This is a genomic window from Alteromonas sp. KUL49, assembly GCF_006538345.1.
In the GTDB taxonomy this organism is placed as follows: Bacteria; Pseudomonadota; Gammaproteobacteria; order Enterobacterales; family Alteromonadaceae; genus Alteromonas.
This window is the reverse complement of record NZ_BJKL01000016.1, coordinates 1-47,362: the sequence shown is the minus strand read 5'-3', so window position 1 is coordinate 47,362 and position 47,362 is coordinate 1. Positions and strand designations below refer to the sequence as shown.

Here is a 47,362-nt window from a genome sequence, read left to right as displayed (position 1 = left end):
TTCCAAACACTAGGCATCGACAACATAGTCCAACAAGGTGCTCGTTGATAATGCATGATCCAAATAACCTATCTCACCGCCAAATGAATAGGAGTAGGCACCATCGCCCACAAACGTATTCACCAAATTGGTGTAACCATTGTCAGTAAAAGAAAGGATTGGCTCTTCCATCGCATAAGCATTTAAATCGCCCATGACTAGCACCCGATCACCCAGAGTCGCAAGATTATCAGTGATTAATGCTTGTAAGCCTGTGGCTGCTTGTGTGCGAAGTTCGTTCCAACATCCCTGGCCGTCTCCAGAGTCTGCGTTATTGCCTGTTGCACTAGAGCAGCTGCCTTTTGATTTAAAGTGGTTGACTGCTAAGGCAAAGCTTTCTTCATTGCTATTGACAATGAAAGACTGAATCAGTGGCTGACGGTTACCGTCATCAAAGGGGGACTCTGATAAGGTAATTGCAGAACCGTCCAGTGACACTACTGCAGGTTTGTAAAGAATACCCACAGCAATTTCATCGCCGCCTAAAACAGTTGATGGAGGTGTAACAAAAGCGTACTCGTTTGACCCCAATTCACTGTTAAGTGCGTCAGTCAATGTAGCTATGGCAGAATCAGATTCATAACCATCATTTTCTAGTTCAACTAGGCCTATAACGTCCGCATTAATTTCAACAAGTGCAGCAACAATCTTGTCTTGTTGGCGGCTTAGTTCCGACGCCGAAGATGCTCCTCGGCTGGTGGGGAAGCTCGGACCATTGAAGTAATTCAACACATTAAAACTTGCTACTGTTACATCACCATTGGTCAGCAGTAGTGGCTGAGATATTCTGGGGTTTGTGCGTACGCTGTTTATCGATTGTGTGGGAATGACACTATATGCCCCGAAGCTGTAGTGTAGTACACCTTCTAAATTAACAACGCTGTCACCCAATCGCAGAGTATTTGTATGTGACAAACCGCCTACAGGAAATGGCAGATTATCAAGGTTTTGTGCACTTGAACCATCATCGATAATCAGTGTATTTTGACTGTTAGCAGTGGCAAGTGCCAAAGCATCTGCCGACGATGCGACGTATTGATTAGTGGGAATCATAAGTCGTTCTGAAGAGACAGTAAACTGACCATAGCGTCCCAAGTCATAGGTATCTGTAACAACCAAAGACTGAGTAGAGCGAACAATCATGCCTTCGTAAGCTTCCAGATCAACTGCCTCATCAAACGGCATAGTAATCACTTGATCGAGTATGTAATCTCCATTGCGAACAAAGGTAATTTCTGAACCGAGTAATATCTCAGTAAGGTCGTTATATTCTGTAACTTCACCGATAAAGCTTACCGTATCACCCAGCGTGGGGAAGTCAGTCAAAGAGGCATCGTATACAAAAACGCCTTCTGACGTCATAGCGTCGCCATCAGAATCACTCGCTTCTTCTTGAACGAAGAATCCATTAAGGTCGGGGGTGACTAATGTAACAACGGCTTCAATAATCACATCGGTACCAACTAAAGGCGACGATGTGCCATTACCTTGAATTGTGCTTATCAGAGTTAGCTTGGGATCGCTTACTGGGTCGGTAGGGTCAGAAACAGAGCCGCTATGCGCACCAAAGTAATCAAACGTGTTACTCGCATAGTTGTCCCATTCGTTGGTATAAGAAAAACTAGCATCGCGAGTTGGATTCCCCTGCGTGACCGATGACTTTCTCACAAGAGTGACATTTGCCCCCCAACTTGACTTAACGCCATAGGTTCCTAAAGCATCAACGACCGTATCGTTGAAGGTGAGCTCTAAGTAGTCATCTCCATTAAAGTTAATGACTGTATTATCGGTGATAGATCCGGTGGTGAGTATGGTATCTGCGCTACCATGAGCAAAAGTTATCACAGCCCCCGACGCTAATGTACCAGTTAAATCAATGACCTTAGTTGTTGAGGTAGCACCGTTTGAATAAAGCTTTAGCGCGTATCCAGTAAGGTCGATAGTGTCAGCACTGGCATTAAATATCTCAATGGCTTTGTTGAAACTACTTCCTTCAATGTATTCGGAAATAAATAACTCGTTGCCAGAGGGGGCAACTGCGCCGGAATCACCACTGCTGCCGTCACCAGTGCCATCTCCCGAACCACCATCAGTATCGCCGTCGCCAGGATCTTGCGTCGAGCCGTCGCAATCGCTGTTGAATACCAAGGCAACCAACTCCGGTTTGTCGATAAATGGGTTTCTATTTCCCTGAAACTCGTAAACCGTATTATTGCGGTCTGATTCAAACGTATCTACCGGGTCTTCCTCATGCCATGTGAGCAAGGTACACAGGACACCATGACTCGCTTCAGACGTTGAGGTCAAACGGTTGACCAATGAAAGGTCATCCTCAGTGCCATCACTACCGTCATAGCGAGTATCCATGTAAAACAAAGCGCGTGCTACGTCGCCTTTTACCGCATCACGTGGTTCAAATGAATCCCCATCGATGAGATTACTTGGCGCTTCGCTTAGTGCGCTACCACCATTGTCAAAATCTAAGTTTCCTCTCGAACTATTCACCGAAATGTCAGTAGGACGTAAATGGTGAATATCAGTGTAAGCGGTATAAGTAGAACTCGAGAAACCATGGCTACTCGCCCAGGTGTGTTCTCGATTCCAGTTGTCTGGATCGGAAGACTGGTCGCCACTACCATTACTGAACTTTGCTAGCGCAGTGCCCTTGTAAAACAGAATGATATTGTCAGTATCGGTTGGATCTTCATCTGTTTGTGTCAGTCCAGACCACACCTCTGAGTACGACAACACATTGTGACCGGTAGAAATAATGTTCTGTGCAATAGATTTGAGGTTGTCTGCACTTTCATTATTGGCAATGGCCGCATCCAATGTCGCGTAATAGGTTGCCGCATCATAATCAGCTAACAACGCCACCGCAGTTAAATCTGGGCAGTTATAACAAGGATTTACCACGGTGCGATAGGTATCTGGTTCAGGATCACCGTTACCGCCGGAACCATCATCACCACCATCGCCGCCTCCTGTTGAAGCAGTGCCGTTGACTACCACGCTGTCTACGCGGTGCTTTTCAGCACTCGCTGCATTTTTCATGACAATCCTAACAACCAATGTACTGCCGTCAGGGATATCAGAAGTCACCGTTACTGCCGTAAAATCATCAACCAATGTATGTGAGTCAGTCCCATTGGGGTGGGTAACTAAGATAAACTCGCCACCATCGACAGAGTACAAGACGTCTAGGTAGTCAGTAGACTCTTGTGTGTCGACTTCAGAGGCTTCTACTTCTAATGATAAAGCCGAACTTTGAGAAATATCGATGCTTTCAGACTCCCAAATAGCATCGCCATCAACGTCCCTAGCTTCGAGTTGACCGCTAACAACTTTGAACCAATCTGACGTGGCAGTAAGTTGCGCACCTGAAACATCTATGGACCAGGCTGTAATACCCGTCATGTCCAGCGTTACACCTGCTGAACTCCCGGTGGCCCCTTTACCTTCCGCACTGTCGAAGTTTTCTTCCCACACTACAGCACCGCTGGCAGTAAATGCTATGGGCAGTGCCAAAATAAAACCTAATGTCGCCTTGGCGACCTTGCCTTTGCGCGTTAATAAGGGCGAGAGAGAGCCCAAGCGCTTATCTGTTTGCAACATTGTGTTTCCCTAAGATACAAAAAACTGTACGAAGGTATTAATTTATATACATAGGTATGCACAACAAGAACTTATAAAAAATAATCAAATAAATTTAATAATCTCTAAATTTCATAAACTTACCTACTTTAGATAAGTTTATTCTACGATTAACTTAAGCTTAACGCGCTTTTTTACCTAATGGTCAGTAGTTATTGGTAGCAGAATGGGCAGATATTAAATGTGTAACACACAGGGTGTGAGTATGACGACTATATTTCAATTTAGTTTAGTGACTGATATCAATAGGAATTTCAATCTGAAAACAGGTATTTGACGTTGTTGAAGTATCCAACAGCTTTATTTTACCCTTTAATTTTTGAGTGATTAGGTTGTAGGCAATGTGCAAACCTAACCCCACTTGTCCATTCCTCCGTTTAGTGGTTACAAATGGCTCAAAAATCTGATGCGCGATGCTCACATCTACTCCTACACCATTGTCGGAAAACGTTAGCACCGCGCTATTCTCTCTCACCATAGCTGCCAAAATAATTTTCGGCTCGGGTTGACTGTCAAATGCGTGATCAATAGCGTTGTTTATTAAACTATTTACGACTTCAATTAATCCTTTTTGGAAACTGAATAGCGTGATGTTGTCCTGAATATCTACATTAAAAGTAATACCTACGTTCTGTAACTCTTCTTTTCTCGCATTCCGAATATCTTCAACCACACTGTTTAAAGAGAATAAGTTCGCTTTTTCTACCGTTTGATCAATGGATAAAAATTTGAATTGTTGAATGATTCTAGCCATCACATTCATATTATTTTCAGCGAGCTTTTCAAGTTCATCAATGGTTGCCAAAGACTCATCAAGTTTGGTTTTTCTTATTTTTCCCTCGCGCACAGAAGTTTGAATTTCTTCAAGTATGTCTTTTATAGACGACAGAGCCGTAATACCAACACCCAAAGGTGTATTTAACTCGTGTGCAACGCCAGCAACGAGGCCTCCTAAAGATGCCATTTTTTAACTTCTAATAGCTCTGCTTCTTTTGTGACTTGATCTGTAATATCAGACCAAGTTTGAATAATCATGTTAGCTGCCGTGCGATTTTTTCTGAACAACCACCAGTATCCATTAATATCCCGCACCTTTATCTGAGTGCTTTTGTCTGACATATCATTGACGATTGTCACAAACTCCGCTTTGTCCACAGGAGAAACAAACGTAAACAACCCGCTCACTAAGTCTTGATACAGCTTGTCTATGTTGTCTCCAACTTTCACCAATGGGCTGTATGGTGTTATGAAAGTATCTGAAAATCGTTGGTTCACGAGGAGAATTTCTCCATGAGCATCACACAATACAAAACCATCCTGCATGTTATCGACAGTATCAACAACCCGTTGTTGCTGTTCGGTAGCCGCTTGCTGGAGCCCACCAATTTTGTTTTGTAAATACAACACCACCATTAGCGTTATCATTAAAATGACAATAAAACCCACGGCGACAAGGGATAATACATCGTTGCTGATCCCTGCGAGTTGCGAGGTGGGGAATGGGAAAAAATACGTCGCGTTCATCGCCAAATAGTGCATATTGGCAACAGAGAAACCAAATAATAGCCCCGACGTTAAAATATGTATCTTACGTAACTGGTTTAGGAAGCCCACTCGCTTTTGTTGTACGAGTATAGTTAGTACTCCAAGACCCCAAGACACGGCGATGGCAAATCCATACTGTATGGGGTCATGGGTCATATGTGCTTGCATTGACATTGCGGCCATACCGATAAAATGCATCGCGGCAATACTTGTAGCTAAAACAAGCCCGATGAATAAAATGGTGGGAAGATTGGGTTTTTGCCTACTCAGCAAGTAAAGAAAAACAATACTGCCGAAAACTGCGGGTACGATGGAAAAGAGGGTTGTTGTAAGGTCGTAGTACACTACTACGGGTAGAGTGAGCGCGAGCATTCCCACAAAATGCATACCCCAGATCCCGAGTCCCAGAGTGACGCCACCAATAATTGTCAATGTGCCCCGATTGCGCTCATTTTTACGTGCAAAGCCTAATATGCTCAGTGCACAAAACCCTGCGATAGAGGCAACTAAATATGAAACATAGACTAAGAGTAAGTTGTATTCTCCATGGAGTGCCAAACTTGCATCAATACTCCAAGAAAAATAATGCTGATGCTCCATCAGTGCTCCGTAAGGTTGTTAATTGCGCTATTGAAGTATGGCAGATTATTTCTACTCGATCTTGCAAACCAAGGGCAGAACTCCTTCAACTTTCGTTGAATTTTTTAAATTTGAAACCAAACTAAGCAGTACTACGTTATCAAACTGATGTGTTAATTCCATGGAGAGATTATGATTAATGTTAAACGCGCAGCGGTTGTACTTTGCATCACAGTTTTGGTCAGCGCTTGCTACTCAACTGCAAAAGCACCAATTACAGTTACTGATTTACAACATCACAATTGGCAAGTGATAGCCATTGATGGAACGCCATTATCACCAGATGTAGATAATCGCTTACCAAACATAGAGTTTGGAGAAAACTTCACTGTCAATGGTTTCTCGGGGTGTAACTCCTTCTTCGGACAGGGAGAGCTCATGGATAACAAATTACGCGTCGCTAATATGGGGCAAACACGAAAAATGTGTATTCCTAACGAGATGGACACTGAACAGGCAATCACGAGTACATTAGTGGATTGGAGTCACATTGAGTGGTCTGAAAAAGACATCACACTTAAGGGCAAACAACACACGCTCACACTCAAGCTTAGGGATTGGGTGAACTAATATTAATGTAAAAACAAGACCCTAAGCGGCGATCATGTTATGTTTGGCGAGTTCTGACATTTATACGTATCTATTTGCCTCTCAGTATGAAGAAATTATTCGCCGCTTTTCTACTGCTTGTTGCCTTTACTGCAACCTCGGCTAGTGAGTCTAGTCAATGCTCAAGCTGTCATTCCGACATCGTGTCACAATGGTCTTCTTCTGACCATGGCAAGGCAATGGACATCGCCACTAAAGATACGGTACTTGGTAATTTCAATAATGCTCAAGTGTCTCACCATTCACAAAAGGCGACATTCTTCACACGAGACAATCAGTTTTTTATCAGTTTCACAGAGGGTGATAACACTAGAGAGCACATGGTGAGCTATGTTTTTGGGCACTACCCGCTACAAGAATATCTCATCAAAACAGACAGCGGCCGCATGCAGGTTTTTCCCTTCGCTTGGGACAGTCGCCCAAATAACGAAGGCGGTCAACGTTGGTATCCCATATACCCGGATGAAGATATAACAAGTAACGATAGGTTACATTGGTTGCAGCCCATGCAAAATTGGAATGGAATGTGTGCGGATTGTCATTCATCGGGCCTAACTCGAAACTACGACGCCAGTACTGATAGTTTTGACACCCAATGGAATGAAATCAATGTATCGTGTCAGTCGTGTCATGGCGAGATGCCAGACCATGGTAGTAAAACACCGACTGAATCCTACAATCACCTAGATTCAGCAATGAGTAAAGCAATGGGTCAATGGCTGTTGAAAGACGGTGAAGATATCGCATCATGGCATGGTGAGCCACGAGACAATACTTTTATGGACAATTGCTTCGCTTGCCATTCATTGCGAAGTCCGCTTACCGATGGAATTTCACCCAACACTCCTTTTTTAGACCAATTTTCACCGTCTTTACTAGCGCCCCCGCTCTACCACCCTGATGGTCAAATTAAAGAAGAGGTTTATGTCTACGGCTCTTTCTTGCAAAGCAAAATGTACGAAGCTGGCGTGAATTGCTTGGATTGTCATGACCCACACACCATGAAAGTAAAAACGCAAACCAATGCATTGTGTTTGCAATGTCACAAAGCAGAAGTTTTTGACACTCCCAAACACACTTTCCATACCGATAATTCTGCTGGCGCTCAATGTGTAAACTGTCACATGCCAGAAACCATTTACATGGGCGTTGATGCAAGACGGGACCACAGTTTCTCAATACCAAATCCAAGCATCTCCATGCAAACTGGTGCGCCAAATGCGTGCACAAACTGCCATGAAGACCAAACGAATGAATGGGCAGATTCCCACGTGACCCAATGGCACGGAGAATCTCACTCGCTGTCATTAATGGAAAGACGCTATATTGCATTCATGCACGGTGAGTCTATTTCTCAAACCCATGCATTTCAGCTTATCTATAGTAAAGAATTACCGGTAATAAAACGTGCAACCGTTATCGCTTCACTCCCTCGTGTAGTACCTGCACTAACCGACGGTCAAATTCGTCGATGGGTGAACTCACAAGAACCGTTAATTCGGTTAGCAACCGCGCAAATTGGTATGCTACTCGCTCCTCAAGAACGGGTTAAAAGTTATAAAACTCTACTCAATGATGAATTCAGGGCCATAAGAGTAGCGGCGGCCAACCAGTTAGTGGGTCTTGGTCTAAGAGATACAAGCTTCAACGATGCATTCAATGATTTACTCAAATCCAATGATGTCAGTCGTTGGCGGGGTGAAGGTAACTTAAATCAAAGTTTATTGAGCTATCAATCGGGTGACGTATCAGGGGCCATTAAGCTATTACAGCACGGTATAGAGGTGGACCCCTTCTTCGCTGCAAATTATATTAATTTAGCAGATCTACTGAGAGCACAAGGCGACTTCCAAGCTGAAGCAGAGTTGTTTGCTTCGGCTGTTCAAGCACTTCCCAATGATGGTGTCATGCAATATAGCTACGGTATGCATTTAATCAGAAATAACAAAAAGCAACAGGCTATTCATGCATTTGAACGTGCTGTTGAGCTTAATCCAGAAGAAAGCCAGTACTGGTACATCTATGCCCTCGCTCTGGACAACGTGGGTAAAACAGCTGATGCAGTGAAAGTGCTTCTGTCATCACTTGACGTTGGTGTTTCCCAGCAAAATGTTGAGTTAGGGCTCAATTTCGCGCAAAAAGCAGGCGACAGACAAGCATTCTCTCGTTTTTCACAGCACCGCTAAAGCGGTAATAATGTTTGTTAGTGTGTTATTAACTGGGCCAAAACACTAAAATATTACAAAAAATACATAATTACGCTACATTTCACTGGAAAATAGTTCCCAGTAACCTACGTTTATAGTGCACACTAAAAACTGGAGAACGTTATGAAGTTGAATCGAATTACCTTGCTGATAGCAGGTTCGATCGTAGCGTTAGGGATGACATCAACGAACGCAAGCGCCGAAGTTCGCATTAATGGATTTGCCTCAATTTACGGTGGTATCACCACCGATTCAGATCAAGATAACTTGTTTGGTTACGACGATGATATTTCGTTTGATTCTGAGTCGTTGTTTGGTCTGCAAGTATCCGCCGACATTTCAGATAAGCTCACGGCTACAGCACAGCTGCTAGCTCGTGGCGAAAATGATTATGATGCTGATTTTGAATGGGCATATTTAACCTATTCATTCAATGACGAGATGAGCTTATCCGCTGGCCGCATCCGAATACCGCTGTTTATGTACTCCGAGTATTTAGACGTGGGCTATGCCTACCCTTGGGCGCGCACTCCACAGGCAGTGTACGACGTTAACTTCAATAATATGGATGGCCTTAGGTTCAACTACGCTACCAGTTTGGGAATGTGGGACGCCGAGCTTCAAGCCGTTTATGGTAAGTTCGATGGTGATTTAAATATTGGTGGTGTGCCTACGGCATCTACCCTAGAGAATTTCGCAGGTCTCAGTGTGGATCTAACCTATGACTGGTTCACGGTTCGTGCAAGCTACTATGCAACGTCGGTAACCATAGGTGCTGACGTATCTGCAATACAACCATTTTTTGCGCTGCAACCTGAGAAGTACAATGACATAGTGATTGAAGAAGACACTGGCACATTTGGCGGCATCGGTGCTACTGTCGACTACAATGACTGGATATTAGGTGTGGAATGGGTGACTTACACTGTTGATGATTCAATTATCCAAACGACAGATGCGGCGTATGTCACCATTGGTAAACGTTTTGATTCATCAACTATCATCTACACCTATAGCTTCCTGGAGGCCACAAACGATACTTCCGCCGTATCAGGTATTCCCGCGACACTTTGTTTAGCACCTAATCCTGCAGATCCCACCCAATGTGCACTGTTAGCCAGAGATTTTGTGGCTAATGACGTGTTCTTAGCTGAAGTGGAAAACGACAATCACAGCGTAACCTATCGATGGGACTTTAATCCGGCAGCGGCGCTAAAAATTTGATTACACCTACAAAGAGTATTCGCTACGAGATAATCTTCCATCTGACGACAGTCAGGGAGTGTTTACCGTTGGCGTTGATTTGGTTTTCTAGAGGATATTTGTCATGAAAACACTAGCTTTTATTTTACTGACGCTTTTCAGTTCAGTTTCAATGGCAGAGATTGCGGTTATTGTTCATCCGTCAAACGCAAGTAACTTAGACGACTCTTCGATAACGCGTATATTTTTAGGCAAGGCCAAATCCTTCCCAGATGGTTCACAAGCCATTGCGGTTAACCAGTCAGAAGGAAGTGCTGCGACTAACTATTTCAATGAAAATTTGGTAGGAAAGTCTGCAAGCCAACTTAAAGCTTACTGGTCAAAACTCGTCTTTACTGGAAAGGGAACACCACCGCAAGAGGTTGCCAGCGATGCTGAAGTCATTGAACTTGTGTCTAAAAACCCAAGTCTAATTGGCTATGTAGACGCAGCTTCAGTTGACGGATCGGTAAAGGCCATCATTACTTTTTAAACTCTGTTGCCCGAGCCTTCTCGCTCGGGCAAATTCTTTTCTGTGTACCGTGACAAACGTTCTAGTTTGTCTTAAATCCTAATTCGAATTGCGCTAGACTCCCCTCAAAGTCTTCACCGAGCACCTCATGTTCACTTACAAATCTTCTTCGATTCGCACGTTATTCATCTCAACTGCAGTAGCGGTAATGCTTTCACACAATAGCGCTGCTGAGCTCACCTCATTCCCCCACTTACCAGAAGCTGTGGCTAACAATGCAATTGCACGAGTATCGACAGACAATGGATACGCGTTGCTCTCTTTTATGGGGCTTGGTGCTAAAAAACGACTACACATCGGTTCACAATCAGGCATGGATATTACATTCTGGCGAAGATAGCTGGCAGTCCATATCACCCGTACCTAGTTCGATAACACCAGAGGGCCGGCTAGCCAGTATTGCTGTTGGTGTGAATGGCTACGCATATCTATTTGGCGGATACACGGTTGATAGAGATCACAATGAAATATCATCTCCAGATGTATTTCGTTACCACCTCAGTAACGACTCGTACACAAAACTTACTCCTATGCCTGTGCCTGTGGACGATTCAGTAGCGCTGGTTTATAAGCACCGCTATATCTATCTTGTCAGCGGTTGGCACAATGACGGTAACGTAAATCTGGTTCAAGTGTATGACACTGAAACCGATACATGGCAACAAGCCTCTCCGTTTTTAGTCCCTCCTGTATTTGGCCACGCGGGGGTTATTGTTGATAACCAAATAATTGTGTGTGACGGTGTAAAAGTCATTGCACAAACAGAAAAACGACGCACATTTGCCCCGTCGCCTGAATGTTTAATGGGAACTATCGACCCAGACAACCACTTAAAAATTAACTGGCAGAAAGTTGAGCATCCAACTGGCGTTGCGCGATATCGAATGGCCGCAGCGAGCTATCAAGACAATGCTATTTTCATCGGTGGCTCAGATAACCCCTACAACTATGATGGATTAGGCTACAACGGTGAACCTTCAATGCCATCCAATCAGGCATGGCTGTTTAATTTCGAAACCCGCAATTGGGAAGTAAAAACCTCTAACCACGCAACTATGGATCACAGGGGTCTTATCAATATTGAAGGCACGTTAATCACTATTGGTGGTATGGAAAGCGAACAGCAAGTTAGCAGTAAAGTGACTATTCATAATATTGAATAGTCACTCTGCGGATAATCTACGACGCCTTTCTAGTTAACAAGCCTTTCATGTCTGCGCGATATCTCCTGAAGTAACCTTTGATATCTTCCAAAATGAGATAATTCATAGGCACGACAAACAAGGTAATTAGCGTAGCGAACAATATTCCAAACCCTAGGCTCACCGCCATGGGTATCAAGAACTGTGCTTGCGTCGATTTTTCAAACAACAGTGGCATTAAGCCAGCAAACGTCGTTAACGACGTTAACAACACTGGTCTGAACCTTCTGCCACCCGCTTCATACACGGCCTTCTTAACACTCTCTCCGGCCAATCGTCGTTGATTGACATAATCAACTAACACCAACGAATCATTTACCACCACACCTGCAAGTGCAAGCATACCCATAAAGCTTAGTAACGTAAGATCGAGTCCCATCAACCAATGCCCTAGCACGGCGCCAACCATACCAAAAGGAATTACCGACATCACTATGATGGGCTGTGAGTATGACTTAAATGGAATAGCCAGTAGCACGTAAATCAATAAGCAGAGTCCTAGGCCGCCAATAAGTAATCCTTGAGATGATTCTCGCTGATCTCTGGCCTCACCCGCCAACTCGTAAGTCACACCTGGGTATGCATTAATATTCTCCGCAAGCCAGGTATCAAGCTCAGAGACCACCAGTGACATATCCGCATTCTGTTTATCAAAATCGGAAGTTACCGATAATGTACGCTGGCGATCGATTCGAGTAATTTCTGTTGGGCTTAACCCCGGATAAACATCAGCGACTTGCCAAAGTGGTACTTCCTGATTGGGTCCAATGCGGATCATCATCTGCTCAAGGGTTTCAATAGACTGCCTTGCTTCCAGTGGATAACGAACCATGACCTTTACTTCTTCACGTCCACGTTGAACGCGCTGCACCTCAAAACCGTACACCGCCTGTCTAACTTGCCCCGCAACCGTGTTGAGATCGAGACCGAGTAAACGGGCCTCTGGCTTGAGTTCTAATTGAAGTTCCTCTTTACCGTCAGACAATGAATCTTCAATATCAAACACTCCCGCATATTCGGTGAGTTTTTGTTTCAGCTTTTCACCAAGTTCACTCAATGCCTCACTGTCTTTACCTTTAAGTTCAATATCGATGGGAGAGCCGCCCCAACCACCAATTTCAGCGCGATAGTTTAATTGTTCAGCACCCGGTACTTGACCGACACGTTTACGCCATTCATTGACGATTTCTTGAGTTTCAACATCAATAGTACGGTCTTCAGGTGGCACGGTTTCAACACGCACTCGCCCAGTAGTGGCATTGCGACCACCACTCACAGAATAGATGTTGCGGATAACCGACTCGCCCGTATCAGGGTCGCGATACATATCTCGCAGGTCTTGAGCGTGCTTAGTCATCGCACGAACAATACTGTCTGTACTTTCGAAAGCGGTACCTGCTGGCATTATGACATTCGCGGTAGCGACTTCACTTTGCACTCGGGGGAAGAAGATGAACTTGGTATGCCCACTCATTAAGGTTCCCATCACCATGATAAAGCAAGCGACCATTGCCATCAGTGTGGCATATCTCCATCGCATGGCGTGTGCTAACGCAGGCTGATAAACACGCGCAATCAATACTTCTAACGACCTCGCTATTTTTTGTTGAAGTTGCGAGAGCTTTGACGTTTTTTCTGATTGAGGGCGTACGTGTTTAAGATGGGCAGGTAGTATTAACTTAGACTCCACCAAAGAGAACAGAAGCACGGGTACAATAACGAAGGTAATTGACGCGTACCAAGCTCCTCGCCCAGACTGAAAAGCCAATGGAAGAAACGCAGCTGCGGTGGTTAATATGCCGAAGGTGACGGGTACCGCTACTTCTTTGGTCCCCTTGATTGCCGCTTGCAGTGGCTCCTCGCCTCTTTGCAGATGAGAATAAACATTTTCACCCGTGACTATGGCATCATCAACGACGATCCCTAGCACCAAAATAAACGCGAATAAGCTCATCAAATTAATGGTTACGCCAAATACAGGCATGAACATAAAGGCACCGAGGAAACACATGGGTATTCCCAAACACACCCAGAACGCTACTGCGGGTCGCAAAAAAAGCGCTAACATAGCAATAACCAGTAATGCCCCTTGCCAAGCACTCTGGGTCAAGGTAGCCAAGCGAGCTTTAATAGGTTCACTTCTGTCTCGCCAGTAAGCCATATTGAGCCCCTGCGGCAGTTGGCTTTGTTTTTGGTCAATGTAATCACGTACCGCTTCTGTGATTTCAATAATACTCTCACTACCCGTACGGAACACTTCAATTTCGACGGCGGGCACCCCATTGAATCGCGTGCGCAAAGGGGTTTCTTCGAATTCATCCTTAATGTTTGCAATATCACCAAGTCGAATCATGGTGCCGTCTTGTGTCGTGATTATTGGTAAACTAGCGTATTCACTGGCGGTGTACGCTTGACCGCGGCTGCGAATGAAAATCTCTCCGCCCTCAGTGCGCAAATTCCCCGCCGACACATCTCTAGCATTCAGGCGCAATACATTTGCCACTTGCTCCAACGATAAATCGTATTGCCTCAATGCCCATTCTGGTATTTCTATGGATATTTCAAAGGGCAAGGTGCTGCTTAAACTCGCTTGGGTGACCTTGTCTAATTGGGAAATTTCATCTCTGACGTCTTCTGCAAGGCGGCGCAGAGTCACCGCATCATAATCACCGTACAAAACGACCCCGATGGCATCTTGTCTGAATTGAGGGACCTGAATGAGTAGATTTTCCGCATCAACAGGGAAATTATTGATGCCGTCGACCCTTATTTTTACTTCATCTAACAGAGTGCGCACATCGTAACCATCCATAGCTTCAATGGAAACAGTAGCACTACCCTCACTACTCGTTGACGTCAACGTACGAATGCCATCTAAATCCTGTACTGCCTCCTCTATCTTGATTGTTATCCCTTCCTCAACTTCCTGCGGAGAGGCACTGGGCAAAGACATAGTCACATTGACATTGTTTATTTCTATGTCGGGAAACATATCTACAGCAACTTGAGTTTTCATTACGTAAAACCCAACTAACATGACCAACACCAGCAGTATGTTGGCGGCAACATCATTTTTAGCGAACCAAGCTATCATCCGTTGTTTACTCCGCTGTACCGTTATTGTTGCCTACAGAATCGCCTCGTTCTACTCCCGCACTACCCACGGCATTGCTTGGCCTGCGTCTGTTCTCTGAAGGCACAATATCTTCCATTGAGCGCACTCGCGTGCCATTAGGTAAGTTTGCTGTAGGTGTTAAAATAAGCGCATCTGATGGTGATAGCACAGAAAGTTCACTGTTTATGCCGGTGAGCATGTCGTCATTTGAGATAAGACTATTGGCAACAACAACGACCTCACTGTCTGTCCATAACGGTGAAACTTGAACTTTCTGCAAAATACCCTCTTGAGCGATACTTACAAAGAAATCTTGCGATACTGCGCGGCGAGGGATGACAAAAACGTCGTCATAGCGATGCCCTGCCACTTTTGCTCTAACAAACTGTCCAATGCGAATGGCAGGTCTCTCATTCGTTGATACAAACGGTGCCTCCACTTGTGCTACGGCATAGAGCATACGTGTCGCGGGGTCGAAAGCTCCCTCCGTACGTACTATTCTTGCGTTCCACTGATAGGTTCGGCTCCCCATGTCACTCTCAAGCACTACCATAGGTCCGTTATCTGCTTCAGATTGACTTTCAGGAAGCGACAAGTGCTCCAAGTCATGAATTTTTATTGGTAATCTAACTTCGACCACGTCGGTATCATAGATATCAGCGATCCCTTGTCCCGGCGATACTACCTGACCCACATCTACAGTTTGGCTTAACACTCGACCATCAAAAGGAGCGATAATTTTCGTTCTCTCTAAATCAGTAATAGCTCTTGTTAGTCGAGACTTGGCAGCCTGCCAAGCGGCTTTTGTTGCCGCTAGTTGGGGTTCTCTTAATGCGAGCTTGCGAGCCGCTTCACTGGTAGGTCTTTGGTTCCATTCTTGAGAGGCAAATTCAGCTTGCGCAACCTCTTGAAGGTACGCAAGTTCAGCTTCAGCGGCTGCCGAGGCTGCTACGTCAACTTCTACCTGATAATCTCTGTCATCGAGTTCAACTAAAACCTCACCCTTGCGGAAACTCGCTCCAGTACGAATATTTGGCGACACCGACACTACGCGCCCGTTAATCTCCGACACCAATAAGCTCTGGGTTAGTGCTTCGGCTGTGCCGTACGAATCTACCCAAACGCTGTAAGATTGTGTTGATAAAGGTGTGGTTTCCACCGCCACGCTTGGCGCAGGTCGATCGCCCCAACGGTTTGCCGATGGCTTAGAGCCAAACAGTGCTGAAACCACCAAAAAAGCAATCACCAGTAAAGCCAACGTAACAAGTCCGTGGATTAACCAAGGGGCGGGTTTTTCATACACATTTACCGGTGTATTTTCAGATTTGTCGTCGGCACTGGAGCCCATACATCTATTCCTCTTCGTGAATTTGAGCGCTAAAACATTTACAGGTTATATGTTTAATCAGTTTCAGCGTAAGACATTTACAAACATTTACGCTACTTACCAAAGAAAAGCTCAATTACAGATTTAGACTGATCAATGTCAGCAACTTTTATAGCGACGATGGTTAACGTAGAGCGTTGTGATTAAGTTCGATCGTCAGCATTTTTTACACTCTGATGAATACAAAATCGCAATATTTTGTTTTGATGACGTTTTTTTGATGGCGTTTATTTTGCTTGATTGACGAGTTGCTTAAGCACACTAATCAATTACGATTGACTAAAAATAAAAAAGAGGATGACTGAGATGTCGTATCACCCACGTAAAATGCTGTTGTTAATCTCGCTGGTTTTGTCTTTTCAGGTGAATGCTGCTTTCATCCGTGCAGATACTGCCGTTGCGTCGAGCGAATATAATCTCTCAAATAGTGGATTTAATGGAGAGGCGTTAAATACGATTAATGGCAGTGGTATGCCTAGCGGGTTTGACCAAACCGACGTGCATTCCGCCTATGTTTCGGGTAACCATTGGACAACACAACCTTCAGACACACTGCGCTCAATCACATGGGGTTTTAATACGGCGACCGCGATAAGTGGTATTTACCTATGGAATCATCAGTCGTCATCCCCGGGGATTATCGCTGCAAATGCTGGTTACGATGTCACAATGTTCACCCTTACGCTACTTGATAGCACCAATGGTGTCGTCGCTCTTTTTGAAGATGTATCTCTTGCTGTGGATAGCAGTTTAGCGAGCTTCTTCTCTTTCGGTGCTCTCTTCTCTGATGTGACTTCTGTGCGATTTGATATTACTGCCACACAAGAACCAACTACGCTATACACAGGTATTGCAGAAGTTGGTTTCGAAACCGCTGCGGTAAATGTAAATGCGCCTTGGACATTAACTTGGTTTTGCTCGGCAGTTTAGCTATCGGCTACAGAAGACGAATTTCATAACATTAGCGACTAAGCGCTGACAGCAGCCACTTTGAATTTATCAACGTAACCAGACAATTGGTTCGTTGTTAACTCCAAAGCATCACAAGCTTCAGCGCTGGTTTCTACTTGGCCAGTTAGCCCCACAATATCCGTCTTAACGTCGTGCACGCGACTGTTTATATCACTTGCGACTGCACTTTGCTGTTCCGCTGCAGCAGCCACTTGGCTGGACATATTATTGAGATTATCCAAGGATGACTTAAGCACATTAAAAGCTTGCAAGCTATCTACAGCATCGCTAACTGCTTCTTCTCCCCGTTGTTTAAGTATCTCTACACCGGCACTAGCCTCTCTTGCTCCGGCTTGAAGTCCCTCAATCTGTTCGCGTATTTGTGCCGTTGAATCTTGCGTACGCTTTGCAAGTGACCTGACTTCATCGGCAACAACGGCAAAACCTCTTCCCTGCTCTCCTGCCCGGGCAGCCTCAATGGCGGCATTTAGCGCGAGTAAATTGGTCTGTTCAGCAATAGATTGGATAACCTCTAACACATTGCCAATCACTTCACTTTCTTCATTTAAATTGAGTACTTGACGTTGAGTCGAAACTAACTCGGTCACAAGGTTTTCCATCTTAACTTTGCTCTGCTCAGCACGTACCGCCATATCAACAGAGCTACTGTGTGCACTATTTACCGCAATGGCACTTTGCTGAGTAATGCTGGCGACTTCTTCAATCGAGCTACTCATTTGCGAAATCGCCGTCGATACAGAATCCGTCGCAACGGTCTGATTGCTAGCCGTTTGCTTACACGCTACAGCTGCGGAACTCACCGATGCTGTGGATACAAGTAAACGAGTGACTTCCCGTTTGATGCCGTCTAACGCCTCGTTAAAGCTCGATTGCATCGTGTTAAACGCACTCGTTAACTCACCGAGCTCGTTCTTTCCGTTTGCAGACAAACGAAAGGAAACATCCTTGTTAGTGGACACATACTGAATATCGGTCACTAGCTTGTTTAGTGGTTTGGTAATTGAGCGAATAATGAGTAGTGAGACCACGCCAATCAGAGCGAGCACAACCACTAGTAGTCCGAACTGCACATACACAATGGTTTGAGCAGATTGAGCTTCGCGCTGTGAAATACGGCGTATTTTTTCTTCCACAAAAGTAATAATTTCGCGCAATTCATTCAAATTATCGGTAGATATCTCAAACCACTCATCGGGACCCATCATCGGCTCCTGACCTCCAGAGTGAAGTAACTTCTGTCTGAGTTTTTGAATTCTTGTTTGGTTCTCAGAACGAATATGCGCCTCATATTTCTCAACAATATCCGAAGATGCGTAAGCGTAGAGCCGCGATTGCGCATCTTGAATTTGTCTAAATACGCCTTTGTTGTTTCCGTGAGAAGTGTAATCAATGTCCTCACGGGCAAAGGTTCGGATTTTTAAACTCCGTTCTATTGAGTAGATGTAATCCAACTGGAGTAGCGCCGCATACGTACTGATCGCCAACGACAAATCTGGATTTTCTGCAGCAATGGGGTTGATAGTATTTATCACCCTAATGGTAGAGCGAATCGCCATGCCGTAACGATTTAACACCCAGTGACCTTGCTCATCTTGGATACGATTTTGGTCGACATAATCTCGTGCTTCTAACTTATGCGGCAGTGCTTCTGTAAGTTGAGCGATTGCGGCCTTCATCGCCGGTAGTTGTTCGATAATATCTTTATTGTTCGCAACAAACTGGGTGTATCTGGACAGCGTTGTATCTGTCGTTTGGCGACTTTCACGCAACGGCGGAATGTACTGTTTGCCTTCACTCCCAACAGGGTCTCCTCTTACTACACCGAAAGAGTAATCTCGTTCAGATTGCAGAGCTCTCAGTAACTTCCCCGTCTCTTCTGCAACTTGCATAGCAGTGTGCATGGTATCCAACTGACGAAGGTTTTGCTGAGCTTCAACGACTTGTTTGAGTGCGAGGAACGCAATGATCAGAGCGGGTATAACCGCTAAAAGAATAATCTTTGTTTTAATTCGTAGGGCGTTAAATATGGACATCTTTTATTCTTATCATTATAAACATATGATGTATATAATTAACAGATGTTGAAAATTTCCGCAACACAGTTTTAACGATATTGTTGACAATATAAGAGTGACGCTAAATGAAAAAAGCCAAACTGATGAGCAGTTTGGCTTGGTATTCAAGATGATAGGAAGTTTTGATTAGAACGAATAACGCACAAATAAACTTAAGGCATCGCTGTCTGAATATTTAACGTATTCCGTACCCACGCTTACAGCATCAAAGGTATAGGTAGCACCAAGGTGATAGGCTTTTTGATCATCACCTTCATCAATATCAAGCTTTTGATATTCTAAGCCTGCATACAAGTTAACATCTTGAGTTAAGCCGTAATGTGCGTAACCACTCACGCCATAATACTTAGTATCAAAACCAATAGATTCGTCACCATTGCTCAGTTCAACATCAATGTCGCCATAATTGGCACGGACATCAAAATGGACCTTGTTAGACATAGGAATCACATAACCAAGCGATGCATTCCAACGTGATTCGTCAAAATCAACACCCGAAAAGCTATCATCCAAATCGCGGTAGCGAAGCTCACCAAAGAAGTTACTGCCAAAGCTTTTACTGCCGCGCAGTTCAAAGCCTTTTAGGTCAAACTCATCAATATCTGAATACTCAGATTTAACCACACCATTCAATTGTACAAAGTCATAATCTTGTGCTGCGAAGGCTGAAGACGCCATTGTCATTGCGCCAACAAGTGATAGAGATGCCAAGATTGTTTTCATAACGTTTCCTTTTGTTTAAAACTTCATTTTTAAAGTTGGGTACAGTGTAAGAAGCCAAAGGTGAACGAAAGGTGAATTATTTCTGCGAGTTTACTGAAGAAATGCCTAGCAGATATTCAGTTAGCTAAGGCGGAAAGGAATGCCTGTCAGTTGAGTTTAATCGGAAGTTTGAACTGCGTTGAGAGGGAGCGAAGGACTTTTTACAGCCGTCTGAGGCATGGATGCCGAAGCCGAGCCCACACGGACGTGTTCACGGCGTGCAGTAAAAAGTCCTTCGCTCCCTCTCCCGTATGTCAAGAATACTGCAGGCTCAACTGGCTGGCTTTTCCCCGACTGAAAGCGTTTGATTAATCGATAGTTCGGTAAGAGTTTGTTCGTATCCGTCGCGCCATCGAACATGAACTTTTGTAATATGTGTTTCTTGTCCAGTACCGAAATGCGTTAGGTTAAGCAAGCTTTGAGAGTGATTTGCGCTGCTAGAGCCGATTAACTTGTAGTGAGTTTCTGTATCAGTGATTACCCAAATTTTTGCGCCATAAGGATCAGTGCCCTTGGGCGAATATCCCACATTGATTTGAACGTAGTTGTTCGACGACTGGGTCTGGTTTTCATAAAGGTGCCATTTTCCGTTGTCATCATCACCACTCAGAATATCGACTTTTCCATCTTGATTGTAATCAAAGGCAACGCCACCATCACCGTGTGAATCTTGTCCGATTTCACTGGTAGCACCGTGCTCTGTCATGACTTCAAAGCCACCTTCACCAGTATTGAGTAGCATGAGATCTGCGACTCGCGCTTTTAATTCACCAAAGCGATAAACGAAGAAATCTTCATAGCCATTGTTATCAAAATCACCGGTGGTAACTCCCCACGTGTTTGTATTAGAGGCTTCGGGAAGCCTGTGAGACACATCAACCAAAACACCATTATCATTTCTTAATAACACATCAGGTACCGATAATACTTGAGGTGTCCATGGTGCTTGATATCTCGACACCCCATGAATAGACGCGCGAATATCCCAAGCAAGGTTGTCTTCTAACATCCACTCAAATCGCCACTTATTATTGCCCATATAGCCTAAATACCAACCCGTTTTGTCCACTAACTCGGGGAAACCTTTTGCATCAGTTTGAGCAACAGCTAGTGCCTCTGAAGGCGTAACGACTTGTTTTTTGTCCGCACCTAAAAAGACAGGCATGAATTCGAGCAAATTAGCGCGCGGAAAGTGGTAAAAATCGGAGAGCAAGAGTTCACCTTCCGCGAACAGCGTAATTCCATCATGACTTTTCGAACCTTGATCTCTTAAGTCTAGCCGTCCCTTTTCCTCGTCAAAACTCACAGCATTATTCGCAATGGTGTAATAGAGCTTGCCTCGCGCGAGGTAATAATCGAGATCGCCATCGTTATCAATATCGGCCTGAGCAACGGTAATGGTGCCCTCGTAGCCGTTACTGTCGCTTGGAAGCACCTTTTGAGTAACATCAGTAAAAGTAAAGTCACCGTTTCCTTGCCATACGGTAGTTTTGTCGTAGCTCGTAAAGGCGATAATGTCTAACACATGATCGTTGTTGAAATCGGTAATCAATACTCGCTCAGCCTCAATATCTTCAAAAGCGGGGCTGGGCACATAACGAAAGGTACCATTACCATTGTTTTCAAAAAGGATGTTTCTCGGTTGAGACTCCTTCACCATTTTGGCGGCATTTACTTGCATGAAATCTAAATCGCCGTCGTTGTCTATGTCGACCCATCGAACGCTTCTTCCTCTGGCGCCCAAATCACCAATTCCTGCTTCCTGGGTCACGTCAGTAAACGAACCATCATCATTCCTAAGAAGACGTTGAGGCTGAGGAGTAAGGCCGTTACCGCCGCCAAGGGAGAGTAGAACATCATTGTCCCCATCACCGTCATAATCACCCGCAGAGATACCGTGTAAATCAACTCGAGGATAGATGTTGGTGATCTCTGTGTATGTGTTGTTCTCATTCGCCATGAAAAGTTGTACTGGCGTAGTGTCATGGTTTGTCAGCAAAAAGTCATAGCGGCCGTTGCCATCAATATCTGACACTGAGGGGCCACCATACTTCCAATTACTCTCGGTAACCAGTTCCACCTGTGCTGAGACATCTACAAAAGAGACAGCCGAGCTAGGTTCAACGCTTAGGGAATCGTTTGTTTGTGCGCAGCTGACTGCTAAGCCAGAGAGGAGCAGAAGTATCGCGCTGCTCTTTGTCTGTATATTCATTCTCGTAATGCTCCAAACCATTGAGGATGAATATACTATTTTAGAAAACTGTTAATTGTCTACAATATTTTTATATTTGATTTACATTGCAACAAGGTAATTCGATACCCGATTAAACTATAAAGTTTGGCTTATAGGTTCAGCTAGATATATGCCTTGCACGATACTCATTTGGCGTTTCTCCCGTCCACTGTTTGAAGCTTCGAGAAAAATTAGAAGGCTCGGTAAAGCCTAGAAGATAAGTTACCTCGGCAATACTGCGTTCGGCCCCTTTTAGATAGGAAGTCGCTAGCTCTTGACGGATCCCCTCCAATATGGCTTTAAAAGAGGTGTGTTTCTCCGCTAGCTTACGCTGAAGCGTACGTGTACTCACGTGGAGTAATTTAGCCACGTCGTCTTGAGAGGGCGTGCCTGAGGGCATTAAATCGATGACTATGGCGCGAATCTGACTCAAGACATCTGCTTTGTCGTGAACTTTCAAATAATCAATCACTACCTGATCATTCACGCGGGCAAGCTCTTCGTTTGCACTAGGTAGTGGTTCTCTTAACACCTCCTTGCTGAAATAGAGCCGGTTTTCCTCGCCGTTAAAGGTGATTTCACAATTAAAGAAATCAGTGAACGCTTCCCTATTTTTTGGCGTGTTACGATGAAGCTCTACCCGAGACGGGCTAAATTGTGCACCTTTAGTAAACCGACACAGTTGAACAAACAAAGCCATAGCGGCATCCAGCGACGCAGGTGCTGCAATCCCCTTCCCTACTGGCAGTTTGTACCACACACAATAGGTTGCTTCCTGCTCTTCCAACACCACTTCTCCGGCAGTTGAAATAAGCCGGTAATAACGCACTAAGCGATTAAACGCATCTAGAAGTGTATTACTCGCTATCCAAGAAAAACCAAGGCCATGTAGGGTCATAGGATTTGAATGGGCAGTAAATCTAATTCCAAAGCCATCATCTTGCGTAACTTGCTCAGCCATTCGCCACAGCTTCTGCAAAGCCACAGACTGAACCCTGTCTTGGTTGGAATTTGGCGTGGGCGTATTCAATCCAACTTGCTCAAACAAAGGCGCGGGATCTATGCCATAACTTTGAATAGTCTGGAATAAGGTTTGGGGAACACCACCTATGGTAGTGACATTTTGCTGCACCAAAGGCTCCTAAACAATTTGGCTGAATTAGATAAAACGTTGGCGCAAAGTGATTAACCTGTCAAGGCGTTCGTCTCCTACTATTACACCAAGCCAAGCAACTTCTTTTAACCGTTTGGCAACTTTAGGAGCACGATCATGAAAATTATCACAGTCACCATACTCGCTTGTTGTTTGATTTTTAGCGGATGTGCAGCACAAACTGCCCAACTCACTGCGGAGGTTGAACAAACCAATGTGACGGGATTACAAACTGTAGACCAGTCTAAGTTTGACAGCGTGGAAACTCTGCCGAGTTTTGAACGAAGTGCACCCACTAAAGTGTACGTACAGTTACTCGATCTGAATAGTGTTGAAATACATGAAGGCTATTCATCAAGGTATAGCAGAACACAAGACTGGACGTTGGAGGAATCTGACAAATACAAGTTACAAGACATATTCGCAGACGCCGTTGCCTATTATTTTAACGAAGAAAATGGGTATTACTTAGTCCCCACTGCGCAAGAGGCAGATATTGCTATTGCGCCACGCCTAACCAAAATACGCCCGTACGCGCCAAAAGATGACATTCATAGTCGACAAATGAATACGACGTACTATACCGAAGGCACAGGAGAGCTGAGCATCATAATAGACGTAAATCAGGATGAAACGCTTGTCATGCGGGTTGAAGACCGAAGAGAGGCTGGACAAATGTGGGCCCAGAATAACCGGATAACGAATTTGCACAATGTTCGGGTGCTATTCAAAACCTGGGCACGCAACTTAGAACGCATGTTTTAGGAAAGAAGCGCAGAGCACATGCTCTGCGCTTTGCTTTAGTTAGCGGGTTTCACCCCAAAAAGCAGCGCATAAATTACTGGAATAACACAAAGCGTCAACAGCGTACTAATTAACAAGCCTCCGATAATAGCCAGCGCCATTGGCTCCCACATCTCGCCGCCACCTAAGTAAAGTGGTATTAATCCAAACACCGTGGTTGCAGTAGTTAACAGAATGGGTCTTGCGCGCATTTTAGCCGCCACAACAATAGCTTCGAAGTGACTAAGGCCATTGTCTTCATGCTCAATCTTAATACGCTCTAGCAGAACAATAGCATTATTAATCACAATACCTGCGAGCGACACTATGCCGAGTAAGGTCATAAAGCCAAAGAAGGACTGCCCAGCTAATAGACCTACCACCACACCTATCAAACCTAACGGAATGGTAAGCAAAATAATGGTAGCTTTGCGGATAGAGTTGAACTGGCTGACCAACAACAATACGATTATCAATACCGCAATTGGTAACTTTTCGGCGATAGACTCGTTTGCCTTACCTGATGACTCCGCTTCACCACCGAGCTCATAACTATAGCCAAAGGGCCATTTTTCCTGCTGAGACGCTAACCAAGGCGTTAAATCGGCAAACGCCTCGTTTGCCGTAATACTGTCGTCTATTTGCGCGCCTACGGTTACCGTTTTGAAACGATCACGTCGTAGAATATTGGCAGGTTCCCATACGACACTAATGTCAGCCACCTGACGTAAAGGTACAGAAAAACCTGAAGACTGGGAATACACAGCGAGAGACTCTAACTTCCCGATATCTTGCCTGTCTGCGGCTGTAGAACGCATGATAATAGGAATAACTTCATCACCCTCGCGATATTGGGTTAGCTCCATACCAGAAAGCTCAGTCTGAAGTGAAACGGCAATATCCTTGCTCGTTACACCGGCACGACGAGCGCGGGTTTGATTAATCTCTACCACAACTTTCTTGATGGGTAATCCCCAATCATCGCTGATAGATTTTAGCCCAGCGGTCACCGCCATTTGCTGTTTGATACTGTCGACAATGGCGAACAAGATATCCTTGTCTTTACCTTTGAGTCGAATCTCCACGGGATTTTCAATGGGCGAGCCATTTTCAATTTTTCGCAACTTCACCAATAAGTCAGGATAATTCGCTAGCGCATGACGCTCAATGTCACCCATCACACTGTCAATAATATCCAATGAGGTTACATTGACGACTAAGAGGGCATAGTACGAACTGGATGGTTTTGGACCATGAGTCAGCAGGAAGCGAGGCCCACCAGACCCAACATAACTGATCCAATTAGTCACACCTTCGCTACGCTCTTCATTTACCGCGAGTTCATTGCCTATGTATGACTCTAGCAATTGAGTAACTCGCTGAGTCTCTTCTATCTTGGTTCCAATGGGCAGCTCTAACTCAACTTTGAAATAGGTACGATCAGACGGCGGGAAAAACAGCTTAGGAACCAGCCCTAACCCTTGAATCGCGACAAAAAACAGCACTACAGTGACGCCAATCGTCGATAGTCGGTACCTTAACAAGGTACGCAGCAAGTCTTGATAGTAACTATAAAATACACCTTCTTCAGCCGGTGCTGAATCGTCATTTTTATTTTTTACCTTCAAGAAATAAACACAAAGCATAGGGATAATCGTCATCGATATGGCCCATGAGCACAGTAACGTAATAGTAACGACTTTAAACAATGAGGCAGTGTATTCACCCGTGGCCGACTCGGCGAGAAAGATAGGTAAGAAAGCCGCCGCTGTGGTTAATGAAGACACTAACAAAGGCGTTTTCAACTCTGCCGCTGAATCAATAGCTGCATTAAAGGCCTTCTTGCCTTTTTCCATTTGAACCAAGATGCTTTCCGACATCACAATGCCGTTATCCACCAGCATACCCAAAGAAATAATCAATGCAGCCAAGGAAATTTGGTCAACACTAATATTGAAAAATGACATCAGGAGAATGCCTGAAATCATACTGGCAGGGATAAGCGCAGCTACAATAAGCCCGGTTCTCAAACCCAAAGTGAGAAGCATAACCAAAGTAACCACAGCAACGGCTTGAATGAGATTTTCAGCAAAATCGTTGACCTTTTCTTCAACCTCTTGTGGCATAAATGACACTAAAGAAAACTCTACGCCAATGGGGTAAACCTGTTGTAAGCGAGCGAGGGTTTCATTGACCTGCTCACCTAGTACAATGTTATTGCCTCCCTGGCGCATAGAAATGGCAATAGAAAGACCTCTTTCGCCATTTAGCGACACCATGGTTTTTGCAGGATCAATATAACTGCGCTTGATACTGGCCAACTCGCGTAAAAACTGCACACTATCACTACCCGGAATCTGGATAAGCGTTTCACCAATGTCTGCCACAGACTCGAAGTTACCGCTGGGTTCAACTGAAATTCTTTCGCGAGTAAGGTTTATCGCGCCGCCAGAAGAGATGATATTTTGACTAGAAAGCTGGTCGCTTATTTGCGAAGGGGAAATTCCAAGCTCGGCCAGGCGCGCGTTGTCAAACTCTATGTATATCCGTTCGTCTTGCGCACCAAAAATATCCACTTTCGCCGCTTCCGGTAAATGCAGAAGTTCATCTTTTACCTGTTCGGCAATATCTTTCATTTCACGGTAGGTAAAACCCTCTGCGGTCATACCAATGACAATGCCAAACACGTCACCAAACTCATCATTGACTATGGGTGTCTGTGCACCATCGGGCAAATCACCTTCGACAGTCTCGATTTTTCGGCGCAGGTTGTCCCAAATCGGGCGCATTTCCTTGTAACTTTCTTTAATGTTTGCACTAACGATAGACACGCCAGTGCGAGATTCACTCGATACAAAGTCCAGTTCTGGTATTTCTTGTATGACCTTTTCAATCTTATCAGTGACTAACTCCTCTACCCGTTGTGGGCTGGCACCAGGAAAGTACGTTATCACTTGAGCGGTTCGGATGATAAAGCCGGGATCATAGTCTTTGGGCATGGTTTTATAGGCCATGAGCCCGAACATCAGAATGGCAATCATTGCCATCAATGTAGTGCGATTGTTCTCTATTGCGATACGGGTTAAATTCACGACAACCTCCTTATTGTTCAAATTTAACCGTCATACCACCTTGCACCTTACTCATACCTGCAGTCACAAGATGCTGACCGTCTTCGATGCCCGAGTAAACTTCGATGCCCCACGCCGTAATATTGCCGATAACTACATCTTGTCGAGAAATAGTACCTATACCCTCACCGCTCGAACTCACAGTGTAAACATAGTTACCTTTGCTATCTTGTAGTACCGCATGCTCTGGTACATAAAAACGCGCGACATTTTGCTCTGTATTGCTATTCATTACACGAACGCGGGCCGACATTCCGGGCAGAATGGTGTGTTCAGTCGAATTCGGCATAGTAAACACAACCTCGTAGGTCTTGGTTACATCGTCAGCCTGAGTCGATATTTCTTTGAATGTTAAATCGAAAACAGTCTCGGGAATGGACTCAAATACAGCCGTTACTTTAGGGGGCGCTGATTCTGGGCGCACATTGATCAAGATGCTTTCAGGCACGTCTACATTGAAGTTTATATTGCCGATATCATGAAGGGCTGCAATTGGAGACTGCCCTTGAATTTCCTCAAAGTTTTCTACGAAACGCTGTGCTATTACACCGTCAAAACTCGCTTCCAACCGTGTATATGCTAACTTGTTTCTAATACTTTCTAGCTGCGCACTTGCTGAATTGTAGTTGGCCTGTAGTTGGTCGAAGTCAGCCTGAGATATACTGTTATTTACAATGAGTTCTTTACCGCGATTAAAGTCAGATCGTGCCTTATTGAACGACGATTCAGCTTCCGCTAACTCTACTTTAATATCGGTATCATCTAATCGTGCAATTAGCTGACCTTCACTTACGGGGTCACCGGCTTTGACTGGTAATTCAATAATGCGACCAGAAATTTTAAAGGCAAGATTCACTTTTTGAGATGCATCAACTACTGCAGTGAACTCTTTGAACGGACCAGATTCGGCAAGCTCTACCACCATAGTGCGTACAGGTCTTAGTACGGGCTCGTTGTTGTCGATAACTTCAGGTTTACCACACGCTCCAAGTACCCCAATTAGTGCACTAATAACAGCTGCCTTTTTCCATGTCTTCATAAAGCTATTTTTCATCGAGAATTTTTCCTTTGCAAAACAAGTCGCGAGTTTCATACAAGGCCTTAAACATTATCGTGTTCGTTGTTTGGTGAGTGAGGAGACGCAACAGTGCGCGCTTTATCATTCAAGATAGACGCAACTACAAGAATAAACATAATGAAATGGATAACCCCAATACTCCAAATGGTGGTTTTAAAACGCCCCATTTCATGAAGCTTAACCATGTACTCCATGGTCGCCAGCTTCTGACAGCATGCCGCGTCTTTTAGCGCGACAATATCAGTATTGAGTGCATTGATAAGATTAGTTAGGTTGGTCATCATGAAGGCATTAATCAATGCGAAGCCGATGTACACGATAACAGCAACAATTTTTTCAGATCTTTTGAGAGGACGGTCTACATAAATAATACCGCCAATTAGCGCCAAATGAACCGTAATAAACAGCGTCCAATGAGTGTCTAATCGATTATTTAGTGACACTGTTATGTCGAGTAGTTCATAAATATCCATTTTAAAACTCCAAGTCTCAACGTTGTTTTTTATACACTATACGAGTGTTTAACTAAGTCACTATTTTTTCGCCGGATAACCATGACAACTAACGACACTAAAAGCAAACCTAATGTATTTACTGGTGCAGACACTGGTACTTCTTGATACAACCAGTGCCCAGTATGAGAACGGGCTGCGTCCAATGCGACGTTATTCCCAACTATCGCCACATTGTAATCTGGGTTTGACAAATTGTTAGTGTAAGTAATATACGAGCGGTCTACCTCTCCGTTGATTAAACTTCGCGTTAATCCAAACACAAAGTAATTTTGACCACTTACCAAAGTGACATCAAACAACCCTGTATCTTCGCCCACACTATCAATATCGATGAATGCATTTGCCCACTCCGCGCCTGTGTCTCTGTACGAGGCAGCAGCATCTACAAATGTATTTGAGGGTGCACCAGTCACCGAAAGAAACATGTCTCTCACTGCACTGTTGTCAGCCCATATCCAACCATTGAGATCAATACCATTGATGGAGCCATTGCATATACCAGTGCTTACGCTACACACATTAGATAACTGGTTGTAACTTAAATTAGTGGTATCAGTCACTTGCATCCAATTTCTTGAATCTATGACTACGGCTGAGGTTACTGAAGGCATAAAGGTGAAACAACACACAAAGAAAATGTGTGTGGTAGTGATAAGCGCTTTAATCATTATTACCTGCTCCCTATATAGGCAATGCCGACAACGCTATTACAACTTGCTGATAGTTAACAGCAGAATAGTGTTAGGTAGTGAGCCCTAAAAAATATGAGCTCACTCAAATTAAATGGAAAACAATGAATGTGGGTTATTCATCCAGCACGTTAACAGACGCTGTTGTTTCAACATAAGCGACGTTAGTGCTACCGGTTAGCGTTGACAAGCTTGGCCCTAACGCAATGCTACAGATTAACGCTGCTGAACTAAACAATACTGCTACTACAGAACTCTTTTTCATAACAAACTACTTCCTCTGACAAGGCTAAAAAGCCGACTACCTAGAGATGTTCATCACCCTGATAAAACAGTTTTAGAGCTTACTACTCATATGTAGAACTCTACATGAGAGTTAAATTTATGTAAACATTGTAACATTTATACTTTAGATTAGTTATTGCGAAGGGGGTGTAACCACCTCCCTTCGCAATTCGGGTTAATCCCATCGACTATCGGGACATACTGGTAAACTGTAATACCCGCAGACTTGTGACGACGAGCTATTTCTATCAATTACCCCATCAAAATAGACAATATCTGCACCCCATCCATTTAATCCATCACTAAAATCGAGATTAATCGGAGATGCTGAAGCATTTGGCCCCAACAACACACTGCAAAATAAGGTAACAGAACTAAATAGCACTGCGACAACAGAACTTTTCTTCATAACAACTTTCTTCCTCTAAACATGTAGGAAAGTCGAAACTGTACAACTCACGCTATCCGACGCTTCCCTGTGTAAATGAAATGCTAATGGCAAACTCAAAATTGTATGAAAAATGTATAATATAGTTACATATATGTAAACATCATATCTTTATATTTTAGGTTAAAATAGTACAAAGTGCTATATGGAGAATATAAACGTTTGATTTAAATAAGAGTTACGGACAAAGAAATTAGGGCGTTTTCTTTTAGTCGGTCCGATTGAGTATCGAACGTAGGAGACTTTTAGCCTTTAAACAGCAGTTGAATATCAGTACCGGTACCTTCATGGCTATTTACCATTAAGCGACCATTGAGAGAGTTAGTGACTAAGTTATGCACAATACTCATTCCCAAGCCCATACCGCCACCCACTCGATTTGTGGTGAAAAATGGATCAAAAATTTTCGCTTTTACATCGGCAGACATACCAACACCATTATCTGCCATAGATATTGAATATTCCGATGCATTGCCAGAGAGAGTTATCACAATCGACTTTTCACTTTTTACTGAGGGGCTTGGGAAGGCGTGTTTTACGGTATTTGAAATGATATTGGTAATCACCTGAGCTAATCGGGAAGGATATGTGGTTACAACAATAGAGGACTCAGGAAGTTTCAAAATCAAAGAAATGCCAGCCTTCTTTAACATGGGTTTTAGACTTGTTGATATAGAGGACAACCAGTCCACTACGTTTATAGTGCTTTGTTCATCACAATGAAAATCCGTCGCCATTTGCTTAAAATTGCCGATCAACTCACTTGCTCGCGCTAAGTTAAACTCGATACTTTGGGTCATCTCTTTGGCATCAGTGAAATAGGTTTCCATATCGTGTTTGCTAATTGCACCGGCAGTAAACTTCTTCTCCAGTGCATAGATATCAGAAGCGAGTGTTGACGTACCCAACACGGCAACACCCAATGGCGTATTCACCTCATGCGCCACTCCAGCTACTAGCCGCCCTAGAGAGGCCAATTTTTCTTGCTCGACAAGCTGTGCTTGAGAGGCTTTTAACTGCTCAATGGTTTGGTTCAATGCCGCAGTTCGCTTAATAACTTTTTGCTCTAAAGACTCATTTAATTCTCTTAATGCTTCTTCTTTTTCAGAGCGCTCCAATTCGGCAGATATACGCCCGGCAAACAGCTCAAATAGTGCAGCCACGTCTTGTGCGTTTTCAATACTATTGCTGTAAAGTGCAACCACAATCCCAAACACTTTACCGTCAGCGCTATGGAGCGGTGCTCCCACATAGCCTTCGATCCCCATATCTACCAGCAATTGATCTTTGGGGTACAAATCGCAAATTTGACTCGGATAAATACAGGTTGAATCGTCGCTTACGTCAGCGCATGGTGTGTGCTCAAGAGAGTATTCAAAGTTTTCTGCAAAGTCATCTCCTGCCACTAAAGAAAGCGTTCTAGACACATATCTAGCCTGGTCGAGCTTGGCGATAAACGTAAATTGCGCGCCAATAGATTGATGTAATTGCATCGTAATGGTGTCTAAAAAATCCTTTCCATAGGTAGACTTAAGCGACTGAATTATCTCGTCTATTTTAAAGGTATTCACAAAACCACCTCACCATTTAATTGACCTTGCTAATCAATACACTCACGTGCTCAGCAAAAATATTCACCAAATCGATAGAGTTAGCATCAAGTTCTGAGTCGACCTCTAACACCACAACAGATTCAATATCCTCACTAAATCTTTGATGTACAGCCACAAAGTTGGCGTGATACTGAATACTACGCGTTTCAATTGCTTGATCTATTAGTGTTTGAACCTCGGGCTTTGACAGCTCAGCGTCTTGGGTGTTGATTAGGTCGTTGTTCTGCGTTTTGATGTTAATGGCGACCGCTTTTTTATTGTTAACCACAAGCTCTGCCTCGTAGGCATCCAACACTTCACAAAGATATCGAAGAAGGTGTTTAGCAAAGGCGTTAATGTCTTCAAACCGATCTATTTTCAACACGGTATTTATCAGCGCTCTGAGTCCATTCTTGTAGTTATTGATTCGACAAATGTCTCGATACGATCGCAGGGCCACATAAAACAGATGATTCAGACTATCTTTAGTGATTTCGGTTTTAGACTTATAGCCGTCGATATCATAATCGCGAATGACTTCACTTTCAGGTGCTAAACCAGCTTGCCCCGTACGCAATACAATGCGAGACGTTTTATTGGCTAGCGTTGAACGGATATAATTAACCAAACGCAGACCCGCATCATCGGTTTCCATAACAACATCGAGTAAAATAACTGCAATATCTTGTTCTGTTGCTATCAGCCGTTTCGCATCCTCTCCGCTGTATGCGCTGATAAACTCTAGAGCTCTCCCCTGAAACTCAAAGGTTTTCATTGCCAACTTAGTGACTTTATGAACTTCCTGGTCATCATCAACAATGACAACGCGCCAAGGCTTGCGACAATTGCTCTCTTTCTGATTATCTTCTTGAAGCCAATCCATAGATATACATATTGATGAGTTAACATGTAAAGCGTAGTGCTTGTTGATGAATTATCAATATTTAAGAGGTGTGGAAGAGGATAATTAGATGAGAATTTTTTTACTATATCCAAGGGCGGTTTGGGGCTTTAATGGCTGCTTTTAAAATAAAGTTTACCTAGCCAACAGTTTTGTTTAGGTTGTAATTGCATCGCAAACTTCAAGGATACTGCTTTAGAATGCAAACAAAATGGAATTCAAAAATCACAACACTGTTGCTGTGGTGCACCTTACTAGGCTGTACTTCAACCAACAACTCCTCACCGCAAAAAAATGAATTCCAGCGAATAGTGACAGCACTTGAAGGCATTGTTTCTACTGACATTTTTGGCAAAAAGCCCACAATTCCAACCACTGAATCGATTTTAGCGTTAAATGAACAACACAGCTCTATATTTTTGTCGTACTACAACGATCCTGCAACCGCATCGATAAAACCCAATCTACGTATATATCGTTTTTTAGAAAACCAACTCGATCAATTCGATTACCTCGGTGAAACATTAAGCGCGCAGTCTTCGCTAGAAAGAGGCGGTGGTAATTGTATTACCTTAGCAATACTAACCACAGCGTATGCTAACTTAGTGGGGTTAGAGCTGAGTTATCAAGAAAGTCAGTCCGTCCCCATATTCAACAAACAAGGGGGCTTTGAAACACTCTCGACTCATGTAACAACACGTATTTATGACCCTACGTTTGTTCCAGAAGAGGGAACCATATATCTTGAACGTCCAAGCATAGAGATAGACTACTTTCCCTCTCGCGGCGATTGGCGAGGTAAGAAGGTTTCTAATGACCGTTTTCTCGGTATGTATTACCGCAATATAGCCACTGAGTTGCTGCAGAATAATGAGATAGCAAAGGCCGGCTGGTGGATACATGAAGCATACTTACTGGCCCCTGAAGACATATCCAATTTAAATACACTGGCAGTAATTTATCGTCATCTTAACGAACACGCTATTGCTGAAAAGATTTATAAATTAGCAATGGAAATCGACGAAAATGACATTCACATCGTACACAATTATCGCGTATTGCTGATTTCTGAGGGCCGCCTTGAAGAGGCAAAAATACTTGAAGATAAACTACTCACCCTAGATGACCCTAGCCCGTTCCGTTGGTACGAGGTGGCAACAGATGCGTTTAATACTGGCAATTATACGCGGGCTTATCGATTTTTTGATCGCGTCATTGAAAAAGCACCTTACTTACACTTTGGCTATGCCGGGAAAGCTCGCACTGCTATGGCACTTAACCACCCTAATGAAGCAGAGGAATTATTCCAAATGGCCTTGGAGCGTGCATGGGACGATAGCTCTGAGCAACTTTATCGAGCGAAGCTATCAATTCTGGAGACCTATTAACTATGTCAAGTTTAGTCTCCACACTGTTTTAGGACCTATAAATTCAGAAAGCGCTATAACTACGTATTTATCTATGATGCGTTCCAGAAAGAACCACGTCAAATCAATGATTTGTGTGGTACCTTAAACCGTCAAAGTTCATTAAAATAAAACAATATCTAAATCAACACGGCGTAACAATTTCAGGTTCAAAAGAAAAGTCAAAGGTTACGACAAAACAATTAAAATGGAGAGCGTCAATGGGACTTAGTCTAGGATGGATAGCGATAAAATCTGATGAAACAAACAAAATACTAGACTCTTTAAAAACGTTTGAGTCGGTACTCAACAAAGACAAAGAACAACCTCCAATTTACACGGCAAAAGTAAAAAACGGTTGGTTTGTAGTAATCATAGAAGAGTTTTTATCCCCCATCATTTCAGATAGAGCTCTACTGTATTTAACAAGATTTGGCGATGTAGTTTCCTGTCAGTTACACGAGGGGATAATGTCCAGCATGGCTAAACTTTATAGTAATGGTCACAAAGTTTGGAGTATTGAGCATCACGCTCACAAAGGACTAAATCACCTAGAAACTGAAGGTAATTTCCCATACTCATACGATGAGTTGAGAACAAAATACGGTTTAGATCAGGACGATCCGCACATTGACTACTGTTATGAAACTCCTATAGGTGTAGCAAACAATGTTCTCGAGATTAATCCGGTTGCATTGATATTTGAGCAAGATGCATTGGAAAAAATTACGCTAGCAACTCGAACTGTAAAAACCAATGTTCTCAGTAGTTCAGAGCCTCTGCAAGAGAGCTTTATCTCGACAGTGGTTGATGAATTAAAGTCGGTGGAAACTATGGACTGGTTTGTTGTTATGGGAATCACTATCTTCGTGTCAATCATAACAGGGCTTGGTATCGCAAAACTATCAGCACCAACAGAGATTATTAAAGTAGCAATGAGCTTAGTTAGTATCGGCATGCCCTATTTATATTTTAATAAAGTGAGGGGTGCTGATAAGAGGGTAGCCATTACTTGCTCACTGGCAATTTTTGTCGCTTATCAGGTGGTTTTTTTCATCAGATCGTAGCCGAGCATTTCGTCATTACTACAAAAGAGTGTTAAACGCTTATAGTATTTGTAGACCAACACCCACCTTTACTTCCCATTGTTGTTGGTCTAGTTCAATCTCAGGGGCCCTAGGCCATACACAGAACTCATTTTATCGTATTCACCGCTCTGCTTGATGTCTTTTAAACAAGTATCCATGGTAGTTAGAAACGCCTGAGGATCAGCGATGTTTTTCGAGGCTTTAGATACTGTTATGTAGTATGGCTTGCGCGCAAGGGTATAATCGAGTACCTCAAGTCTATCTTCCAACCCTTGCTCCTTAATCATCCAATAAAAGGTCTCTTTTGAATTAGGAACCAAATCAATAGACGGTTTGTCACCTGCAAGTTCATTCACCAAGTTAAGCACACTGTTGCTTTCAACCACCCTACCATTTGCTTTATTGGTAGTTATCACTTCCATTAACTCGGGCGTGTACGACAAGCCCGCCAATAAGCCCAAGGTAAGTGAATACACATCATCTAAGCTAGCGACCTCAAACCCACTATTTGCAGGTGCAAGAAAACCGTATTCACTGACGAAAATAGGCTCTTTGCCATAATAGACAAACTCTTCTCGACTTGATTTGTAGGAATAAAAAGTGACATCAAGTAAGCCTCGTTGCATAAACAAGTGAGTGCGTTTTACCGGGAAAGTCTCGTACGTTAAGTGATAATCTAATGACGCCGTGCAACGCTTTAGGATATCCGTACCTAAGCCTTCTCGGCTTTGATTCGGTTCAGAAAATTGATAAGGCGGCCAGTGGATGTTATTCAGTGTAAGTGATTGTTCGTTGGCAACAGAGTGAAGCGACACACACAACAAAAAGGGTACGCTCAATAACGTTGGTATCTTCACCAGCACCTCAAATAACTTAACTTTACGCATGATCTTACTATTTTAACTGTAGGCGAATACCATTAATGTCTCCACTGGCTATTAGTTTAATATCTGAACCAACATCATTTGAATATAACGTCATACTTTTGAAAACAACGGTTTTTGCCGATGATTACAGAGAAATTTACCGGCATTTTGTTTATATTTTCGGCGGCACTTGCTAGGGTGATAAGTCCATGCAATTGGTGTTTTATTGTAGGTTTTCACCCAAAGCCAATGGGCAAGTTACGCTAGGCATAATGTTGGAGAATCAAAATGATAAGAAAAAGCGCAGCATTAGTTATAGGACTTTTATTACTCACAGCTCCTGTTTGTAAAGCCGCCATAGTCAGCTTTGAATTTTATGGGCAACACCTCACGTACTTTGGTGAGGCGGAAGGTATCGAAGAATACGGCGCTGAAACCTATTTGCGATTTGACGTAAATTTAGCGGATATAACTGACAACGGGCAAAGCCAATTATCAGTCACCTCATTTTTAAATTTTGAATCCTTCACCTTTGATACCCTCAATGGTGGTGTGCTCCACGAGTACACCTTTTTTGACCTTACTGGTAGCGGTGGCTTGGTTGTCGAGCGTTTTGGCAACAGTATATCTGTGCTTGAAGGCTTTGGTCTGTTTGGTGAAACATCAACAGACATTTTTGGCTTTGACACACTGAGGTTCAATGGTCAACTGGTGTTTTACAGTGATGCGTTAGACCAAGCTAGCGCTGCTATTGCGACCTACGGTACGGCGTTGGGAGAGTTTACTACAGAGGTTAAAAGCACATCCGTGAATGCTCCAAGTCATCTATTGATTATCTCTTTAGGTTTGCTACTTAGTACGCTTTTGTATCGGATTAAACAGAAGCGTGATACGCCTTTCTAATTTCCTTTGGACTTTGTCCAATCGTCTTCTTAAAAGCGCGCGAAAAAGCAGCTTCAGACTGATACCCAATATCAAGTGCAATGGCCAATATGGAATCTTTGGACAACTGCAACTTTGAGTAGGCCAAGGACATTCTCCATTCGGTCAAATACTCCATTGGCGTGTTCCCCACCAGGCGTTTAAATTGTTGTGCAAAGCTGGTTCTCGACATGCCAACTTTTAGTGCTAGCTCTTCCAAAGACCAATGATGTTCCGGAGTCTCGTGAATAATCTTCAAGGCCTGTCCAATGCGGTCGTCTTCTAATGCGCCAAGCCATCCCATTTTCTCATCATTGAGTTCAAGTAAGTATTGTCGCATGGCGGTTATCACCAGTATATCGGTCAACCGGGCAATGACGCCCTCAGAGCCAATACCAATATTTACAGCCTCGGATTTAAGCAATTCGCTGATATTACCAACCAGATTCTCCGTTGCTTGACTATTTCGACGAATAACAATGGTAGAAGGGAGGATCCCCAGTAGCTTGATTGCTAGTGGATGTTGAAAGCGAAGTACACCGCAAACCATACTAGAAGATTCGCCATTACCACCGTAATCTAAAGTTTCATAACGTTCTGTGATTGCCTTAATTGGCAATGCTTCCAAGGGTGTAAACGACAAACAGTGGCCGTCACTTAAGTTATGTCCCTCTCCTTTGGGAAATAATATAAAGTCTCCGGTATTGAGGGTAATGTCTTCATTATCGATACGAAAAAACGCACTCCCCTTAAGTACAATGTGATACATCATACAATTTCCCATGGGTGGCATGGTAAGCGCCCACGGAGAGCGCAACGTTGACTGAGTAAAAAAAGCAGTTTCCATACGCAAACTATCCAACAACTTACCGATTGGCTCGTCGGTAATACTTGTGTTTACGCGTTTTTTGTAATCAAAACTCATTGGTTAAGCCGCCTATTTAGCTTTTAAAGTACTTCTCTTACAACGAAAGTAACAAGCCTGCGCATACCGCACTTGTTGTTCTCACGTGATTCCAACTAACCCAGCGCTTAAGGTATGACTCCCACACCCGAGCTACCCCAGCTTGGGGTGTATCCCGCAATAAATTATTCAACGGCACATTGAAAACTATAGTCACGAGAGTTGTTCCGATGAAAAATAGCAAGCCAGCTATGGACTGATAGCTTGAATGAAACACAAAGAAATAAAGCCCTGCAACGCCCGATAACACAAAACATATGAGAAACATCGGATTTAATATCTTCGCGTTAATATCAATCATAATAGCAGCGCCGTCTTTGCGCTTCGACAAAACTCTCATTACCGTATTGCTAAAAATAAAGTACAGCCCAACCATAATGATCATGGAAAGTTGAAGCAAAGCTTCAACCACCGAAAGCAAGGTTAACTCATGCATTGTTAGCTCCACCGAAAGCCTGGATATTATCAATAACGAACGTTTTAAAGCTTTTAGCTGGGCGACCTAACGCTTGCTGAACGCCATCTACAGTGTATTCATTTCTGCCATCGAGGACTTCTGTGAACAAGTAAGTGAGCATGTCGATAGCTTTAGGTTCAACACCGTGACTTTCCATTGACTGAACAAATGCCTGCTGAGGAATTTGTGCAAACTCCACTGGCCGTTTGAGCACCTCCGTAAATACTTCCGCCAATTGGGCAAAGCTTAGTAGCTCTGGACCTGTCACTTCATAGAGTTTACCGTCGTGATTAACATCAAGTAACGAGGCAACAACCACATCGCAAATGTCGTCAACATCGATGAAAGGTTCGGTAACTGCTCCTACGGGCAACGCAATACTTCCCGCTTGAACAAAGTCATGAAACATACCTTCACTGAAATTCTGATTAAACCAACTAGCTCTGACGATAGTCCAACTCAAACCCGAGGTTTTTACGATGTCCTCGCACACTTGTGCAGCTGGCTCTCCACGACCAGAAAGCAAAGTAATATGTTTAACCCCTTTGATTCTGGCAAGGGCACAGAACTTTGCGATATCGTCTGGCGCCTCTGGGGTAGCTAAGTCAGGATAATAGGTTAAATAAACAACCTCCACTCCCACTAGCGCAGCTGACCACGTTTCGGGGGCGCGCCAATCGAAATGTACCTCACCTTGGCGACTTGCACCTTTAACATTAAACCCCAGTGACGTTAGTTTACTGTGTACTCGTGATCCCGTTTTACCGGTTGCACCAATGACTAAATAGTTAGTTGCATCTCGTTTCATCTTGCCCTCACCCTGTTAATTAAGACAAGGTCAATTTATCGAATTACACAGAGGAGTAATTGACTCAGCGTATGAGTTTTTGTGCACATCGTACACACGATGAATTTGTACCGAATCACTCCATTAACACGCTACTTTCTGCGCCATAGCCAAAACACAATCACGCTTAAAATAATCACTATGACACCAATAAGAACATCTAGAAAAACGCTGTCCATGCGATTATTGACTAGATAAATATCAGGCTTTCCTGTTTTCCATAGCGTCCACTGAGTGGCCATGTTAGACGCAAAAGCTTCATCGTTACCCGTCTGGAACATAATGAAACCATCGCCATTTTTTGGGTTAAAACGCACAGTCGCGTTTAGGTAGGGCGACTTACCTCCGTGGCCTACAATAAATCCAGTGTCTATGGGAGCAAATAACATAACACCGGCTCCCCAAATGGGTTGCCCACCCACAAAGGCTTCTGGTTGTCGCATTTGCGCTAAACTGTCTTTGCTCAATAGCGATGTGATTTTTTGAGTATTCGAAGCCTTCGGAACGTTAGCCAACATAAGTTTGAGCATATCATTAAGGTTGGAATATAAACCGGTTGCCGCAAGTGAAGTGTAATTGGGATAAACCCGTGCTTGCTGACCTTCACCAAAATATTCAGCCAGCATCGGGTCGTCACGGTTTACTTGAAAATACGTGTTCTCTAAACCCAAAGGTTCAAACAAGAGGCTTTGCATCGCGGTTTGAAAATCACCCTGAGTAACTTCTTCAATCACGAGCTGAATGAGGTTGTAGCTACCACCAGAGTAATCCCAAGACTCTCCAGGCATTTTAGTCACTGCAACTCTAGCTTGTACGCCCGGATCAGCATCGGCAGCAAGGGTTAAATGCTCTGTTAAGGGTTGAATAGCCTCGTTGGGGGCAAAACCATTGTGACCAAGGCCGTCTTCTATTCCAGCCGTGTGGCTGAGTAGCCGACGCAAGGTGACCAAGTTATTGTCAAACTCACTTTTGGGCAACTGCCAACGGGTAGTGTATTGCGACACCGGTGTATCTATATCAAGTTTACCCTGCTCAACCAAGCGCATAACTGCCATGGCGGTCACCCATTTTCCCACCGAGGCAACACCAAACACCGATTGCTCATCCACTGGCTTACCCACTGATAAAAAATGGGTATGCGCTACCTTACCTTGTTCAATAACTGCATAAACCGCATTCCCTTTATACTCTGATTCTACTTCTTGTTTCAGTCGATTAGAAAACGCCTCGCTGTCATGCTGCTCTGCCCAGGGTGATAACAACCACCCATTTACCAACGCGGTAAAGCGCAACGCTCCCCACCCTGCAGATAGAGTTACAACAACTAATACAGAAAGCAGTAATTTTTTCATTTAATTTTCCGTTCAAAAGTGTTGGCAAAAGTATAAGAGCTTCGACGGCAATTAATTGATTTACCGTGCAGGAAGCATTGCAGAGCGTTCAGCGAGAAAGCTCCTTACAGTGTTGCTAGTGCCTGCCTCAATTTTCCTGCGAGTTCACCATTAGTAAGCTCACCTTTTTCCAGATCAAAATTGTCGTAGAAACTCGGAATAGAAAGCGTAGCGGTTACGTTACCCTTAAAAAAATGTGCAGATTCATTGGCGAGCTTCAATACACTACAGGCACCACCGGGGCCGGGTGACGTAGACAACATAACAACGGGTTTTGACTGGTATACATCCATTCGTTCACGGGATGCCCAATCGAACAAATTTTTATAGGCTACTGTGTAATTGCCGTTATGCTCAGCAAAAGAAATCAATAACGCATCAGCCTCAGCAATTTTTGCAATAAATCGATTGGCTGCTGAAGGAATACCGTGGGCTTCTTCAAGATCACTGCTATAAATCGGCATTTCATAGTCATTAATGTTTAAAACCTCTACCGAATGTTCAGGTAAAAGCGAAGACGCATAGTTAACTAGCGATTGGTTAATAGACTTGCGACTGTTACTTGCTGCGAATGCTAAAATTTTCATCATTTTCTCCAATTCAATGTTTATTGTGCGGTAGTTTTACTCGGCCAAGCTGCCGAACTTTCCGGCGCGAAGATCAGCTTCTGCTTGAGCAATTTCCGTGTAGGAACTCATTACAAACGGCCCTTTTTGGACGTACTCTTCATTAATGGGCTTGGCAGCAACTAGAACGAAATGCACGGTCTCGCTACCAGAATTGTCTAAAGTTATTTGTGGTAAGTGTTCAGAATGAAGTTCTGAAAACGCGATTGCTTGTCCAGCACTAAGGTTTGTACTTACACCTTTTGAGCTTACCGTTAGCTTTCCGCTTACCACAGTCACCCAAGCATTTTCGCCTTGCTGCGGCACATGAGAGAAACGTACATTGGATTCAAGAAAACCATCTAACATTGTCATGGGCAATGCAGGGGATTGCGCGCCTTTAATGCCATTACTCTCACCCAGAACAATACGCACGCGAGAGCCTTCACCAGTTAACACTGGCATATGTTGTGCGCTCACATGGAGCGATTCAGGGGCACCGTATTGCAGTGATGCGGGTAGATTGACAAACAATTGGAGGCCGTGAATTTGTGAGCCAGCTAATGGAAACTCGTCGTGAATGGCTCCGGCCCCTGCTTTTAACCAATAAAGGTCGCCAGGCATAATATCGAACGCATTACCTAGTGAATCTCGGTTATGAAAACGCCCTTCGCTATCTTCAAAAATCATTGAAACAGCAGACATACCGGCGTGAGGGTGTGGACCAAAGGTAGGTTGGGACATCATATAATGATCCACCATAACTATGGGATCCATAGTTCCGCTAAAGTCGCTATCTCTGTACGCGAGTGCTTGAAAGCCATCTGCAACACTGAACGGTTGCCCAGACTTCACCAAAGCGGAAGCTCCCTTTGAGGCTTGCTTCTCATCTAACTCTACAGCTAAGTTTTGTGTTGTATTCATAGTGCTAACTCTGTTTGCTAACGTTTGAGATAATTCTAGCGATAGAACGATAGCAATGAGTAGATAGAAATTTCGAAAGCTACGTTCTATATTTGGAACAATGGAATACGATATGAATAGTTAACGGCGAAAAGAATGATAGATTTGAATGACTACTATTACTTTGTTCACGTGGTAGAAAAGCGTGGTTTTACACCCGCTGCAAATGCGTTAAATATGCCTAAATCTCGCTTGAGCCGACATGTCTCAAAACTTGAGGAACGACTTGATACCAAGCTTATTCAAAGGACTTCTCGCCAATTTAACGTCACCGAAACTGGCCAAATTTTTTACCAGCACGCTCGTGCTTTACTCGATGAAATGGAAGCTGCTGAAGCTGCCATCGAGAGCAGAAAAACATCACTGACTGGGCGCGTGTCGCTAAGCTGTTCACTGGGTGTAGCGCACTATGCTATTCAAGATTTAGTGATCAAATTTATGCAGGAACACCCCGATGTTGAGCTTGTGCAACAGGTGACTAATCAAAACGTAGACATGGTTTCAACCGGCGTAGACATGGCGATCAGAGGACATACCGACAGCCTCCCCGACTCTAGTATTATTCAAAGAAGTTTATCGACATTCTCTTGGTATTTGTTTGCAAGCCCTGCCTACTTAGCCAACGCAGGTAACCCAACCACACCCTACGATTTGTATAAAAGACAAAGTTTAAAACTTGGGTGGCAACCTACCAGCGGGCATTGGACGCTACAAAATCAAGACGGTGTAAAAACCACTATTCCTTTCACGCCACAATTGTGTAGCGACGACATGAGCACCCTTATAAAAGCGGCAGTTGAAGGTATGGGGATTGTCAGTTTGCCTGCTTATACCTGTAAAAAAGAGCTGAGTAATGGCTCACTACAACGGGTGTTACCCACATGGATTTCTGGCAAAGCCCAATTGAGTTTACTTACTCCATCACGACGCACCCAATCCCCTGTGGCAAAAGCGTTTGCCGATTACCTAATAGAACACCTAAACACCATTACCCAAGACTAAATTCTCCTTCGCACCAAGCTAATGGCAGCTTCGAACACTGTTGTTGGCTCAGTGCATTTTTACATTTTGATACAACCCAGATCATGAAACCACTAGTATTAACCAAACACTAGTGTTAACTTAATCATAGTGATAACTAAACACTAGTATCGATGAGTAAAGAAAAAAGCGATTTACAAGAAGACGACATGCTGGAACAGCAGGTTAAAAAGTTTCAAAAAGAACTTAACTCGGGAACAGTCTCCCTCATGCTGCTGTCGGTGATAGGCCAATCTGCGTCTCCTATGTATGGCTACGAAATTTCAAAAGCCTTACAGCAGAGTAACGACGGCAAACAGGGGGCGATTTACCCTGTTTTGCGCAATTTGCATAGCAAAGGATTACTCGACTGTGAGGTCAAACTGTCGGAAAGCGGACCGCCAAGAAAATATTTCAGCATTTCGCCACTGGGAAAACGGGTGCTTGAACAATGGGTATCTACGTGGAGAGCCACCCAGCATCAAGTGAATAACATTTTAGGCTTGGGTGATAACAATGAATAAACCTTATGACGACATTCAGCATTATTTAAATGAGCTGCAATCTGCATTACACGGCCAACCAGCTGGTTTAGTGCAAGATGCCATGTACGACGCCGAAAATCACTTTTTGGATGCATTGGCCAATGATGAAAGTAAGAATATGGCGGAACTCATCGAAGCATTTGGTAGCCCAAAAGAGGTGGCAGCTCAGTACATCAAATTTGAACACGACACCCAACGTTTTGTGCATGGTATAGCGTCTAAACCACCACTTTTCAACGGATTTTTTGCACCATTGTCGAGCTTCAAAAGCTACAAATCGCTAAGTTACTTTTTTATTTCTCTGCCGCTCAGTATTGCTTATTTTGGCTGGTTAGCACTGTTTGGTGTACCTGCATTGGTATTGTCTATCGTAGGCGTTGGACTCCCCTTTCTTGCGTTATTCTTGAAAAGCCAGACCTATCTTGCTCTCATTGAAGGTCAGCTTATAAACAGCTTGCTAGGTGTTCGTATGCCAAGACGGCCAAGCCGAATAACCAGAACGGGGGCACCATCCACTTGGTGGCAGGCGATATCGAGTGTGTTGAAATCACCTCAAGGCTGGCGTGCAACCTTATACACCATGCTTCATCTTCCGCTAAGCGCCACGTATTTTGCTGCTTCGTGCTTACTTTTTGTGAGCTCGATAGCACTCATACTTACCCCAATTGTGGACCCTATCATTCACGGATTTTCGCCACACTTGGCAGTAGATATTCCATGGTTTTGGTTCCCGATTACCACCATCGTTGGAGCCATTGGCATGACATTGTCGATGCACATATCAAGGCTACTCGTGTCGCTTCAAACCAGTATCGCGAGTTATCTGCTCATACAGCGGTAACTCTACACACCCAATATACAGCTGGCGACAATCGATCGCCGGCTATGACAACTTACTCTTTAAGAGGTATTATTATGACTTCATCAAGTCGTACTTTTGCTGTGCTCGAAATTCTGTTCTTTGTGGTATTTGCTCTAGCAAGCAAATCACTGGTTTTGCATTGGACAATGAAATACGCAGGACCCATCACCCTGATTTCAACGCTACTACTACTCACGCTGTACCTACGCTCACAAGGTAAATCGTGGTCGCAATACGGGTTAAAACCATTACAGGGGCTGAAATCAAAGCTGCTAGTGATACCACAAGCTTTTCTCGTGTTTATCGCATTTGCCATTGCGGTAGGTTCAGTAATGACACTGGCAGAAACATTGCAAATTACGGCACTACTTGAAGTATCGGACGGCGTAGAAGCGCGATTTGGTGAGGTACGAGACAATTTACCCAAGCTACTTATGTGGTTGGCAATAGTGTGGGTTTCGGCTGCGTTTGGTGAAGAAATGTTCTTTCGTGGTTACCTGGTCACTAGACTACAAGAAGCACTGCCTAGTTCAACACTAGCCACCATTGCTGCGGTAATTATTCCTGCGATCATCTTTGGCTTTGGACACTACCACTATCAAGGTATCAGAGGCTTTGTTATGACAGGATTAGTCGGAGTAGCCTTTGGCGTGAGCTATTTGTTACTTAAGAAAAACTTGTGGCCCGTTATCCTTGTGCACGGCGTGATTGATTCACTGGCGTTTGTTGGCTTGTATATGGGAGCGGAGTGAACGGCTGTCAGTTCGTGGCTCGATATTGACTGAGTTTTTAACGGCCTCAATTAACTGATTGAGGCCGTTAACATGGCTATACAACTAAAAACGATACTTCCTATATAGCATCATGGTTACTAACCCCAAAATAGCGAGGAGAATAGGCGAAGGTGCTGACACTGGTGTACTAGAAGCCCCTGCTAACAAAGCCACTTCTTCAAGAGTCAATGCATGATTATATACACCGACTTCATCAATAGTACCGTTAAAGTCATGGACCAATGAATTGCGACTGTTTATCCCTAAGTCAATGTTCATGGATGATGTAAAAGTACTACTATCCGTAGTGCTAGCGGACAGAACTCCGTCTATAAAAGTACTCATTGAAGCCCCATTTTTAACTACAGCAAAGTGATAAAAGTCACCATCATTTAATGACAACCCTGAAGTAAAAAGACTGGTGCCACCTGACGAGCCATAGGGAAAACGGTGCAAGAATCGCAAATTGCCGCTTGATTCAACTCTAACCATGATCCCATGGCTTGAACCACCAAACTGAGTCGCTGAGAAAACCGTATTATTGACAGTATCGTTGGTAACCTGAAACCAACCGCTGATGGAATAACTACCTTGTGCGAAGTCGACATTATTAAAAGAAACGTAGTCGTTGTTTCCATCGAAAACAAACCCTTGCCCCGACACACCGGTGCCATAAGATGTGTTTCCAACCAGAGAGCCATTGTACCCGTTACCTGATGAGTCATTTGCATTACCCTCCCCTGACCAAGATGCTATTAGCGCCGCTGATGCAGGAAGGTTGATAGTTATTGAGAGTAATACTGCGATTCCCAGTTTAAGAAAGGTGTAAATATTGCGATTTTTTGCCGTTGGCATAGTGAATCCTCCGTGAGAGAGTTTTTAGATTTAGCAAATCCTACTTCTCCACATGGATTGCTTAATAAGGCCGAAAGCAATAACAAAGCCATATACAATATAGTTACGATAAACAATGAGATAGCAATATCCACTAAACAAACCTTTAACGAAGTGTAAATAATGTGGACATTTTTTAACCACTCTTTTAGAAACACACTCTTGCAGTGTTTGTGGTTTAACTATTTGAGTTTGACCATCAAACTATCAACAATCCCGACTTTTCAGACACTGAAATGGTTACCTTGACGCCAGAATTGAAGTGAATGAAGTCATCTTCAATACCATCAGAGAAGATGACTCCATTCTCTGGCATATGTGACTCAAGTATGAGTTGAGAGCCGTTGGTAATTTCACCGTAAACAATATCAGTTCCAGTAACATTGCTGGGAAAAGGCTCCCTTACTGCAAACTGAAGTCGCTTTTCACTCCAACCAAATCCGTTACCATCAGGGTGTTGAGTTGAACCCATAACGCCCATGGCACCTGCTAGAACAGACTGGAACCAACCCGTTGACCCAAAACCTGTTGAAACAATAATTCCGGAAGATGATTGCACTTCTGTCAAGCCATGCCACTCAAGTTTGTACCTAGCAGATGTATGGCTTTTGGGCCCTATGAATATATCGTTAACAGCTAACAGTACTTGGCCATCGTTCGTGGCAGCTTCGGCAAAGGTAATTGATTTTTGCTCACGCTTGTTGTTCATTGAGTCAACGACAACATCGTGCAACTGTTCAATCTCAAACGGTAGTAGCTTGCCATCCCATCGCTTTGGCTCAGGGTTTATTGCAATCACTGGCTGCCCGTCTAAATATTTGAGTGTGTTGGCGACAAGACCGTCTTGACCGACAACCACTACCACATCGTTATTATTGAACGAGTAGCTGGGAAGTAAGCTTCGCTCTAACAGCTGAAAACGCCCCAGCGCTCTTAAGTTACCTTCCGCCTTTGCAAGGCACACAGGGGATA

At 43.8% G+C, this 47,362-nt stretch carries 41 protein-coding genes; 15 read left to right on the top strand and 26 right to left on the bottom strand.

Annotated elements, in window-relative coordinates:
- Window positions 1-9: 9 nt before the first annotated feature.
- The 3 genes from EYS00_RS19340 to EYS00_RS19330 form a co-directional block, all read right to left on the bottom strand.
- A complete protein-coding gene (locus EYS00_RS19340; RefSeq protein WP_130639561.1) occupies window positions 10-3,654 on the bottom strand; it encodes an ExeM/NucH family extracellular endonuclease in 3,645 nt (1,214 codons plus the stop codon).
- A 268-nt stretch (window positions 3,655-3,922) separates the two neighbouring features.
- Complete coding sequence (locus EYS00_RS19335; protein WP_130639560.1) at window positions 3,923-4,657, bottom strand: sensor histidine kinase; 735 nt, start codon at window positions 4,655-4,657, stop codon at window positions 3,923-3,925.
- On the bottom strand, window positions 4,645-5,838 hold the full coding sequence (locus EYS00_RS19330; protein WP_130639559.1) for an MHYT domain-containing protein: 1,194 nt from the start codon (window positions 5,836-5,838) through the stop codon (window positions 4,645-4,647). The genes EYS00_RS19335 and EYS00_RS19330 overlap by 13 nt, the downstream gene beginning before the upstream one ends.
- Before the next feature lie 171 nt (window positions 5,839-6,009).
- Here EYS00_RS19330 and EYS00_RS19325 point away from each other — a divergent pair, with 171 nt between their 5' ends.
- From EYS00_RS19325 to EYS00_RS19305, 6 genes are all read left to right on the top strand, one after another.
- A complete protein-coding gene (locus tag EYS00_RS19325; RefSeq protein ID WP_130639558.1) occupies window positions 6,010-6,447 on the top strand; it encodes an META domain-containing protein in 438 nt (145 codons plus the stop codon).
- Between the two features lie 86 nt (window positions 6,448-6,533).
- The gene (locus tag EYS00_RS19320) at window positions 6,534-8,672 is read left to right on the top strand and encodes a tetratricopeptide repeat protein (RefSeq protein WP_130639557.1); all 2,139 of its coding nucleotides are present in this window, start codon (window positions 6,534-6,536) and stop codon (window positions 8,670-8,672) included.
- Window positions 8,673-8,816: 144 nt separating this feature from the next.
- Window positions 8,817-9,917, top strand: a complete 1,101-nt coding sequence (locus EYS00_RS19315) for a hypothetical protein (RefSeq protein WP_130639556.1) — start codon at window positions 8,817-8,819, stop codon at window positions 9,915-9,917.
- Between the two features lie 103 nt (window positions 9,918-10,020).
- Entirely contained in the window at window positions 10,021-10,428 is a 408-nt protein-coding gene (locus tag EYS00_RS19310) for a phosphate ABC transporter substrate-binding protein (RefSeq protein WP_130639555.1), read from the top strand.
- Between the two features lie 127 nt (window positions 10,429-10,555).
- Window positions 10,556-10,807 (top strand): hypothetical protein, encoded by a 252-nt coding sequence (locus EYS00_RS21290; protein ID WP_373995582.1) that lies wholly within the window; start codon window positions 10,556-10,558, stop codon window positions 10,805-10,807.
- The gene (locus tag EYS00_RS19305; RefSeq protein WP_373995581.1) at window positions 10,743-11,630 is read left to right on the top strand and encodes a Kelch repeat-containing protein; all 888 of its coding nucleotides are present in this window, start codon (window positions 10,743-10,745) and stop codon (window positions 11,628-11,630) included. Before EYS00_RS21290 ends, EYS00_RS19305 begins: the two co-directional genes overlap by 65 nt.
- Before the next feature lie 16 nt (window positions 11,631-11,646).
- Here EYS00_RS19305 and EYS00_RS19300 read toward each other — a convergent pair whose 3' ends face one another.
- Both EYS00_RS19300 and EYS00_RS19295 read right to left on the bottom strand, forming a co-directional pair.
- Complete coding sequence (locus tag EYS00_RS19300; RefSeq protein ID WP_130639554.1) at window positions 11,647-14,763, bottom strand: efflux RND transporter permease subunit; 3,117 nt, start codon at window positions 14,761-14,763, stop codon at window positions 11,647-11,649.
- A 7-nt stretch (window positions 14,764-14,770) separates the two neighbouring features.
- On the bottom strand, window positions 14,771-16,132 hold the full coding sequence (locus EYS00_RS19295) for an efflux RND transporter periplasmic adaptor subunit (RefSeq protein WP_130639553.1): 1,362 nt from the start codon (window positions 16,130-16,132) through the stop codon (window positions 14,771-14,773).
- A gap of 345 nt (window positions 16,133-16,477) precedes the next feature.
- Between EYS00_RS19295 and EYS00_RS19290 the strand changes: the two genes are divergently transcribed.
- Window positions 16,478-17,101: a hypothetical protein gene (locus EYS00_RS19290; protein WP_130639552.1), complete on the top strand. Its 624-nt coding sequence runs from the start codon at window positions 16,478-16,480 to the stop codon at window positions 17,099-17,101.
- Window positions 17,102-17,139: 38 nt separating this feature from the next.
- On the opposite strand, the gene EYS00_RS19285 is transcribed toward EYS00_RS19290, so the two are convergent.
- The 4 genes from EYS00_RS19285 to EYS00_RS19270 form a co-directional block, all read right to left on the bottom strand.
- Entirely contained in the window at window positions 17,140-19,176 is a 2,037-nt protein-coding gene (locus tag EYS00_RS19285) for a methyl-accepting chemotaxis protein (RefSeq protein WP_130639551.1), read from the bottom strand.
- A 168-nt stretch (window positions 19,177-19,344) separates the two neighbouring features.
- Window positions 19,345-19,941 (bottom strand): porin, encoded by a 597-nt coding sequence (locus EYS00_RS19280; RefSeq protein ID WP_130639550.1) that lies wholly within the window; start codon window positions 19,939-19,941, stop codon window positions 19,345-19,347.
- 310 nt (window positions 19,942-20,251) lie between these two features.
- Entirely contained in the window at window positions 20,252-22,192 is a 1,941-nt protein-coding gene (locus EYS00_RS19275; RefSeq protein ID WP_130639549.1) for a CRTAC1 family protein, read from the bottom strand.
- A 139-nt stretch (window positions 22,193-22,331) separates the two neighbouring features.
- The gene (locus EYS00_RS19270; RefSeq protein ID WP_165399439.1) at window positions 22,332-23,345 is read right to left on the bottom strand and encodes an AraC family transcriptional regulator; all 1,014 of its coding nucleotides are present in this window, start codon (window positions 23,343-23,345) and stop codon (window positions 22,332-22,334) included.
- A 138-nt stretch (window positions 23,346-23,483) separates the two neighbouring features.
- Here EYS00_RS19270 and EYS00_RS19265 point away from each other — a divergent pair, with 138 nt between their 5' ends.
- Window positions 23,484-24,131 carry a DUF3313 family protein gene (locus EYS00_RS19265; RefSeq protein WP_130639547.1) on the top strand — a complete coding sequence of 216 codons (648 nt, stop codon included), beginning with the start codon at window positions 23,484-23,486 and terminating at the stop codon, window positions 24,129-24,131.
- 35 nt (window positions 24,132-24,166) lie between these two features.
- Here EYS00_RS19265 and EYS00_RS19260 read toward each other — a convergent pair whose 3' ends face one another.
- The 8 genes from EYS00_RS19260 to EYS00_RS19230 form a co-directional block, all read right to left on the bottom strand.
- On the bottom strand, window positions 24,167-27,241 hold the full coding sequence (locus EYS00_RS19260) for an efflux RND transporter permease subunit (protein ID WP_130639546.1): 3,075 nt from the start codon (window positions 27,239-27,241) through the stop codon (window positions 24,167-24,169).
- Window positions 27,242-27,251: 10 nt separating this feature from the next.
- Window positions 27,252-28,334, bottom strand: a complete 1,083-nt coding sequence (locus tag EYS00_RS19255) for an efflux RND transporter periplasmic adaptor subunit (RefSeq protein ID WP_165399438.1) — start codon at window positions 28,332-28,334, stop codon at window positions 27,252-27,254.
- Between the two features lie 47 nt (window positions 28,335-28,381).
- Window positions 28,382-28,831 carry a hypothetical protein gene (locus EYS00_RS19250; RefSeq protein ID WP_130639544.1) on the bottom strand — a complete coding sequence of 150 codons (450 nt, stop codon included), beginning with the start codon at window positions 28,829-28,831 and terminating at the stop codon, window positions 28,382-28,384.
- 29 nt (window positions 28,832-28,860) lie between these two features.
- Entirely contained in the window at window positions 28,861-29,541 is a 681-nt protein-coding gene (locus tag EYS00_RS19245) for a hypothetical protein (protein WP_130639543.1), read from the bottom strand.
- Between the two features lie 136 nt (window positions 29,542-29,677).
- Window positions 29,678-29,827, bottom strand: a complete 150-nt coding sequence (locus EYS00_RS20625) for a hypothetical protein (protein ID WP_165399437.1) — start codon at window positions 29,825-29,827, stop codon at window positions 29,678-29,680.
- Window positions 29,828-30,022: 195 nt separating this feature from the next.
- Window positions 30,023-30,256 (bottom strand): hypothetical protein, encoded by a 234-nt coding sequence (locus EYS00_RS19240; protein WP_130639542.1) that lies wholly within the window; start codon window positions 30,254-30,256, stop codon window positions 30,023-30,025.
- Between the two features lie 284 nt (window positions 30,257-30,540).
- Entirely contained in the window at window positions 30,541-31,866 is a 1,326-nt protein-coding gene (locus tag EYS00_RS19235) for a GAF domain-containing sensor histidine kinase (protein ID WP_130639541.1), read from the bottom strand.
- A 16-nt stretch (window positions 31,867-31,882) separates the two neighbouring features.
- Complete coding sequence (locus EYS00_RS19230) at window positions 31,883-32,770, bottom strand: DUF3369 domain-containing protein (protein WP_130639540.1); 888 nt, start codon at window positions 32,768-32,770, stop codon at window positions 31,883-31,885.
- Window positions 32,771-32,988: 218 nt separating this feature from the next.
- On the opposite strand from EYS00_RS19230, the gene EYS00_RS19225 reads away from it, so the two are divergent.
- The gene (locus EYS00_RS19225; protein ID WP_130639539.1) at window positions 32,989-34,176 is read left to right on the top strand and encodes a tetratricopeptide repeat protein; all 1,188 of its coding nucleotides are present in this window, start codon (window positions 32,989-32,991) and stop codon (window positions 34,174-34,176) included.
- Window positions 34,177-34,415: 239 nt separating this feature from the next.
- A complete protein-coding gene (locus EYS00_RS19220; protein ID WP_130639538.1) occupies window positions 34,416-35,261 on the top strand; it encodes a hypothetical protein in 846 nt (281 codons plus the stop codon).
- Between the two features lie 89 nt (window positions 35,262-35,350).
- Here the strand turns inward: EYS00_RS19220 and EYS00_RS19215 are convergent, their stop codons facing one another.
- Entirely contained in the window at window positions 35,351-36,169 is an 819-nt protein-coding gene (locus EYS00_RS19215) for an ABC transporter substrate-binding protein (protein WP_130639537.1), read from the bottom strand.
- 267 nt (window positions 36,170-36,436) lie between these two features.
- Here EYS00_RS19215 and EYS00_RS19210 point away from each other — a divergent pair, with 267 nt between their 5' ends.
- Window positions 36,437-37,051 carry a hypothetical protein gene (locus EYS00_RS19210; protein ID WP_130639536.1) on the top strand — a complete coding sequence of 205 codons (615 nt, stop codon included), beginning with the start codon at window positions 36,437-36,439 and terminating at the stop codon, window positions 37,049-37,051.
- On the opposite strand, the gene EYS00_RS19205 is transcribed toward EYS00_RS19210, so the two are convergent.
- The 6 genes from EYS00_RS19205 to EYS00_RS19180 form a co-directional block, all read right to left on the bottom strand.
- The gene (locus tag EYS00_RS19205) at window positions 37,023-37,994 is read right to left on the bottom strand and encodes an AraC family transcriptional regulator (RefSeq protein WP_130639535.1); all 972 of its coding nucleotides are present in this window, start codon (window positions 37,992-37,994) and stop codon (window positions 37,023-37,025) included. The two genes, EYS00_RS19210 and EYS00_RS19205, sit on opposite strands and share 29 nt — an antisense overlap.
- Window positions 37,995-38,031: 37 nt before the next feature.
- On the bottom strand, window positions 38,032-38,469 hold the full coding sequence (locus tag EYS00_RS19200; protein WP_130639534.1) for a DUF1772 domain-containing protein: 438 nt from the start codon (window positions 38,467-38,469) through the stop codon (window positions 38,032-38,034).
- Entirely contained in the window at window positions 38,462-39,298 is an 837-nt protein-coding gene (locus tag EYS00_RS19195; RefSeq protein ID WP_130639533.1) for an NmrA family NAD(P)-binding protein, read from the bottom strand. The genes EYS00_RS19200 and EYS00_RS19195 overlap by 8 nt, the downstream gene beginning before the upstream one ends.
- 131 nt (window positions 39,299-39,429) lie before the next feature.
- Window positions 39,430-40,689 carry a serine hydrolase gene (locus EYS00_RS19190; RefSeq protein WP_130639532.1) on the bottom strand — a complete coding sequence of 420 codons (1,260 nt, stop codon included), beginning with the start codon at window positions 40,687-40,689 and terminating at the stop codon, window positions 39,430-39,432.
- Between the two features lie 104 nt (window positions 40,690-40,793).
- Window positions 40,794-41,315, bottom strand: coding sequence for an NADPH-dependent FMN reductase (locus EYS00_RS19185; protein ID WP_130639563.1), 522 nt, complete (start codon window positions 41,313-41,315; stop codon window positions 40,794-40,796).
- Window positions 41,316-41,351: 36 nt separating this feature from the next.
- Window positions 41,352-42,257, bottom strand: coding sequence for a pirin family protein (locus EYS00_RS19180; protein ID WP_130639531.1), 906 nt, complete (start codon window positions 42,255-42,257; stop codon window positions 41,352-41,354).
- 135 nt (window positions 42,258-42,392) lie between these two features.
- On the opposite strand from EYS00_RS19180, the gene EYS00_RS19175 reads away from it, so the two are divergent.
- The 4 genes from EYS00_RS19175 (at window position 42,393) to EYS00_RS19160 (ending at window position 45,475) form a co-directional block, all read left to right on the top strand.
- Complete coding sequence (locus tag EYS00_RS19175) at window positions 42,393-43,298, top strand: LysR substrate-binding domain-containing protein (protein WP_130639530.1); 906 nt, start codon at window positions 42,393-42,395, stop codon at window positions 43,296-43,298.
- Window positions 43,299-43,450: 152 nt separating this feature from the next.
- A complete protein-coding gene (locus EYS00_RS19170; RefSeq protein ID WP_207301734.1) occupies window positions 43,451-43,840 on the top strand; it encodes a PadR family transcriptional regulator in 390 nt (129 codons plus the stop codon).
- Window positions 43,833-44,702: a sensor domain-containing protein gene (locus EYS00_RS19165; RefSeq protein WP_130639529.1), complete on the top strand. Its 870-nt coding sequence runs from the start codon at window positions 43,833-43,835 to the stop codon at window positions 44,700-44,702. Before EYS00_RS19170 ends, EYS00_RS19165 begins: the two co-directional genes overlap by 8 nt.
- 74 nt (window positions 44,703-44,776) lie before the next feature.
- Entirely contained in the window at window positions 44,777-45,475 is a 699-nt protein-coding gene (locus tag EYS00_RS19160) for a CPBP family intramembrane glutamic endopeptidase (protein ID WP_130639528.1), read from the top strand.
- Between the two features lie 84 nt (window positions 45,476-45,559).
- Here EYS00_RS19160 and EYS00_RS19155 read toward each other — a convergent pair whose 3' ends face one another.
- Window positions 45,560-46,351, bottom strand: a complete 792-nt coding sequence (locus tag EYS00_RS19155) for a LamG domain-containing protein (RefSeq protein ID WP_130639527.1) — start codon at window positions 46,349-46,351, stop codon at window positions 45,560-45,562.
- Window positions 46,352-46,589: 238 nt separating this feature from the next.
- Window positions 46,590-47,362, bottom strand: a 773-nt coding sequence (locus EYS00_RS20620) for a sugar kinase (protein ID WP_165399436.1), incomplete at its 5' end; no start/stop codon positions are given.

Bases quoted from the DNA above. Each gene is read 5' to 3' on its own strand.
- EYS00_RS19250 (WP_130639544.1), bottom strand. From the start codon at position 28,831: ATGGATATTTATGAACTACTCGACATAACAGTGTCACTAAATAATCGA.
- EYS00_RS19265 (WP_130639547.1), top strand. From the start codon at position 23,484: ATGAAAATTATCACAGTCACCATACTCGCTTGTTGTTTGATTTTTAGC.
- EYS00_RS19165 (WP_130639529.1), top strand. From the start codon at position 43,833: ATGAATAAACCTTATGACGACATTCAGCATTATTTAAATGAGCTGCAA.
- EYS00_RS19335 (WP_130639560.1), bottom strand. From the start codon at position 4,657: ATGGCATCTTTAGGAGGCCTCGTTGCTGGCGTTGCACACGAGTTAAAT.
- EYS00_RS20625 (WP_165399437.1), bottom strand. From the start codon at position 29,827: ATGAAAAAGAGTTCTGTAGTAGCAGTATTGTTTAGTTCAGCAGCGTTA.
- EYS00_RS19310 (WP_130639555.1), top strand. From the start codon at position 10,021: ATGAAAACACTAGCTTTTATTTTACTGACGCTTTTCAGTTCAGTTTCA.
- EYS00_RS19175 (WP_130639530.1), top strand. From the start codon at position 42,393: ATGATAGATTTGAATGACTACTATTACTTTGTTCACGTGGTAGAAAAG.
- EYS00_RS19280 (WP_130639550.1), bottom strand. From the start codon at position 19,941: ATGAAAACAATCTTGGCATCTCTATCACTTGTTGGCGCAATGACAATG.
- EYS00_RS19220 (WP_130639538.1), top strand. From the start codon at position 34,416: ATGGGACTTAGTCTAGGATGGATAGCGATAAAATCTGATGAAACAAAC.
- EYS00_RS19205 (WP_130639535.1), bottom strand. From the start codon at position 37,994: ATGAGTTTTGATTACAAAAAACGCGTAAACACAAGTATTACCGACGAG.
- EYS00_RS19170 (WP_207301734.1), top strand. From the start codon at position 43,451: ATGAGTAAAGAAAAAAGCGATTTACAAGAAGACGACATGCTGGAACAG.
- EYS00_RS19315 (WP_130639556.1), top strand. From the start codon at position 8,817: ATGAAGTTGAATCGAATTACCTTGCTGATAGCAGGTTCGATCGTAGCG.
- EYS00_RS19340 (WP_130639561.1), bottom strand. From the start codon at position 3,654: ATGTTGCAAACAGATAAGCGCTTGGGCTCTCTCTCGCCCTTATTAACG.
- EYS00_RS19240 (WP_130639542.1), bottom strand. From the start codon at position 30,256: ATGAAGAAAAGTTCTGTTGTCGCAGTGCTATTTAGTTCTGTTACCTTA.
- EYS00_RS19285 (WP_130639551.1), bottom strand. From the start codon at position 19,176: ATGTCCATATTTAACGCCCTACGAATTAAAACAAAGATTATTCTTTTA.
- EYS00_RS19320 (WP_130639557.1), top strand. From the start codon at position 6,534: ATGAAGAAATTATTCGCCGCTTTTCTACTGCTTGTTGCCTTTACTGCA.
- EYS00_RS19185 (WP_130639563.1), bottom strand. From the start codon at position 41,315: ATGAAAATTTTAGCATTCGCAGCAAGTAACAGTCGCAAGTCTATTAAC.
- EYS00_RS19155 (WP_130639527.1), bottom strand. From the start codon at position 46,351: ATGCCAACGGCAAAAAATCGCAATATTTACACCTTTCTTAAACTGGGA.
- EYS00_RS19330 (WP_130639559.1), bottom strand. From the start codon at position 5,838: ATGGAGCATCAGCATTATTTTTCTTGGAGTATTGATGCAAGTTTGGCA.
- EYS00_RS21290 (WP_373995582.1), top strand. From the start codon at position 10,556: ATGTTCACTTACAAATCTTCTTCGATTCGCACGTTATTCATCTCAACT.
- EYS00_RS19325 (WP_130639558.1), top strand. From the start codon at position 6,010: ATGATTAATGTTAAACGCGCAGCGGTTGTACTTTGCATCACAGTTTTG.
- EYS00_RS19210 (WP_130639536.1), top strand. From the start codon at position 36,437: ATGATAAGAAAAAGCGCAGCATTAGTTATAGGACTTTTATTACTCACA.
- EYS00_RS19160 (WP_130639528.1), top strand. From the start codon at position 44,777: ATGACTTCATCAAGTCGTACTTTTGCTGTGCTCGAAATTCTGTTCTTT.
- EYS00_RS19180 (WP_130639531.1), bottom strand. From the start codon at position 42,257: ATGAATACAACACAAAACTTAGCTGTAGAGTTAGATGAGAAGCAAGCC.
- EYS00_RS19300 (WP_130639554.1), bottom strand. From the start codon at position 14,763: ATGATAGCTTGGTTCGCTAAAAATGATGTTGCCGCCAACATACTGCTG.
- EYS00_RS19295 (WP_130639553.1), bottom strand. From the start codon at position 16,132: ATGGGCTCCAGTGCCGACGACAAATCTGAAAATACACCGGTAAATGTG.
- EYS00_RS19195 (WP_130639533.1), bottom strand. From the start codon at position 39,298: ATGAAACGAGATGCAACTAACTATTTAGTCATTGGTGCAACCGGTAAA.
- EYS00_RS19225 (WP_130639539.1), top strand. From the start codon at position 32,989: ATGCAAACAAAATGGAATTCAAAAATCACAACACTGTTGCTGTGGTGC.
- EYS00_RS19190 (WP_130639532.1), bottom strand. From the start codon at position 40,689: ATGAAAAAATTACTGCTTTCTGTATTAGTTGTTGTAACTCTATCTGCA.
- EYS00_RS19290 (WP_130639552.1), top strand. From the start codon at position 16,478: ATGTCGTATCACCCACGTAAAATGCTGTTGTTAATCTCGCTGGTTTTG.
- EYS00_RS19245 (WP_130639543.1), bottom strand. From the start codon at position 29,541: ATGATTAAAGCGCTTATCACTACCACACACATTTTCTTTGTGTGTTGT.
- EYS00_RS19275 (WP_130639549.1), bottom strand. From the start codon at position 22,192: ATGAATATACAGACAAAGAGCAGCGCGATACTTCTGCTCCTCTCTGGC.
- EYS00_RS19200 (WP_130639534.1), bottom strand. From the start codon at position 38,469: ATGCATGAGTTAACCTTGCTTTCGGTGGTTGAAGCTTTGCTTCAACTT.
- EYS00_RS19255 (WP_165399438.1), bottom strand. From the start codon at position 28,334: ATGAAAAATAGCTTTATGAAGACATGGAAAAAGGCAGCTGTTATTAGT.
- EYS00_RS19215 (WP_130639537.1), bottom strand. From the start codon at position 36,169: ATGCGTAAAGTTAAGTTATTTGAGGTGCTGGTGAAGATACCAACGTTA.
- EYS00_RS19230 (WP_130639540.1), bottom strand. From the start codon at position 32,770: ATGGATTGGCTTCAAGAAGATAATCAGAAAGAGAGCAATTGTCGCAAG.